General features: G+C 42.8%; 46 protein-coding genes. 22 read left to right on the top strand and 24 right to left on the bottom strand.

Going from position 1 to position 50,323, the window contains the following annotated elements; genetic code table 11:
* The coding region (locus IGQ44_04085) for a pentapeptide repeat-containing protein (protein ID HIK37154.1) at nt 1-716 on the bottom strand (716 nt) is incomplete at its 3' end.
* Between the two features lie 278 nt (nt 717-994).
* On the opposite strand from IGQ44_04085, the gene ftsH2 reads away from it, so the two are divergent.
* Nucleotides 995-2,869 (top strand): ATP-dependent zinc metalloprotease FtsH2, encoded by a 1,875-nt coding sequence (gene ftsH2, locus IGQ44_04080; GenBank protein ID HIK37153.1) that lies wholly within the window; start codon nt 995-997, stop codon nt 2,867-2,869.
* A 74-nt stretch (nt 2,870-2,943) separates the two neighbouring features.
* Here ftsH2 and gatC read toward each other — a convergent pair whose 3' ends face one another.
* Both gatC and IGQ44_04070 read right to left on the bottom strand, forming a co-directional pair.
* Entirely contained in the window at nt 2,944-3,231 is a 288-nt protein-coding gene (gatC, locus tag IGQ44_04075) for an Asp-tRNA(Asn)/Glu-tRNA(Gln) amidotransferase subunit GatC (protein HIK37152.1), read from the bottom strand.
* 19 nt (nt 3,232-3,250) lie between these two features.
* Nucleotides 3,251-3,772, bottom strand: coding sequence for a photosystem I assembly protein Ycf3 (locus tag IGQ44_04070; GenBank protein HIK37151.1), 522 nt, complete (start codon nt 3,770-3,772; stop codon nt 3,251-3,253).
* 130 nt (nt 3,773-3,902) lie between these two features.
* Here IGQ44_04070 and rseP point away from each other — a divergent pair, with 130 nt between their 5' ends.
* Entirely contained in the window at nt 3,903-4,997 is a 1,095-nt protein-coding gene (rseP, locus tag IGQ44_04065; GenBank protein ID HIK37150.1) for an RIP metalloprotease RseP, read from the top strand.
* A gap of 179 nt (nt 4,998-5,176) precedes the next feature.
* Here the strand turns inward: rseP and IGQ44_04060 are convergent, their stop codons facing one another.
* A complete protein-coding gene (locus IGQ44_04060; protein HIK37149.1) occupies nt 5,177-5,479 on the bottom strand; it encodes a DUF1830 domain-containing protein in 303 nt (100 codons plus the stop codon).
* A 188-nt stretch (nt 5,480-5,667) separates the two neighbouring features.
* On the bottom strand, nt 5,668-6,510 hold the full coding sequence (locus IGQ44_04055) for a diaminopimelate epimerase (GenBank protein HIK37148.1): 843 nt from the start codon (nt 6,508-6,510) through the stop codon (nt 5,668-5,670).
* 39 nt (nt 6,511-6,549) lie between these two features.
* Between IGQ44_04055 and IGQ44_04050 the strand changes: the two genes are divergently transcribed.
* Nucleotides 6,550-6,759, top strand: coding sequence for an RNA chaperone Hfq (locus tag IGQ44_04050; protein ID HIK37147.1), 210 nt, complete (start codon nt 6,550-6,552; stop codon nt 6,757-6,759).
* Nucleotides 6,760-6,780: 21 nt separating this feature from the next.
* Here the strand turns inward: IGQ44_04050 and IGQ44_04045 are convergent, their stop codons facing one another.
* Nucleotides 6,781-6,981, bottom strand: a complete 201-nt coding sequence (locus IGQ44_04045) for a hypothetical protein (protein ID HIK37146.1) — start codon at nt 6,979-6,981, stop codon at nt 6,781-6,783.
* A gap of 251 nt (nt 6,982-7,232) precedes the next feature.
* Between IGQ44_04045 and IGQ44_04040 the strand changes: the two genes are divergently transcribed.
* On the top strand, nt 7,233-7,472 hold the full coding sequence (locus tag IGQ44_04040) for a hypothetical protein (GenBank protein HIK37145.1): 240 nt from the start codon (nt 7,233-7,235) through the stop codon (nt 7,470-7,472).
* Nucleotides 7,473-7,493: 21 nt separating this feature from the next.
* Entirely contained in the window at nt 7,494-8,777 is a 1,284-nt protein-coding gene (locus IGQ44_04035) for a dihydroorotase (GenBank protein HIK37144.1), read from the top strand.
* Nucleotides 8,778-10,466: 1,689 nt separating this feature from the next.
* Here the strand turns inward: IGQ44_04035 and IGQ44_04030 are convergent.
* A complete protein-coding gene (locus IGQ44_04030) occupies nt 10,467-10,628 on the bottom strand; it encodes a hypothetical protein (GenBank protein ID HIK37143.1) in 162 nt (53 codons plus the stop codon).
* 492 nt (nt 10,629-11,120) lie between these two features.
* Here IGQ44_04030 and mutT point away from each other — a divergent pair, with 492 nt between their 5' ends.
* Nucleotides 11,121-11,519, top strand: a complete 399-nt coding sequence (mutT, locus tag IGQ44_04025) for an 8-oxo-dGTP diphosphatase MutT (GenBank protein HIK37142.1) — start codon at nt 11,121-11,123, stop codon at nt 11,517-11,519.
* A 462-nt stretch (nt 11,520-11,981) separates the two neighbouring features.
* Here mutT and IGQ44_04020 read toward each other — a convergent pair whose 3' ends face one another.
* A complete protein-coding gene (locus IGQ44_04020; protein HIK37141.1) occupies nt 11,982-12,125 on the bottom strand; it encodes a hypothetical protein in 144 nt (47 codons plus the stop codon).
* Nucleotides 12,126-12,551: 426 nt separating this feature from the next.
* Here IGQ44_04020 and uvrB point away from each other — a divergent pair, with 426 nt between their 5' ends.
* Nucleotides 12,552-14,546, top strand: coding sequence for an excinuclease ABC subunit UvrB (gene uvrB, locus IGQ44_04015; GenBank protein ID HIK37140.1), 1,995 nt, complete (start codon nt 12,552-12,554; stop codon nt 14,544-14,546).
* Here the strand turns inward: uvrB and IGQ44_04010 are convergent.
* Nucleotides 14,543-15,295 carry an MBL fold metallo-hydrolase gene (locus IGQ44_04010; protein ID HIK37139.1) on the bottom strand — a complete coding sequence of 251 codons (753 nt, stop codon included), beginning with the start codon at nt 15,293-15,295 and terminating at the stop codon, nt 14,543-14,545. The two genes, uvrB and IGQ44_04010, sit on opposite strands and share 4 nt — an antisense overlap.
* Nucleotides 15,296-15,399: 104 nt before the next feature.
* Here IGQ44_04010 and IGQ44_04005 point away from each other — a divergent pair, with 104 nt between their 5' ends.
* Nucleotides 15,400-16,002: a nitroreductase family protein gene (locus IGQ44_04005; protein HIK37138.1), complete on the top strand. Its 603-nt coding sequence runs from the start codon at nt 15,400-15,402 to the stop codon at nt 16,000-16,002.
* 42 nt (nt 16,003-16,044) lie between these two features.
* Here the strand turns inward: IGQ44_04005 and IGQ44_04000 are convergent, their stop codons facing one another.
* Nucleotides 16,045-16,590, bottom strand: a complete 546-nt coding sequence (locus IGQ44_04000; protein ID HIK37137.1) for a dCMP deaminase family protein — start codon at nt 16,588-16,590, stop codon at nt 16,045-16,047.
* A gap of 89 nt (nt 16,591-16,679) precedes the next feature.
* Nucleotides 16,680-17,666, bottom strand: coding sequence for a malate dehydrogenase (gene mdh / locus IGQ44_03995; GenBank protein HIK37136.1), 987 nt, complete (start codon nt 17,664-17,666; stop codon nt 16,680-16,682).
* A gap of 53 nt (nt 17,667-17,719) precedes the next feature.
* Here mdh and IGQ44_03990 point away from each other — a divergent pair, with 53 nt between their 5' ends.
* Entirely contained in the window at nt 17,720-19,081 is a 1,362-nt protein-coding gene (locus tag IGQ44_03990; protein HIK37135.1) for a HAMP domain-containing histidine kinase, read from the top strand.
* An 11-nt stretch (nt 19,082-19,092) separates the two neighbouring features.
* Here the strand turns inward: IGQ44_03990 and IGQ44_03985 are convergent, their stop codons facing one another.
* The 4 genes from IGQ44_03985 to IGQ44_03970 form a co-directional block, all read right to left on the bottom strand.
* Entirely contained in the window at nt 19,093-19,746 is a 654-nt protein-coding gene (locus IGQ44_03985; protein ID HIK37134.1) for a fimbrial protein, read from the bottom strand.
* A 2,740-nt stretch (nt 19,747-22,486) separates the two neighbouring features.
* On the bottom strand, nt 22,487-22,708 hold the full coding sequence (locus IGQ44_03980; GenBank protein HIK37133.1) for a hypothetical protein: 222 nt from the start codon (nt 22,706-22,708) through the stop codon (nt 22,487-22,489).
* A gap of 1,083 nt (nt 22,709-23,791) precedes the next feature.
* The gene (locus tag IGQ44_03975; GenBank protein HIK37132.1) at nt 23,792-23,980 is read right to left on the bottom strand and encodes a hypothetical protein; all 189 of its coding nucleotides are present in this window, start codon (nt 23,978-23,980) and stop codon (nt 23,792-23,794) included.
* 1,549 nt (nt 23,981-25,529) lie between these two features.
* Complete coding sequence (locus IGQ44_03970) at nt 25,530-25,721, bottom strand: hypothetical protein (protein HIK37131.1); 192 nt, start codon at nt 25,719-25,721, stop codon at nt 25,530-25,532.
* On the opposite strand from IGQ44_03970, the gene IGQ44_03965 reads away from it, so the two are divergent.
* The gene (locus tag IGQ44_03965) at nt 25,720-25,857 is read left to right on the top strand and encodes a hypothetical protein (GenBank protein ID HIK37130.1); all 138 of its coding nucleotides are present in this window, start codon (nt 25,720-25,722) and stop codon (nt 25,855-25,857) included. The genes IGQ44_03970 and IGQ44_03965 overlap by 2 nt on opposite strands.
* Here the strand turns inward: IGQ44_03965 and IGQ44_03960 are convergent.
* Nucleotides 25,854-26,024 (bottom strand): hypothetical protein, encoded by a 171-nt coding sequence (locus tag IGQ44_03960; GenBank protein HIK37129.1) that lies wholly within the window; start codon nt 26,022-26,024, stop codon nt 25,854-25,856. The two genes, IGQ44_03965 and IGQ44_03960, sit on opposite strands and share 4 nt — an antisense overlap.
* Before the next feature lie 284 nt (nt 26,025-26,308).
* Between IGQ44_03960 and hypF the strand changes: the two genes are divergently transcribed.
* From hypF to IGQ44_03945, 3 genes are all read left to right on the top strand, one after another.
* Entirely contained in the window at nt 26,309-28,642 is a 2,334-nt protein-coding gene (gene hypF, locus IGQ44_03955) for a carbamoyltransferase HypF (protein ID HIK37128.1), read from the top strand.
* Between the two features lie 1,202 nt (nt 28,643-29,844).
* The gene (locus IGQ44_03950; protein ID HIK37127.1) at nt 29,845-30,360 is read left to right on the top strand and encodes a hypothetical protein; all 516 of its coding nucleotides are present in this window, start codon (nt 29,845-29,847) and stop codon (nt 30,358-30,360) included.
* Between the two features lie 59 nt (nt 30,361-30,419).
* Entirely contained in the window at nt 30,420-31,409 is a 990-nt protein-coding gene (locus tag IGQ44_03945) for a cysteine synthase A (protein ID HIK37126.1), read from the top strand.
* A gap of 330 nt (nt 31,410-31,739) precedes the next feature.
* Here the strand turns inward: IGQ44_03945 and IGQ44_03940 are convergent, their stop codons facing one another.
* Nucleotides 31,740-32,078 carry a phage holin family protein gene (locus IGQ44_03940; protein HIK37125.1) on the bottom strand — a complete coding sequence of 113 codons (339 nt, stop codon included), beginning with the start codon at nt 32,076-32,078 and terminating at the stop codon, nt 31,740-31,742.
* Nucleotides 32,079-32,122: 44 nt separating this feature from the next.
* Nucleotides 32,123-33,172, bottom strand: coding sequence for a pentapeptide repeat-containing protein (locus IGQ44_03935; GenBank protein HIK37124.1), 1,050 nt, complete (start codon nt 33,170-33,172; stop codon nt 32,123-32,125).
* 198 nt (nt 33,173-33,370) lie between these two features.
* On the opposite strand from IGQ44_03935, the gene IGQ44_03930 reads away from it, so the two are divergent.
* From IGQ44_03930 to IGQ44_03915, 4 genes are all read left to right on the top strand, one after another.
* Nucleotides 33,371-34,186, top strand: a complete 816-nt coding sequence (locus tag IGQ44_03930) for an inositol monophosphatase (GenBank protein ID HIK37123.1) — start codon at nt 33,371-33,373, stop codon at nt 34,184-34,186.
* Nucleotides 34,187-34,271: 85 nt separating this feature from the next.
* Complete coding sequence (locus IGQ44_03925) at nt 34,272-35,237, top strand: DnaJ domain-containing protein (protein ID HIK37122.1); 966 nt, start codon at nt 34,272-34,274, stop codon at nt 35,235-35,237.
* 36 nt (nt 35,238-35,273) lie between these two features.
* Entirely contained in the window at nt 35,274-36,491 is a 1,218-nt protein-coding gene (locus tag IGQ44_03920) for an ATP phosphoribosyltransferase regulatory subunit (GenBank protein ID HIK37121.1), read from the top strand.
* Nucleotides 36,492-36,510: 19 nt separating this feature from the next.
* A complete protein-coding gene (locus IGQ44_03915) occupies nt 36,511-37,134 on the top strand; it encodes an exopolysaccharide biosynthesis protein (protein ID HIK37120.1) in 624 nt (207 codons plus the stop codon).
* Nucleotides 37,135-37,136: 2 nt separating this feature from the next.
* On the opposite strand, the gene IGQ44_03910 is transcribed toward IGQ44_03915, so the two are convergent.
* Nucleotides 37,137-38,162: an ATP-binding cassette domain-containing protein gene (locus tag IGQ44_03910; protein HIK37119.1), complete on the bottom strand. Its 1,026-nt coding sequence runs from the start codon at nt 38,160-38,162 to the stop codon at nt 37,137-37,139.
* A 488-nt stretch (nt 38,163-38,650) separates the two neighbouring features.
* On the opposite strand from IGQ44_03910, the gene IGQ44_03905 reads away from it, so the two are divergent.
* Entirely contained in the window at nt 38,651-38,794 is a 144-nt protein-coding gene (locus IGQ44_03905) for a hypothetical protein (protein ID HIK37118.1), read from the top strand.
* A 94-nt stretch (nt 38,795-38,888) separates the two neighbouring features.
* A complete protein-coding gene (locus tag IGQ44_03900; GenBank protein HIK37117.1) occupies nt 38,889-39,059 on the top strand; it encodes a hypothetical protein in 171 nt (56 codons plus the stop codon).
* A 304-nt stretch (nt 39,060-39,363) separates the two neighbouring features.
* Here the strand turns inward: IGQ44_03900 and IGQ44_03895 are convergent, their stop codons facing one another.
* From IGQ44_03895 to IGQ44_03885, 3 genes are all read right to left on the bottom strand, one after another.
* Nucleotides 39,364-39,948: a DJ-1/PfpI family protein gene (locus IGQ44_03895; protein ID HIK37116.1), complete on the bottom strand. Its 585-nt coding sequence runs from the start codon at nt 39,946-39,948 to the stop codon at nt 39,364-39,366.
* A 222-nt stretch (nt 39,949-40,170) separates the two neighbouring features.
* Nucleotides 40,171-41,853, bottom strand: a complete 1,683-nt coding sequence (locus tag IGQ44_03890; protein HIK37115.1) for an RluA family pseudouridine synthase — start codon at nt 41,851-41,853, stop codon at nt 40,171-40,173.
* 302 nt (nt 41,854-42,155) lie between these two features.
* The gene (locus IGQ44_03885) at nt 42,156-44,312 is read right to left on the bottom strand and encodes an EAL domain-containing protein (GenBank protein HIK37114.1); all 2,157 of its coding nucleotides are present in this window, start codon (nt 44,310-44,312) and stop codon (nt 42,156-42,158) included.
* A gap of 156 nt (nt 44,313-44,468) precedes the next feature.
* Between IGQ44_03885 and IGQ44_03880 the strand changes: the two genes are divergently transcribed.
* Complete coding sequence (locus IGQ44_03880; protein ID HIK37113.1) at nt 44,469-45,251, top strand: tetratricopeptide repeat protein; 783 nt, start codon at nt 44,469-44,471, stop codon at nt 45,249-45,251.
* Here the strand turns inward: IGQ44_03880 and IGQ44_03875 are convergent.
* Together IGQ44_03875 and IGQ44_03870 are read right to left on the bottom strand one after the other, a co-directional pair.
* Nucleotides 45,211-46,245, bottom strand: a complete 1,035-nt coding sequence (locus IGQ44_03875; GenBank protein ID HIK37112.1) for an HD domain-containing protein — start codon at nt 46,243-46,245, stop codon at nt 45,211-45,213. The genes IGQ44_03880 and IGQ44_03875 overlap by 41 nt on opposite strands.
* Nucleotides 46,246-46,315: 70 nt before the next feature.
* Nucleotides 46,316-47,194 (bottom strand): hypothetical protein, encoded by an 879-nt coding sequence (locus IGQ44_03870; protein HIK37111.1) that lies wholly within the window; start codon nt 47,192-47,194, stop codon nt 46,316-46,318.
* 475 nt (nt 47,195-47,669) lie between these two features.
* Here IGQ44_03870 and IGQ44_03865 point away from each other — a divergent pair, with 475 nt between their 5' ends.
* Nucleotides 47,670-48,758 (top strand): RNA polymerase sigma factor, RpoD/SigA family, encoded by a 1,089-nt coding sequence (locus IGQ44_03865; GenBank protein ID HIK37110.1) that lies wholly within the window; start codon nt 47,670-47,672, stop codon nt 48,756-48,758.
* Nucleotides 48,759-48,954: 196 nt separating this feature from the next.
* A partial coding sequence (locus IGQ44_03860) for a threonine--tRNA ligase (GenBank protein HIK37109.1) occupies nt 48,955-50,323 on the top strand: 1,369 nt, incomplete at its 3' end.

Below are 50,323 nucleotides of genomic sequence, written 5' to 3'. Positions count from 1 at the left end.
GGATGGACAGTGCCATCGGGCATGATGGCGCCGGTGAGGGTGGCTGACTCGAGGATTGTGCCTGTTAAGTCTGCATCCTTAAGGTTTGCTCTTATCATTATTGCACCTGTAAGGTCAGCGTAGCTTAAATCCGCCCCCCTCAAACTGGCTTCTGTCAAGTCTGCCCCCATGCTGCCCCTTCCTATCAGTCTACCAAGATGTGCTCTACAGAGTCTTGCACCATCTAAAATTGCCCGGTAAAGGATGGCATGGGAAAAATGGCTGTAACTCAACTCGGCATTGCTCAAATTTGCGCCTGTCAGGTTGGTGCGATGGTCGAAAGAGGGCCTAAAATCCGCGTTAACAGCAATAACACCACTGAGATTGGCATCTTTTAGATTTGCACCAGTGAGGATGGTTTGAATTAGGCATGCCCCCTCCAAACAAGCCCCTTTCAGGTTAGCATTGCTCAAATCCGCCTCTCTCAGTCTAACTCTCCTTAGATTAGCATTCTGGAAATCCGTACCCCACAATACTGCCTCACTTAAATCCCCTCCCTCCAAATTGGCGTCCTGGAAGTTACTCTGTCCTAGTCTTGCCTCTCTCAGGTCTGCCTTTTTAAAGTTTATCCCCTTTAGGTTAACCCTTACAATTTCCCCCTCCACCAACTTTACCCCCTCAAAATCCCTCTCTCCCAGCTCATATCTCGCTAATATCTCGGCTATTTTCAGTTTCATAGATAAATCTTATTGCCCTTATTTCCTTTTCTCCTTTTATCTTAGCGGTTTTGGCAACATTGATGACAATAATCCTGGCCAGGGGGGAAAACCGAAATGTCTTGGCAAAGACACTGTTGTCACCCCCCTGAGAATTATGTTAAGTTTAGTTAAGAAGGACTTGTTATTTTAATTGGGACAAAAAAGGAAAAGAAAAGAAAAAAACCAGGGATAATAGATTAACAATACTTCCCTGGCAAAAAAATAGACAAGGGAAAACATTTAAAAGGGAAACAATTATGAAATCATCTTGGCGAACACTCCTCCTGTGGGCTATACCTCTTTTGGTGGTAGGCTTTTTCTTGTGGCAGGGGAGTTTTGTGGTTAACATGGGCAGTGGCATTAACACTGCTAGCACCCGTATGACCTATGGTCGCTTTTTGGAATACCTGGAAAAGGGGAAAGTTAGCAGTGTTGACCTATATGACAACGGTCGTACAGCTATTGTGGAAGCTATTGATCCTGAATTGCATCAAGTCCAACGGCTGAGAGTGGATCTGCCCGGGGCTACCCCTGAATTAATTGAAAAGTTGAAGGAGTCAGGAGTGACCTTTGATTACCACCCGGCGCGCAATGACGGGGCAATTTGGGGGCTTTTGGGCAATTTACTATTCCCCATGTTACTCATTGGCTCCCTGTTTTTGCTGTTCCGTCGTTCTAGCAATATACCAGGAAGTCCGGGACAAGCCATGAATTTTGGCAAATCCCGTGCTCGTTTCATGATGGAGGCGAAAACGGGGGTTACCTTTGACGATGTGGCTGGAATTGACGAGGCAAAGGAAGAGTTACAGGAGATTGTCACCTTCTTGAAGCAACCAGAAAAATTCACCGCCGTGGGGGCAAAAATACCTAAGGGGGTATTATTAGTAGGACCTCCCGGTACAGGTAAAACCCTACTGGCTAAGGCTATTGCTGGCGAGGCGGGGGTTCCCTTTTTCAGCATTTCTGGTTCGGAATTTGTGGAAATGTTTGTAGGGGTAGGGGCCTCCAGGGTGCGTGACTTGTTCAGGAAAGCCAAGGAGAATGCTCCCTGTCTCATTTTCATCGACGAGATTGACGCCGTTGGCAGACAGAGGGGAGCCGGTATTGGTGGGGGTAATGACGAAAGGGAACAAACCCTCAACCAGTTGCTGACGGAAATGGACGGTTTTGAGGGCAATACGGGGATTATTGTCATTGCTGCCACCAACCGGGTAGACGTGTTAGACGCCGCCTTGCTACGTCCTGGCCGGTTTGACCGTCAGGTAATAGTAGATCCACCGGATTTTAAGGGCAGAGTGGCAATTTTAGAAGTTCATGCCCGCAACAAGAAATTATCTCCCGAGGTGTCTTTAGAGGCTATTGCTCGTCGCACTCCCGGTTTCAGTGGGGCTGACTTGGCTAACCTCCTCAACGAGGCTGCTATTTTGACTGCCCGTCGTCGCAAACCGGAAATTACCATGTTGGAGATTGATGATGCCATTGACAGGGTGGTAGCGGGGATGGAGGGCACCCCCTTGGTAGACAGCAAGAGTAAACGTCTTATCGCCTACCATGAGGTGGGACATGCTATCGTGGGCACTCTCCTCAAAGATCACGATCCAGTACAAAAGGTAACACTGATTCCTCGTGGCCGCGCCCAGGGTTTGACTTGGTTCATGCCCGGAGAGGAACAGAACATGCTCACCAAGGCGCAACTCATGGCCCGTATTGCCGGTGCTATGGGCGGTCGTGCTGCCGAGGAGGAAGTGTTTGGCTATGACGAGGTTACCACAGGAGCTGCGGGAGATATACAACAGGCTACAGAACTGGCGCGACAGATGGTAACCCGTTTCGGGATGAGTGAACTAGGACCTCTTTCTCTAGAGGTAGGGGGCGAAATCTTCCTAGGTGCGGGTTGGATGAGTCGGGCGGAGTATTCTGAAGAGGTAGCGGCCTACATTGACGAGCAAATCAGGAAAATTGTCGAACACGGCCATCAGGTAGCCCGTCAGATTATCCGCGACAACCGGGAGGTTATTGATCGCCTGGTGGACCTGTTGATTGAAAAAGAAACCATTGACGGGGAGGAATTCCGGCAAATTGTAGCCGAGTACACCGAAGTGCCAGAAAAAGAGAGATTCGTACCACAGTGAACGGGGGCTATAGAGTAGGGGTAATAAAGTAGGGGTTTATGATTGTAAACCCCAAAAGCCCCCTTATCACACCCCTAGGTGAGGATCTTGGGCACTTGGAAGAATTCGTCCTCCCTTATGGGGGCTAAATTGAGCAGTTCTTCTCTGTTTCCGTAGGGGATGTGGAGGTCCTCACGGGTGACATTACTTACTTCGATTGCCCTGGTGGTTGGTTCGACCCCTTCCGTGTCCAATTCCTGTAATTGTTGGAAGTAGTCGAGAATATCACTCAACTGTCGGGCAAATTGTTTTTCTTCTGCCTCTGTTAGCTGTAGACGGGCTAAATTGGCTACTTTTCTTACTTCTGCCTCACTTAGACTCATAGAACTCCTTTTATTACTGCTATAATAGTAGGTCAATGTCGGCTCTACCGGTGGTTTTCAGCCAGTTTTGAGCCTCCAGATAGTTGTTTGGGGCTAGGCGAATGGCCTGTTTCCAGTACTCTGCCGCCTTGTCAAACATGGCCTCTGCCTCGTCTTCTTTGCCCATCTGTTTGAGTTTTTCCCCCTGGAAGTGGTATATCACGGCAATGTTGTTGAAGGCGGAGGCTTTACGGGGGTTTAGGGCTATACACTGATGGTAGTAGTCCAAGGCTTCTTCTAGTTTCCCATTACTGGCATGGATCAGACCAATATTGTATAGGATCTCACTGCGGTCAATGGGATCGTCTTCCAATTTGAGGGCTTCATAGTAGTTTTCCAGGGCTTCGGCGTATTCTCCTTCTGCTTGAGCTGACATGCCATCTCGATAGTAGACGAAGGCCGCTTTTGCTTTGGCATCAATAGGGAGAATTTTGAGGAGAATATCTGCCATTATTGTAAAGGTTTTGTCTATAAAGTTAGCGTTTTTCTGAGTCCTGGGCATATTATCCTCTTCATAGAGACCATCTAGCTATGGTATTGTAGCTTCCGGGGGAGCCGGCCGGGTGAGAATTTACTTCTTTTCCTACTATAATGGGTCTTAAGTGGCATTTTAGAGAAGAGTGAAAGAATATATGTCAGTTTTGGCGGCGATTGCTGTTTTGGGGATTCTAATTGTGGTGCACGAGTTGGGACACTTTGGGGCGGCGAGACTACAGGGGATTCACGTGAATAGGTTTTCCATTGGTTTTGGGCCTGCCCTTTTCAAGTATAAGGGCGAGGAGACAGAATATGCCATAAGGGCTTTTCCTTTGGGGGGATATGTAGCCTTCCCCGACGATGATCCAGATAGCGGGATTCCCGCCGATGACCCGGATTTACTGCGCAATCGCCCTATTGTGGACAGGGTTATTGTTATTAGTGCCGGGGTTGTTGCTAATCTGATTTTTGCTTATTTTCTCCTGGTGGGGCACGTAGCCATCAATGGCATACAGGAAATCAACTACCAGCAGGGAGTCTTAATACCACAAATCCTAGACCAACCTAACTCTGCCGCCATCGCCGCCGGTTTGCAAAGCGGGGATGTTGTCTTGGCTGTTAACAATAAACCTCTTCCCCCGCAACAAGAAGGAATGGAGAAGTTAAGGACAATCATCCAACAGTCTCCCAACCAAACCCTCCAGTTTACCGTCAAGAGAGGGGACGAGATTCTTTATATTCCTGTCACCCCCACCCCTGGCGACAAGGGGGAGGGAAGAATCGGTGTCATGTTGGCCCCCAACGGCGAGGTGGTCAGACGCCCCGCCCGTAGTTTTTTTGAAGTTTTAACCACTGCAGCTGACCAATTTCAAAACTATACTGAGCTGACTCTCAATGGTTTTAGACAGCTACTCACTAATTTTCAAGAGAATGCCAACCAACTAGCAGGTCCTGTTGCCATTGTGGCAGTTGGCGCCGAGCTGGCCAGGGATGATTTAAACAGTCTTTTGCAGTTTGGAGCCCTTATTAGTATAAATCTTGCCATTATTAACATTCTGCCCCTTCCAGCCCTTGATGGAGGACAACTGTTGTTTCTTCTGTTGGAAGCCATTAGAGGCAAACCTCTCCCCAACAAGATACAAGAGGGGATTGTGCAAACTGGGCTAGCACTTTTGTTGGGGTTAGGATTTTTCTTGATCCTAAGAGACACTGCCAATTTGGCTTTTGTGCAAAAATTCTTGGCCAACTAAAACTCAGGCACCACGGGGGGGCATAAGAGAAACTATGCCCTTTTCCCATCCAAATTCTCTTGGCAATGAGGGCTAAATTCCGTCAGCGGAAAGGGGTTTTCCAGTTAAATTCTTATTGTTATTTGAGGGGTTTTTAAACGTCAGAAGAGAAGTATTCTAATTTTCCCCACTATTTTCTCTTAAGAAGTTAGTACTTTTTCCCTTTCGGAGGATGTCTCTTCTTGTTGTTCTTCTATAGAGAGCGTACTACAGGGAATTTTGTCAGAGAGGACTGCACTGGCCATCATACCAGTGTGAACCTCTAAAACAGCCTCTGGTAAAGCCTCAAAAATCAGTCTTTGTCCTGGAAATACTACCCTTTCAAAATACCAATTTTTGATGTTAGTTATTCTCACCACCTGGATCCTGCTGGTGGCATTGACGTAACAGCAGAGGATACTCTTACCACCGTTGTTTGGGACTGGGTCTAGTATTTGTGCCATGGTTCTTGTCCAGCAAATTAATTCCCATTAAGTTTATACACCTAAGTTAACATTCTACACTCAGTTTTGGTTGTAAAGTGGGCTACCAATCCCCGTATTAGACCTCTTTTGTTCTTTTTTCATCATATTTCTGGGAAATAATGAAAAAATCCTTAATTTTTTTCCCAGGTAACAATTAGCACTTTTTTTTAGGTTATTTCTCCGGAAAATACCTTTGTAGCGGGGCCAGTCATGTACACATGATTGTCTTGGGGATTCCATTCTATCTGCAAGGAACCTCCCGGTAACTCAACTGTAGCTGTCCGGTTACATAGGTTATTTAACACGCCAGCCACCAGGGTGGCACAAGCGCCAGTGCCACAGGCAAGGGTGATTCCGGCGCCTCTTTCCCAAACTCGCATTTTCAGGTGGTTGGCGTTTACTGGCTGGACGAATTCTACGTTAGTTTTTTGAGGGAAGGCAGGATGGGTTTCCAACAGGGGGCCGATTTCTTCTAGTCTTATTGTAAGTAAATCATCTACAAAAATAACACAGTGAGGATTACCCATACTAACACAGGTGACGGAGTATTCCTGATGGGTTACAACTAGGGGGACACTCACCACTGGTTTCCCCCTCTCGCCAAGGGTGGTGGGAATTTTCTCTGCCTCTAATTGAGGTTGGCCCATGTCTACTTTCACCTGTCCATTTCCCATAAGGGTGGGAGAAATGACACCAGCTAGGGTTTTGATCCGATAAGTCCTACCCACTTCTTCTTTGCCTTCCAATTCGCTGACAAATCTGGCAAAACAACGAATCCCATTGCCACACATCTCGGCTTCTGAGCCGTCAGCATTGAAGATTCTCATAGTATAATCACAACCATCCTGCCCCTGTAGCACCAGAATCACTCCGTCAGCCCCTACACCAAAATGCCGCTCACACAGTCTTACTACCTCCTCGGGGGATATTAATAATTGGGACTGGTGACGATTATCAATCAAAATAAAATCATTGCCCAAGCCGTGATATTTGCTAAACTTCAGTGTCATTGTTAAACTTTTGACTTGTAATTGACCACAACAACTATTATGACTGTCTTTAACACCGGCTTACCCAGTGTACGACTAATTCAGTCTCTCATCAAAAATCAAACCCCCGTGGAGGTTGTCTTGCTCAACAACAAGACTTTCGAGGGGGTTATCCGTTGGCAGGATGACAATTGTCTGGCAATATTTACTGTGAATCAGGAAAAGGTTTTGGTGTGGACTCACGCTATTGCCTATATGAGACACCGATAGATGTTCCTTCTCTAGTTCTTTTCAGCTCAAGGCGGCGTGACTGCGATCGTAGGCAGCCCGAAAACTGGGATCAGGCTTGCCTTGTACTGGATTCCAATACTCTTTGGGATTTATGTCAATCCCCAATTCTGCAGCCGTCCTTCCCAACATGGACTGTTGGCGGTTTTTGACCAGGTGGTGGTGTCTTGCCATTAATGCCCTTGCTTGGTTTTCAGTTCTCATACCCTTTTCCTCCTTTTTCCTCCCTCTGCCACTATTATAACAAAATTCTGTATAAAATTTTACCAATTTTCTTTTTTTTACAAAAATTAATACCATGTTTAATATAAATGAATGTTAAGCATAGGAGAGATAAATGTTAAGAAAAACCTCTATTCACTTGAGCATTGATTCGTTTAGCGCTAGACTTTTGAAAAAGGGAAAAATGAGAGTCTTGTTACAAAAGTTAACATTATAGGAGGAGGGAGAGAAAGATGATAGGCTCTGTAGAGATAGAAGAAGTGGCGAGAAGGGCTAAAGAGGCAAAAACAAGGGTTTCCCCTGAGTTGGTAGCACAGGCTATAGCAGAAGTAGTGAGAAGGGCCAGAAGGGAGGGAAAAACCCTAGAAGAGTTAGTAAAGGAAATACTAAGGGAGGATCCTATATTAGATCATGTACAGAGACGCTGGTTGAGTAAAATAATAACTCGGGCTTGGGAAAGTTTAGCCGATTAGAGCCCTTTGGGGGAAAATAAGGTGAGTAGTAGAAAACTGTTACAACAGGTCCGAATTTTAGATCCCAATACACAAATCGAGCAAGTCGGGGATATTCTTATTGAAGATGGTATTATTCAGGAAATTAGCCCAAAAGTCGACCTTTCTGCTGAGGATTCTGAGGGCTCAATAGAAATCATTGATGGCACTGGTTTGGTTGTAGCACCCGCGTTGGTTGACATATTCTGTAGCAGTGGCACTCCGGGTTACGAAGAGAGGGAAACACTAGAAAGTTTAGCTGCGGCGGCGAGGGCGGGAGGGGTGTCAAGGGTAGCCATTCTTCCTGACACCAATCCCCCTGTGGATAATCCTAATACGGTAACCTGGTTAAAAAAACAAACTGATTCTCTTCCCCTTCGCTGTTATATTTGGGGCGCCCTCACAGACAGTCTTGGGGGGAAGAATATTGCCCAATTGGCAGATTTGGCCTCTGCGGGGGTGGTGGGTTTTACTGACAACCGCCCTCATGATAATCTTCAGCTGGTCAGAAGGTTGTTAGAATATGGACGTATGTTTCAATTGCCCATAGCCTTGTCTCCTACCCAGCTACATTTACGAGGGGATGGAGTAGCCAGAGAGAGTCGCACTTCTGTACGTTTGGGTCTTACAGGTAGCCCCTTCATTGCAGAAACAGTAGCCATTGCTTCCCTATTAGAGATTGTATCCTTTACTGGAACCCCCATTCATCTGATGCGTATTTCCACTCAAAAGGGGGTGGAGTTGATAAGACGCGCCAAGGAGGAGAATTTGCCTGTTACTGCCAGTGTAAATTGGCATCACCTGCTGCTTAACATAGAAGTAGTAGCTAGTTATGATCCTAACCTACGTTTTGAGCCACCGCTGGGCACAGAAGACGATCGTCTAGCTCTAATAGAGGGGGTAAAATCTGGTATTATCGACGCTATTGCCATTGACCACACCCCCTATACTATTGAGGAGAAGAATGTAGGTTTTGCGGCTGCCCCCCCCGGTGCCATTGGTTTAGAATTAGCGTTACCATTGTTGTGGCAGAATCTAGTAGACACCGGCTATTTGTCGGCTATACAATTATGGCGAGCCTTGTCTGTTAATCCTCTTCGCTGTTTAAACCAAAAGCCGGTGAAGTTAGCTAGGGGAGAGGAAGCAGAGTTAGTTATTTTCTCTCCCCAATCCCGATGGCAAGTTACTGCCTCCTCTTTAAAATCCCTTTCTTCTAACACCTATTGGTTAGACAAGGAAATCAAGGGGAGGGTTATTGCCCTGTTGTCCTGTAGCAAAAACCCATAACTTTGCCTTATACTTTAATGTCGATTGCTCTTTTCCTTTCCCTTTTCCTTTTGACTTGACGTTAAAATAGTCCTAGGTTTTTAGATTACTTTTGATTTTTAAAACTTCTAAATAGTCACCTCTAAATAGTCATTCCATGCCGTTTTGTAGACGGGCATTCTGTATTCCTTTCTTATTCGATTGACTTCATTTTCTATTTCGGCTGGTGTAATAATACTGGCTTATTTACTCCCCGTATCTATTCCCCCGACAACCTCTTTTGTTATTATTCTTTTACTATCAGAAGATGTTATTGATTTCAGAGAACTATTTACTTTCGATGAGTTCAGTATTGGGAGGGTAAACACGGCATTTTTCTGGTTGTCAAAACTTAAAAAGTACCTCTTATCGTCCAACAATAGTGCCTTCCCTTTCAATGGCAGAATTATGGCTATTCTATAGGAAGCATTTCCCCGTGCAAAATATTGGGAAATTAGGCTATTTTTCATCCCCATGGTATTATATGCGCGCCGGACATTTGTCCCTGATAAAATGGATACATTCCTTCTCTATCCTATTATTTCCGGAATCAAAACATTTCTGGGATGTAGACCTTCATTCAACATTAAAATGGGAGAAAATAATAGTCAAATAAATGGCTGTTAATCCTTCCCAACTCCATTTTCACAGCGGGCGAAATTATGTTTTATCCCTTCTCTCCATTTCTGGGGAGAATTTTTATAAATTTCCGGTATAGGCAAATTCTTACTCAAGAAAACCAAATCTCCTCCTATCCTCACATGTATATTGAGGCGGTGTATTAAATTTGGTGCATTAAATTTCCAGTGTGGCAGTCTATATTGAACTGGCCTATTTTCACAATTTTATAGTTAAAATACCTTGGCATAATTATAATTTTTTTATGAAAGAATTGCCTAACATAAGTGTCAGATGTAAGTTAGTGTTTTGGAAAACACTTAGCAATCTCAAGACAATGCACTAGCCAATATCAAGATTGCCCCGTGACAGCATTAAATTCCTTAGGGCAATTGTTTGATGAGAGTTGGCTTAATTTTTAGTTGGTTAACCAAGGATTCCCCGGGGTTAAGACTTCACTTTTGTCACAAAAATGTAGGTTTTTATTTTGAGAAGTTTTTTATGCCACTACTTGGATTTCCAGACGGATGAAATTCAATTATACTAAACTTGGCATACTGCCCATAATGTTTATGTATTTCAACCCTCACAGTTATTTCAATATTGTTATTGTCAAATGAGGACAAGGCAGCAAGAATATAATTACCCTTGCCACGGCTAGGTTCAATTATGTTTTACGATTGATTTTTTTACAATACAATGGGAGATTGAATTGACTAAAGTAGGGATATTTTGGTGGCCATTTTCAACTACTCCCGATTCCGCCGTCTTATTTATACTACCAGTAATTTACCAGCTGTTTGCTCAAATTAAACCTGAATTCCGAAGAATATTAATATTTCAATATTCTCAAATATCTCGGGGTTAACACCTCCAAATTAAACTCCACCGCCCAGAATTTATTTCAAGTAAATAAGTCCTCTCGATGTTAAACGGTAACCAAGGATTTGCATGGTTTAAATTATTTCAACAATTCAAGGCATTTAAAATGACTAGGTAACCTTGTTGAAGGGGATTGTTTAAAATATCTCTGGCTAGTTGTAAAAGTGTAACCTAATCCGCCGGCAGATTTATTCTGTATGTCAGACAGGCAATAATATCTTCCTTATTCGCCCCGTCATTTTTCATCTTCCGTGGACAATATTCAGTAGTGCAATCTACTGTTACCTTTTTTTCTCGGAAAATGGCCATGAGAGATATTATCCTAAAAGTCATACTTTTTTTGTTTCGCTAAACTAAATATCCATGATTTATTCCTACTATCTATCATCGAGATAATTTTAAAATAGGATGGTTGGTTAAATAGGGCTAATATCCAAAATATTAAATTCACAGATAGGTTGAATACAATATATTTTAATAAAATTTTACTGGCGGATAATGATATAATTTCTGGATATTAAAATGCGGAGTTAATGTTTTTAAAAAAATAATCCCAATAAATACTGGCTACTCCCATTTTTTCAACATCTATATAGTCGTTTATTTTGGGATAGAATCTACGGGCATGAACATTTACAGACAACGGCTGTTTTCCCCACCATAAAAGACTATGGTAAAAGCCAAATGATGGTAACAGATAACTGTTGTATTCCCATTAGTCCTTTGCCCCTCATTCTCCCCTTGCCAACCACTAGCCACTAATTTTGAGTTGGATGTAAGATGGTTTTCTCCTAGACAATTGTTAACATGTTGCAGCAAAAACTCATGACTATGCCTCACAAACGAATTGGAGTGGCGGTTATCGTCAATGACGGGAAGGTTTTGATTGACAGACGTTTGCCTAGAGGGGAAATGGCTAATCTGTGGGAGTTTCCCGGCGGCAAGATAGAGGCGGGGGAGACAGCAGAGGAGTGTATTGTGAGGGAAATCCAAGAGGAGTTGGGGGTTGTTGTCAGGGTGAATCGATTTCTGACAGAAATTACCCACTCCTACCCCTCTTTTGTCGTTACCCTCTATGTCTACCTATGTGAGATTGTCACTGGCACCCCCCAACCGCTACAATGTGCTGAAATAGCCTGGGTAAGAGTGCCACAACTACATGAGTTTGAGTTTCCCCCCGCCAATCTTCCCATTATCTGCCTTCTGCAAAAACAGTTTTCCTGATTTACTTTTACCAGTACAGGTGTATAATAATAGACCCTTTCTACGCTACACCCCCCTCCCCTTGACATTTTTCTCCCTTCTCTGCTAGATTGGCCGTTAATGGGCGCCCCCCGGAGGGCCGAGCAACGGGGTTATTGATAATTTATTTCATAAAATCTCCAGCCTGCTGTTAACGCCAAGAGGGGGTATGCGCGGTGCCTAGAATCAAAGGTTGCGCTTTTGCAATCCTCCCGCTTTTGTTCCAATCCCCGCTATTGATGCCGTTTGCTTGTTTTGGATGTTGCCGTGTTAATGGTGATGATTATCGTTAAAATCCCACCCGGCCTACTCCCCCATGGAAGGGCACATGAATAAGCCAGCACGACCCGCCCCCCCATTTTAGCAGGAAGTAAAGCGGCGGGGAAGGAAGAGAAAATTAAGAAATGTGAAGAAAGAATATAACTCCACCCCCCTTGTTAGGGGTTAGCCGTAGAGACAATAGGATATGCCAGTAGTAGGGGGTGTTGGTGGCAAAAGTGGGCTATGGTGGGAAATCCCCATGGTCACCAATCCCTTACCCTTGGTGTCATCATACATCAGTCTTCCCCGAAAAAGACTCCAAATCATCAGTATTATCGGAGAAATGGGTCATTCACTGCGCAGCCACGGGGCGTCGGGGTGAAACCTCTATGGTTGTCACTCCCCTGAGTGAGGGGATTTACCCACCTCATCCATTTCATCTCTGTAGCTTCTCACCTCAATGGGAAAAATCTTTGCTTATGGAATCCAATGACTTATCTGCAAATGGGTGAAATATGCAGCAGCCAGGGTTTATTACAGTGCCTTTAACCCCCTCATCACTTTTTCCCCACCAATGCCTCCCCAGCCATGTAAACGCACATCTGTCATAGTTTCTCGTCTTTCCTACCTTGTCTGTCTTAAGGGATATTAGTCATAGGAGGTAAGCATATTTCTTCAAAACAATAACTTATCGGTAGCGGCTCGGGGTTTATGTTAAATTGAATCTGAAGTGTGGCGAGATATCATAGAGCTATGTTTATCCTTAAATCGGAGTTTTCGCCAACGGGAGATCAACCACAGGCTATAAAGGGTTTGTTAGAATCGTTGAGGGCTGGTAATAAATTTCAGACTCTAAAAGGTGCTACTGGGACTGGTAAAACATATACCATAGCTTGTGTTATCGAACAGTATCAAAAACCTACTCTAGTCCTTACCCATAATAAGACATTAGCGGCTCAGTGGTGTAACGAATTAAGACAGCTTTTTCCTTACAACGCAGTGGAGTATTTTATCAGCTACTACGACTATTACCAACCAGAAGCATATATCCCCGTCACCGACACCTACATTGAAAAAACCGCCTCTATCAACGACGAAATTGAAATGTTACGCCATTCTGCCACACGTTCTCTATTCGAAAGACGTGATGTTATCGTTGTAGCTTCGATTAGTTGTATCTATGGGTTAGGGATGCCTGTGGAGTATCTAAAAGCTGCCATTTCCCTCAGGGTATCCCAGGAATACAATCCCCGTCAGTTGATTCGGGATTTGGTCAATATTCAATATCGTCGTAGTGATTCTGAATTTTCTCGTGCTACCTTTAGACTACTAGGGGACGTGCTAGAAATTGTGCCAGCCTATGACGATCGCATTCTGCGAGTAGAATTTTTTGGCGATGAAATTGATGCTATTTCCATCTTGAATCCCCTCACCGGCAGAGTGGAAATACAGTTAGACAGAGTTAATATTTATCCTGCCAGCCATTTTGTCACTCCTGAAGCGCAATTACAAAGGGCAATTTTGGCAATAGAAGAGGAGTTAGAAGAGAGGTTACAACAATTAGAAAAACAGGGGAAATTTGTGGAGGCAGACAGGTTGAAAAAACGAACAAAATACGACTTAGAAATGTTAAAAAACACGGGCTATTGCAACGGCATTGAAAATTACTCTCGGCATTTAGCAGGTAGAAAACCTGGCCAGCCCCCAGATTGCCTAGTAGATTATTTCCCTGAAGATTGGCTATTAGTAATAGATGAATCCCATGTAACTGTTCCCCAAATTAGGGCTATGTATAATGGAGATCGTTCTAGAAAAGAAGTATTAATTGAACACGGTTTCAGATTACCTAGTGCCCTGGATAATCGCCCTCTTAAGGCTGAAGAATTCTGGCAGAAAGTTAATCAATGTATTTTTGTTTCCGCTACTCCTGGAGACTGGGAATTGGAACAATCAGGAAATAATATCTTTGAGCAAATTATTCGTCCTACTGGGATTTTGGATCCAGAAATTGTTGTGCGCCCCACTAAAGGTCAAATAGATGATTTGTTGGCCGAAATCACGGAAAGAGTAAAACGTAAAGAGAGAGTGTTAGTGACTACTTTAACCAAAAGGATGGCAGAGGACCTCACCTCCTATTTGCAGGAAAAAGGTGTAAATGTCCAGTATCTCCACTCCGAAATTCAGTCCCTTGAGAGAATTGAGATTTTACAGGGATTAAGAAATGGAGACTTTGATGTCATAGTAGGAGTCAATTTGTTGAGGGAGGGATTAGATTTGCCAGAGGTGTCCTTAGTAGCTATTTTAGATGCAGATAAAGAGGGCTTTTTACGCTCGGAAAAATCCCTTATCCAGACAATAGGTAGGGCAGCAAGAAATGTCAATGGCAAGGCTATTTTGTATGCTGACAATATCACGGAAAGCATGGAAAAGGCTATAAACGAAACTAACCGTCGTCGTCTACTCCAAATGGAATACAATCGCCAACATAATATCACCCCCAAGGCCATTCAGAAAAAATGTGGCAATTCTATTCTGGAATTCTTGGAAATATCTAGACAGTTAAACAAAGAAAAACACTCGACAATGCCAGAGGAAGATTTTGAAACAATCGGCTTGGATAAAATACCAGAATTAATTGGCAAGTTGGAGGAAAAAATGAAAAAAGCGGCCTCCCAGTTGGAGTTTGAGAAAGCCGCGGAATACAGAGATAAAATTATACGGTTAAGGGAGAGATTAAAAGGCAATTAAATGGTGATACACTGCCAGGGTTTTGGTTCAATGATTGTAGTGGCTAAATTAGCTAGGGAAAGAGACTTTTGTACAGCTTCTAAACTGCCTTCTGTCTTTAAAATTCTAGCCAGTAAACCCTGAAACTCAATGTCACCACCAGCCGCAGTGGGGAGAAGATATTGTGGCTTCAACCATCGGCAAACCTTTACTGCCTCCTCCCCTCCCTTGATTACTGGCCCCACAAAAGGTATTCTAATACTTGTCAAAGGGGTGATGACGGCAGTTACTGGCGGCTGTTGTTGTAAACTGGGAGAATGAAAACCATGGGGTTCATAATAAATTGACTCCCCTGTGACTATATCCCTAATAATGTAACCATTTTCTATGGTAGTAGGCCCTACAGGAGCTCCAGGCACCGCCGTGATGGCAATTGTCTCACGAAAGATATGAGTTTGCCCATGTTCCAGACGTGTTATGTGTGTATAGCCTAAACCCTCACAAACTTTTGCCGCACTTATAGAAGCCACTACTGGTACATTATGATCTAAAACCCTTAGGGTGGGGGGGTGGGCATGGTCTTCCAATCCCTGAGATAATAAAATCAGATCAATGTTTTCTGGCAGAGAATGACTGCTTCTCTTCCTCCCCTCGAATAACCAGGGTAAATTGCCAAATACTAGTGCCCCCACTAACCAGGGATCCAGTAAAATCCTTATCTGGGAGATTTCTATCAGCCAGGAATTACTATCCAACCACGTCAGTCGCATAACCAAATCCCCTCCGGGTTTAATCAATTGTAGCTAACCCCTCTTTTTCCTACGAGAGGGGCTAAAATTAAAAAACTGAAACAATCATTATTAATTCTTAACAAATGGACACACTGGTAGCAATTAGGGAAAGACGATCAATAAAAAAATTCAATCCCCACCACCAGATGACAGATGAGGAAATTAAAACCCTAATGGAATATGCCCTTCTTTCCCCCACTTCCTTTAACATGCAAAATTGGCGATTTGTAGTGGTAAAGACGCCAGAAGTTAAGGAAAAGTTAAGAAAAGTGTCCTATAATCAGGCACAGGTGACAGACGCCTCTATCGTTATTCTAGTATGTGGCGATTTGAAAGCCTGGGCCAAACAACCGGAAAGATATTGGCGTAACGCCCCGGAGGCAGTGCAAAGACAGATCGTCCCCATGATAACCTCATTCTACCAGAATAATGAACAATTGCAAAGGGACGAGGCCATGAGATCGGCGGGAATTGCTGCCCAGACTATCATGCTGGCCGCTAAAGCCATGGGGTACGACACCTGCCCCATGATTGGCTTTGAGCCCGATAAAGTAGCCGAGCTCATACGCTTGCCTGAAGACCATGTAATATGTTTGATGATAGCTGTAGGTAAAGCCCTAGAACCGGCAAGGGAAAGGTCAGGTCCATTGGACATGTCCGAGGTGGTCTTCTTTGACTCTTTTTAGCAAATGTGCTATCATGAGTGTTAGCATGGGGCGGGGTGCTCACTAGCAAAAATTGGGAAGGGAAACCGGGTTGAGGAGAAAGCGACAGGCATTCCTCGCTACCTCCTCTCTTACTTTTATCTTTTTGAGGGTAATTAGGCCATCGGCAATAAAAGCGTCTCTCACAATCAGCTTCTCCCCGGCATTGAAGTCTGTCTCATAATAAACCTCCTTTATGCCCGCCGATATTATCAACTTTAGACATGCAATACAGGGCTCAAGGGTAACGTATATACTTGCCCCTTGAGTCGAAATGCCGTGTCTTGCAGCTTGTGCTATGGCGTTGGCCTCTGCATGAACTGAGCGAGATGGTAGACTACTACTGTTAATACAACTACTTAATCCCTCGTAACAATAGCCTTGTGTAGTACAGTGTACCGAGCCTGGAGGGGCGCCGTTGTAACCCGTTGCCAGTACTTGACGATCTTTTACGATAACCGCACCCACGGGAAAGGCTAGACAGGTGGAGCGGGTGGATGCTAATTTAGCTAGTAACATGAAATACTCATCCCACGTGGGGCGGTATATTTCTCTCTCCAAGTCTCCCATTCATAACCTATGGATAGACTGCCCCTTCGATTATATCCTTTTTTGGGGGTTATCCAAGCTGGTTTGACTATTGTAGATTTAGGGGAATACTAGCGGCAACCATTCTTGGCAAGGTATTCCAGGGCCATGTCTATGTTAGCACGCACTGCCCTGGCAGAGGCATGTAAGGCCTCTTTTTCCTCCTGGGTTAGGGCAATTTCAATGATGGTTTCTACCCCGCTGCAGCCTAGCCTACAGGGCACACCTATATATATGTCTTTCAAGTCGTATTGCCCATCTAGATATACGGCAGCCGGTAAGATTCTGGATTCGTTTAGTAGGATGGATTTTATCATATAACAAGCGCTAGAAGCAGGGGCATAATAAGCACTACCCGTTTTCAACAGTCTTACAATCTCCGCACCCCCGTCTCTTGTGCGTTGAATCAGGGCGTCTATAGTTTCTTTTGCCATTAATTCTGTAATTGGCACCCCCCCCACTGTACAATATCTAGGTATGGGTAACATTAAATCCCCATGTCCTCCCAATACTAGAGCATGGACATCACTTACTGCCACCCCTAACTCCATGGCAATAAATGTTTGTAGACGTGCGGAATCCAATACTCCCGCCATTCCTACCACCCTTTGAGGGGGTAGCTGTGTTGTCTTCCACACCAGATATGTCATTACATCCAGGGGGTTGGTGACTACCAAGAATACGGCATTGGGGGAGTATTCTCTCGCTTTTGTGGCGGCGGTAGTGACTATTTGGGCATTTGTCTTTAACAAATCCTCCCTACTCATTCCCGGCTTCCTTGCAACCCCAGCCGTGATTACCACTATATCTGATTCCGCCGTGTCTTTATAGTCATTAGTTCCTACAATTGAACGACTATGGTATTCCAAAGGGCGTGCCTCCATCAAGTCTAAGGCAATCCCCTGTGGCAACCCTTCTACGATGTCTAATAGACAGACATCTGCTAAATCCTTTTCAATTACCCTTTGGGCAAGGGTTTTTCCCACATTCCCCGCCCCTATGATGGAGACTTTAGCATATCTCTTGTATGTTTTGTCTTCTTGTGCCGCTGTCGTCATCTTTCTTCATCCCCCATAATTTTTACTTGTACCACCTTTTACCTTTAGTAGCCGTGTTTCAGACTACCCGTATTCGTTTGGCCCTGTGGTATACTGCTGTCACCGCCTTTTTATTGGTTATCTTTGCCCTATCTATTTATGTTTACTTTTATAACACACTCCTGGCTCGCATTGACGACACCTTAAAACATGTTATTGAGGTAGTGGAACCTTCTTTAATTATTACTCGTCCACTCCAAGGGGAAGACAAATATGAAGTTAATTTACAAAAGAGTTTCCATCAACACCCCCTAGCCACCAATCAGATTGAAGAAGACCATATTGACCTAGAATGGTTTAGTGCTGATGGTCAACTGTTATGGCAAACTTCGGATAAACCCCTAGCCATTCCCCTTTCTTCTCATCCCGGCGGTAAAACCATTCGTATCTCTTCCGATTATCTTCTCCGTCAGATTACCAAGGAGGTTGAAAGAAACGGGCATACCCTGGGTTACTTAAGAGTTAGCCATCCCCTTTTTGACATCATTAAACCCATTCGTCAACTTATCTTCGATTTGACTGTTGGGATTATTCTTTTAGTTGTTGCTGTTGCCTCTACTGGTTGGTGGTTATCTGGCATTGCCATTCAACCCGTAAAAGATTCTTATCAGCGTTTGAAACAATTTACTGCAGATGTTTCCCACGAGTTACGCAATCCCCTTGCCACTATTAAGGCTAACATTCAAAGTTTATTATCCTCCCCTTCTCCTGATTTGAACATTCAAATTCAATCCCTTAAGACTGTAGATAGGCTGATTGATAGGATTAACAATTTGGTTAACGACTTGCTATTTTTGGCCCGCCATGATAGTGGTATTTCCAACTCTGATTTTTCGACTATTCCCCTTGATTCATTGTTATTAGAAGTCGTAGAGGATCAAAAAATTATTGCTAAACAAAACCAGACAGAAATTGACCTTATAATCCAAGAGATGCCCCTATGTACTGACTACTCCGGAGAAACTTTTACCATTTTGGGAGAATGGGGTCAGTTATATCGTCTTTTTACCAATCTGGTCTCCAACAGTATTATTCATGGGAGAGGATTAGAAAAACAGAAGGATAAACTCACAGTAAAAGTCATTCTTAGCTGTCACAAAAGACAGGGAAAACTCTTTTATCAAGTTGAGGTTAAAGATGACGGCGTTGGAATACCCACCAGTTTAATACCTCACCTGTTTGAGCGTTTTTCCCGGGGTGAAAAAGCCCGGTTTCATCCTGACTCGAGCCATTATAGCACAGGGTTAGGCCTAGCAATTGCTAAAGCAATAGTAGAAACTCATCATGGCAAAATTCGGGTTGAGAGTAGAGAAAACCAGGGAACAAATTTCATTGTAACCCTCCCAGCTTACCTCGATAAAATTTCCTCCAGGTGATTCTGTTTTTACTACGACAATTCTGGAATTTCTTTACGCCTAGATAATATAAATAAACTGCCATCCCCTCCCCTCCCTATGCGCATATCTTCGTCTATGTATGTAATCTTCAGACTAGGGATTCTCTCCTGAGGATTTCTTGCCTCGACAATTCTAATTGGCTCAAAAAAAGGCGTCTTTATCCCCGCCATATTTTGTATAGCAAAGCTGCGTTTTTCAAAGTTGACGTTAATCACATTGTCAGGTAGAAGGTTTCCCTCTTCACACCTGGGGTAAAAGGAGGCGGTCACCTTCACATATCCCCTAATTATTCCCGACTTATGTTCAACAAAAGCTATATTAAAAAATGTCTTTTCTTTGGTGTTAATAGTCTGATAAACACGACATAATTGTAGGCCGAAGGGCAATTGGTTGAGGCGGCGAATTTCCCTTGCGGTAGAATAGTGTAGTTGCCACACCCCATCCAATAAACTCACCCCATATACCAGAGGCTTGGGAAAGGGGTTAAGTGACTCCAAATACTCAGTTATCGCCTCTATTTCCTCTTTTTCCTCTTGGCTAAGAGGTGTATCAGTTAAAGGGCATTTCGGATTTAAACCCCTTCTTTTTGCTAAACCCTCAATCTTTTCTAACAGTTTCTTTTTCAACTCCCGGTTACTACTCACTTATTCTTCCCTCCCGTTTGCACTTCCCCAATGATGATAGCAAATCTTTTACCCCCTTCTCTTTTGGTCCAACTGTGGAAGAATTGTCATTACTAGTCTACCTTCACTGCCGGTAAGTCTTGCTTTCCCTCAACTGGAGACAAATGTGCGTTTGACTTTACAATAACCCCCAACTTCTTATAAGTCTCATGGTATTTTCCCCCCCATCGCCCCGAATACGGGAATGGTTATTATTGATATGCAGTTGATTAAATTCCTGAGGCATATTACAGTTGACTACTAACTGAGAGTTGGTTGATAACTAGTAGACAGACTGAGATGGTGGTTGTTTAGTTAAATTCAAGATAATGATTATAATTACTATAAATTTAGATATCTTTTCTCCCACACGCCAATTTATGACAGCAAGTCTTTTTAATTTCCCACCCCCACCACAGGTGCATTTTATAATCATAAACCCCCACAAACCCCAGGAGAGTGATTATCATTACTTTACATTCAGTACTCCCCCATGATACCCCATTATAATTGCCTAAACAGAGGGTTGGGATGGGACTGCCTACCTTTCCCTCATTACAGGAGTATAATGTAATAGTTTTCTACCCAGGAAAGCTACTTTTCCTTTTCCTGATAACCTTTTTCCTGCCGGCTATTTTCTCCTAACTGATGGCAGAATCAAGATGTCTATAGTTGGCCACTTTTTTCAGTCGCCTTTTTTCTCCCCTTGCCTCCAATCCGCTTTCTTTTCCCCACTCAACCCCACTTGGTATTTTTTCACCCCTTCGCAATAGCCTGTTGAAAATGGGGAATAATGATTGTCATTGGTGTATGACTAAGCCTTTCCCAGGGGTTTTGTTATTGGATAGACTGGCTATTTTTCCGGAAAAGATAATGGAATACGAGGGGAACTATTTTTAGGGGCATTAGTAGGTAGACTGGTTAGTTTGGGGGGATTGTCATTGCTAGGCATAGGCAGAGACAGGAAAAAAGTAGTTACCCTCTCTAATAACAAGATGTGACTAGTAGTAATGGGGGTATTATTGGTAGGCAGACTCCAAATACAAAAGCTTGCCTACTTTGCCTACTAGCTATTTCCCCTTACAGCATACCATCAGTTTCCGGATACCCCCATAGACAAGGGATTATTACTCCCATAAACACTAGCTATTTGTCAGCCGGGTGGTAGACGAATAATTGGCAGGGGGTTTTTTATTCAAGCCTTACTTTTGGGGTAATGACTGATAGTGTTTCATGGAGTAGGTGACTTTCTACTTATAGGCTTTCCTGGCTACTTTTTCCCCATGAAGATTATCTACCCCCAACCGTGGGAGGATGATTATCATTTGTTTCCATTCATATCCTCCCTTCTTGAGGATAGCATCTTTCCTCCTGTTGACTCACTCACTGTATTTTTCTGCAGTAAGTTAAACTCCTAGGAGGTGTCACAGTAGGCTACCAGTTGCCTACAGACAAACTGAGTGGTGGGTGTAGTCGACTACAGGATGATGATTATCATCCTTTCCCCTACATTATCCCATATTCATTAACTTCTCTTTCTGCCCAATGGTAAAAAAATGATTATCATTCGTCTACAGTCACTGCTTCCGAGGAATTGCTATTGGTATGCCTCCTAGTCATCCCCCTCATACAGACAAAGGCAAAAACTAGCGGATAGTCTAATTGTCATTTATGTCACCCCATAGGTTGGGGGTGAGTGGGATATTAATCTCCCTCTAACTGGTGTCTCTTCCGAATATGACAATGATTATTTAACTTGCCTCTAGCCTTCTTACTGTCAACCTTGCCTTTGCCTTTTCATTGACAGGCGATTACTCGTCTTATGAATATCAATTTTTTTTACCCACATCAGTCACCCCCCCCTTTCTGATAATCAGAATAAGTTTTATCCATATATACCAGCCACTCTCCCATCCCTGGAGATTAAATAATAATGATTATCATTTTATAATTTTAACAATCCCTCAATCCGGGTAACCCCACTGGTGGAGGTTGTCAGCGGGTGGCATACTAGTTATTCTCTTTTTTCCAGGAAAGGGGGATGATTGTTGTTGACAAAAAGACTAGTTACCTTTTTTACTCCCGCAGACTGATTGACTTTTTTCAAAAGTTGGGATGGTGATTAAAATTTAAATTGGTTTGACGCCTGTGACAGGAATACTAACAGAGTTTTTCAAAGGCTAAACCCGGAATGACTATTTCCATTGCTATGCAGTCGGGGGTTGGAGTCTATTTATTCCCTCGAATTCAGGATGTGGTGGGGAGATGATTCTCATTGATATGCCACTAACCCCTCTTCTCATCATAACTTTTTGCTAACACCAGTTGACTACTTTTTCCAGGAGGGATGATTCTTGTAGTTACCCAGACTGAGTTTTCCCCATTAGTGGTAGAGGGATGATTTTCATTGGTATATACCCACCAGAGGTGTAGAAATCTGGTGAGTTACCATTTTTCCATCTACTAATGGTTGGCAAGAGGGAAAAGTCAACAGATGCCGACTGGTTATCCCCCTTCTACAGGTGAAAACTAGTTATCCCTCTTTTGGATAACCCCTGATAGCATAGTAAGGGTTGGTATTTTTTGGCTGTCAGTGATGCCTCCAGCAATTAATGTACATTCATGATAGCCTGTCACTTTCACCGTACTCGTTGGTGGTGGTTTTGATTTCCATATGGTAGACTAGTCATCCATTGGTTGATTTTGTTTCACAATGGCAGAATTATGGGGGGTGGAAAGACAAACCAGTTACCTTTTCAGCTACCTGGAGGCAATCTATGGCTGTCAACTGTAGGATAATGATTATCGTTCGTCTATAATCTTTTTCTCCCATTCTTCCCTTACCATTGGTGGGAGTTACTATCACTGCTACTCCCCAGAGGGGGGATTGTTTGGGGCATGCATAACCCTTATTCTTCCCCCACAACGGGATGATTATTGTCATTGGGATACAAGGAGACTATTGTTATCCCTATGCAGCCTAAATTACTTTCTTTCCCCTCACAGGAGAAGGTTTGTTTACATTATGCATGCCAGTTATTTTTCTCTGACAACGGGATGACTATTGTCATTGGTATACAACTAGTCTTTCCTAGGGGTTAGCAGGCAGACTGGTTACACCAAATATATGCGAATGATTATCATTCGTATGCGGTCAGTTATGCCTCATTCCCAGTGACTCCCTTGTTAGGCAGAATAGTCACTTCTTTTCCCGCGAAGACTAGTCACTCCACTTGATACCCATACATTCATTCCCCATACCTCAAATAAGCCTTGAAACCTCATCTAGACTTGCCATTTTCCCTTACCTAATTTCTTTGAATTTAGGATGATGGTTATTATTCCTGTGGGATTGGTTACCTCTTTTACCTCTAGTGATGGGGATATAAACTGCCTCTTAACCTAACTTTAGGATAATGATTATCATTGTTAGGCGATTGAGCCCCCTATTAATCCCCCACTATTAAGACAAAAAAGTGGTGTTATGGGGATTAGAAACAAACAGAGACTAATTGTCTTTTCCGATAGCGGGATGAGGATTCTCTCTAGTTAGGATTGGGTTGGTGGAATTTTTCAGCCGTTGTTGGGTATGAGTTTGTCTTTAGGGAAGTTGATGATTACCAGGTGTTATCCCCTACCCATTCACAAAACCATTCACAAAATGTTTCTCCTATTTTTTGATGTCATTATCTTCTCATCCTAATGGCCTACTGAAGGGATTATACCCTGATAAGGGGACCTCAGTATTGCCTACATAACAGAATTGTTTTGTTGTTGTCTTTTTTGTTTTTTTTTGTCTGATTTGTCTGATGTAGTTTTCTCGCCACAGCTTGCAACTTACAAAATCTTCTCTTGCTGTCTCATAATTTGTCTCATAATAGTGTCTCGCCATGTGTGGAATATTCCCTGGTTGTGTTAGAGGCTGCCAATAGTGGTTGTCTGATTAAAGCATATTCCCGCCGCTGGATTTTACTTTCTAACCCTCATCGACAAAACCCCTTCTCTTGTGTCTGAAACTATTATCCTTTCATGCCAAGAGAATTCTTCTGTTGTCGTCTGGGGGTGGATTGATACAGCTGACAGAATTTTTTCCCCTTGTGTGATACTCGTTTCTTCTTATTGTCGCCAGCCAGTAAGTAGGATTATTTTCCCCCACTTGTGACAAACATAACCTTAATTTATCTAATAGTATCCTGTTGTCGTCACTAGAAAACACAACTCCCCCAATGTGGTTGTTTGATAATAGTATTTTCCTTTCACCGCCGGGGAGATTTTTCTACCATTAGTTTTTTTATGTCAGAATTTTGTCTTTGCCTACAAATCAATTGTTTCTACTGTTTTTGTATTTCCCCGTAAGGTTGTTTCTCCGCCGTTGTTACATCTCATTTCATTTTCCCCTCCTGGCCGACAAAATACTCTTCCCTCCTTATGTTTTCCCTGCCGGTATCTTCTTTTTTCATCCTCTCCTAATAAAATCTATCCTTTGGAAGGTATACAATAGCGAGTCTTTCTTCCGATTTGGTAAGAGTATCTGAATGAGGCTGGCTTATGGGATTCTTCCTTTAGTTTTTTGATATTAATTTATAGACACCGCCAACAAATCTAAAACTTCTGCCGTTGTTGTCAATACTTTTATCCTTATCCTTAATGGCATTTCCCTGCCTTTGTTAGATACTAGGTTTATTCTCATGGAAAGTTGATGACTGCCTAGTATCACCTCCTCGCCATCCCCCCGCCGCCACTTTCTAATCTTTTCCCCATCTTTCCATGCCAGTGTTTTCCCATCTTTTTGCCGGCTAACAGAGTCTCACCTTGATAGAATCGTCTTACTATTGCCAACATGAGAAAATTCTACTTGTTTGTTTGATAAAGGTATTCTGCCGTTGCCAGCCAATACAATCCCCTTTATATGTTTTTTACTCCTATGTCCCTTCTTGCCGTTGTTGTCTGATACCGGGTTATTATTGTCACCAATAAGATGAAAATAATGTCATTATGGTACCATCTTCCCATAAATTCCCATCAATCATCGAGAAATAAGACTTTCCATCTTTTGTGGTTTAATACAATTATTTTATTTGTTTACTGCTGACGGGAAGAATCACTTTACTGTTGGGGCGGCTTGATGCTATATTATCCTCCCATTACTACCAGCTAGGAGGAATTCCCTTATTTTTGGCGGTTTGATGGCATTATCTTTCCACTGGCTACAAGAGGAGTCTTTCCATTGGCTTTTGGATACTATTCTCCCTCACTAACTGCTGACAGGGAGAATTCTTCTACTATTGGTTTTTTGGTGTTGTTGTCTCCCCATTGCTGACAGACAAGGAGTATTCCTCTATTACCAACTCAATTATCGCCTATAGTAGTTTACTTTTTCACCAACAACAAATAGAATCTTCCTTATTTTTTCATATGATGCTGTTTTCCTTTACTGCTTGCCGCCCATAAAACTTCCCATTTTCTTCCCCATAGCAATGGAATTTTCCTATTGTTTTTGTCTGGCGTCAGTATATTCTCACTCCCTTTGCCTTCTTTACTCCGCCAACAACATCCCTTTGCCTTTTGTCTAATACTAGTCTTGAGAGAAATAAAATACTGCCCGTTTCTTTCTGACACTAGTTTCCCCTCACCTCAATTCAAAACAATACTCTCCTCTTTCTGTTGCCAACAAGTATATTGTCTTATCGTTTTCCAAAACTAGAATGTTTTTTACCATCCTCTGCCTAGAGGATATTCCTGATATTGTTTATGGTTGTCAGACACTAATACCCTTCTACCAATAACAAACATTTTACCCCTTGTTTCCTAATGCCAGTGTCTTTTTCTCCCCCGCCAATAGAATATCTCTCCTTTTTTTCGGATACTAGCATTTTTCTCCTGTCACCAACAAGTAGACTTTCCTCTGGTTTCCCTCCCCCACTATTTACCCATTGTCTTTCAGTGGAATGCTTCATGCCACAATTAATACTGTTGCTATGGGTGGATGACAGTATCTTTCCCAATGCCGACAAATACAATCCCTCTTTTGTTGTCTGGCAACAGTTGATTGCCGTTACTAAGACGATGACAGCAGTCTCCCCCAATGTCTAGTAGCCATAAACGGAATTGCCTCTCTTTTTCCCTACTAGTTTCCTCCTACTACCACTACTGGAAAAAAATGTTACCGGCGTAGACACCAGTTTCTCTCTATTACTGGCGGGTATAATCTCCTGTCCATTGTACCAGTGTGTAGGGCAAATGGGGCTTTCTAACCACATACTGGACAACTGGAATTACCCCTACTTTTGTTTATTGTGGGGTTTTTTCCCTTGATTTAATGTTAGTCTATTCCAGTTGCCTATCATTGTAACGGATTTCCCCGTCGTTGCCTTCTTGTTTGCCTTTTGGCAGATTCTTATAGTTTAGTTGGATGATAGTCTCTTTCTAAAATAGCCACTAGGATATGCTTTGTATATCGCCGACTATCCCACTTGGCAGTGTTGGCGAATAGGATATGAGTAGCAGATATAGATTTTGTCTTTTTTCTTTCCTGGATTGACTCATGAAGGCTAGTAGGTATAGAATCACAATAACTGGATTGGTACAGGGGGTAGGATTTCGTCCTTTTGTTTACAGACTGGCTGAAGACTTATGCCTTAAAGGATGGGTTAGGAATAGTGGCGCGGAGGTAGAAATAGAGGTAGAATGTTCACCGGAGACTCTTTCTGATTTTCTCAAAAAGATAAGGGAAGAAAAGCCACCCCATTCCTCCATTGAGAGGATATCCATCACTACCCTGCCATTTCTTGGGTATCGAGATTTTCAAATCCAATACTCCATTAAGGAAAACACCAATACCAGTGGTCTAATAGTACCAGATTTGGCCACTTGTAAGGACTGTCTACGGGAATTATTGGCTAAAAACAACCGTCGTTATCGCTATCCCTTTATTAACTGTACTAATTGTGGTCCCCGCTATTCTATCATAAAAACACTCCCCTATGACCGCATCAACACCACCATGGGGGATTTTCTAATGTGTGGGGAATGTCAGCAAGAATATCATACACCATCTGACCGTCGTTTTCATGCCCAACCCAATGCTTGTCCCAAATGCGGGCCTCATCTACAATTGTGGGATAGTCGGGGGGAGATAATCGCCACCAGGGAAGAGGCATTACAGATTACTGTTTCTCTCATCAGGGAGGGATACATTGTCGCCGTTAAGGGTTTGGGGGGGTTTCATCTGGTGGTGGATGCCGCCAATGCCGCCAGTGTGACTAGACTAAGAAAAGCCAAAAATCGCCCTCACAAGCCCTTCGCTGTGATGTATCCTGATGTTAACACTATAGAGGAGGATTGTTATCTCTCAGAAACGGAAAAAGATATACTCCTATCTCCTGCCTCCCCCATTGTCTTGTTGAAGAGAAGAAAACCCTATCGCTACCAAAGGGTTTGTGAAGAGGTTTCCCCGGGAAATCCTTATCTGGGGGTAATGTTGCCTTATACTCCCCTTCATCATCTTCTCCTACATGACTTAAACTCTCCCATCGTTGCTACCAGTGGCAATCGTCATAGTGAGACTATTTGTATTGATGAAAAAGAGGCTTTAATCAAACTTAATGGGATTGCCGACTATTTCCTCATCCACAATCGCCCTATTTTCACCCCCGTGGATGACTCTGTTGTTGCAGTGGTAGACAATCAAATGATGATGCTACGACTGGCTAGGGGTTACACCCCTCTTTCTCTCCCCCTTCCGCCTCTCATCTCTCAATTTGGACACAAAAACCCCCATTCTATTTTAGCACTTGGGGGACATTTGAAAAGCTCTATTGCCCTTGCCCTAGAAGATAAAATTGTTGTCAGCCAATACCTAGGAGATTTAGATAGTAAAGAAAACAGAAATTTTTTCCAAAAAACTATTGACAAATTGACTGGCATTTATGATTTCAATCCCGACACCATCACCTGCGATTCACATCCAGATTATTATTCTAGTTATTACGCGGAAGAATTAGTTAAAAATGCGAAAAAGAAAAAACCCAGTCTTTTCAAAGTTCAACATCACATCGCCCATATTTTCAGTGTAATAGCTGAAAATAATCCCCCATTACCTGTATTGGGTGTTGCTTGGGATGGCACGGGCTACGGTTTAGATAATACCATATGGGGTGGGGAGTTTTTTCTTATTTCTTATTCTGGCATCCAAAGAGTTGCCTCTTTTTGCCCCTTCCCCCTGTTAGGAGGCGAGACAGCAATTTTTAACCCTATTCGCATCTCTTTGGGCTTGGTATTACTTCTAAAAAATTCCGAGAAAATAATAGCCAAAATAGGGGCAATAAATAGGGCATTTTCTGATAGGGAAATCAGCCTATTCAAACAAATGCTGAAAAGGAGAATAAACTGCCCGTTCACCTCTAGTGTCGGCCGTCTATTTGATGGTATTTCTGCTTTGCTGGGACTGGGGGAAAAGATAACATTTGAAGGGCAGGCAGCAATGAATCTAGAATTTGTTATCGACAATTACTACCCCAAAGAAACCTATTGCCTCACCTGGCATCCATCGCAAAACTACTTCGGCTACATCTATTGGCAGGAAATGCTAACACAGATTATATCCGACTATACCCAGGGGAAGCCGCTACAGGAAATTTCAGCAAAATTTCACCTAACCTTGGCCAAAATAATTCTAGATGTAGCCCAAAAGACCCAAGTTAAAAACGTTGTTGTATCCGGAGGATGTTTCCAAAATCGTTTTCTATTAGCCCAGACTATAAACCAGCTAAGAAACCACAATTTCAATGTATTTTTCCCTCAAAGAATACCCACTAATGATGGAGGCATCTCTGTTGGCCAAATTGCCTACTATCTCCGACAGAATAGCTGCCAATAGAAAGGCTTATTATCTATTAGGTATACTTAGGTTTTGATCGGATATAGATTAAAATTTTTAAATGGTAACATTGGGGGGTTAAAAATGCTAAAATACAACTCCTTCCCTTTAGAGACAGCAAAATCACCCAGAAAATCTTACATTGCATCACACATCATAGGTATATTTTACGAGGCGGCGTATGAGTTAATTCGAGGAATAGCTCACAAAATATACCTAAAATATACTCTCACAAACTTTTTAAGTAAAACCCTTAATTTATTGCACTCAAAGGTACTAAAATACATGGAAAATTTAGAGAAAAAATCAAGATGGCGTGCTTTATGATGGTAATATTAGGGAATTTTATTGATTATTATAGGGTATATACTACAGATATAAAGCTATAACTTTTGCTTTTTATATCTCCTCTCAATGTCACATCAATAATCTTAACAGCCATAGAAATATAGCCCGGGAAATGTATACTAAAAAAATAATAGACTATTGCAAAACAAAGTTCCAATCAGATTTAGAAATTGAAAATAATGGAAATAATTGATAATAATTCGTGGCGATATTAGATTAATTACTATCAAATTTAAGCCATCAAATAAACCCAATATTATGGGGAGGGTAGGAAGATAAATTTTTCTTTCGTTAGGCAGGGGAGGGAAAGTTATATATAGGGATGCTTGTTACAAGGGAGTAGTAGAAGGCAGTATGGTAGGTTTTTGGAATAGGAGATTTGCAGAGCCGATATTTGTGTTTACGAAAATGGAGGATGTATAGTAGCCCTAAAGGTATAAAATAAGGGCATGAATACGGGGCAGAATTTTAGGAATTTAAAGAGTTTGATGAAGATGGATAAGATAATAAAAAAGGATATAATAGACAAATCGGAGAATATAATGGAGCTATTCTTGAGAGAATATGGGATAGTTTTGAGAGGTGATAGGGTAAAATAGGGGTATTTGGGTAAAAGTAAGTTATATAGCAAATGGTCAGGGTTGTCTACCCTGTTTAAGAGGGTTAGGATAAGTGATTAGATAATAGGAAGTGCATTTTTAGAGGTTATGAGTAAGCCTAGTATGTGTTCTAAAATTTGCTTTAATGAGAATGTTTTGAGGCTACCAACTTTTGTCTGAATTTGAGTGGCTATAGCCTTGAATCTACAAGGAAAATATGTTAGAATGGGGTAGCTCCTGTAAAGACATAGGAATATGCTAGAAGAGAAAAAGAGGGGGATAACCTTTGAAGAAGCGCTGGAGTATGCCGAAAAATTTGTAGAGAAAATGGGGGAAATGTCAGATGAAGAGAAAGAAGAAGAGGTGAGGTATTTAGTGTCAACAGAAAATGGAGCTAGAGGGTTTTTTGTGGTGTATCTCACCGGAGATAACCCGATGGTGGACGAAATATCTCCCCCCATTCTTAACGCCCTTAAATCCTCTCCGAAAATAGTGAGTGAACTACTGATAAAAAATACAGCTATGTCTGCCGCCATGGCCATCACCCACCAGCGTAACAATGACGAGGCAATGGCAGAAAAGTCCAAAAGGGTGACTAGAAGATGTTTAAACCTAATAAGAAGGCTTGAGTTACCTGAGATTACGTCGAATATACAGGAGATGCTTAAATCTATCCGGGAAGGAGAGGGCAAATATGTAGCATTCTTGCAGCGTTGGGAATATGACGGTGAGCAAAAACAAGCAATAGCCAAGGCCTTCACCGGGGAATAATCCCTGTTGTACAATGAATAACCTGGATAGCTAGCAGAGACGAAAATACAATTGGGCTAATGGACATAAAAAATGGTTTCCCTGGTACCATAGGCAATACCCCCCTTATTCGTATCAATAGCTTTAGCGAGGAAACAGGATGTGAGATTCTGGGTAAGGCTGAATTTCTCAATCCAGGAGGCTCGGTAAAAGATAGGGCGGCATTGTATATAATCCAAGACGCAGAAAAAAAAGGACTCCTTAAACCTGGTGGCACTGTAGTAGAAGGTACTGCCGGTAATACGGGCATAGGTTTGGCACATATTTGTAACGCCAAGGGCTATAAATGTCTGATAATAATCCCAGAAACCCAGTCCCAGGAAAAAATCGACTTGTTGCGCACTCTAGGCGCGGAAGTGAGAACAGTACCAGCAGTACCCTATAGAGATCCTAACAATTATGTAAAATTGTCTGGTAGGATAGCCGCCGAAATGGAAAATGCTATCTGGGCCAACCAATTTGATAATCTAGCCAACCGACAAGCACACTACGAGACCACAGGGCCGGAAATTTGGGCTCAGACGGATGGTAAGATTGATGCCTGGGTAGCGGCAACTGGCACGGGTGGCACTTTCGCTGGAGTTACCCTCTTTTTAAAGGAAAAAAACCCTAAAATCAAATGTGTCCTAGCTGACCCCATGGGCAGTGGCCTGTATAATTATGTTAAAACAGGAGAGGTAAAAGTAGAAGGCAGTTCCATCACAGAGGGCATTGGCAATAGCCGCGTCACTGCCAATTTGCAGGGGGTGCCCATTGACGATGCTATCCGCATTGACGACCAGGAGGCCATAAGGGTGCTCTATCAGTTATTGTACAAGGACGGTCTATTCATGGGGGGCTCGGTTGGCATCAATGTGGGTGCAGCCGTTGCCCTTGCCAAGCAACTAGGACCCGGTCACACCATCGTAACCGTCCTGTGTGACGGTGGCGCCCGCTACCAGTCTCGTTTGTACAATCCCCAGTGGCTCAAGTCTAAGGGGTTCACCGTGCCCCAGCGTGCCAACCTTTAGGACTGATTGTACCATATTTAGGAAAAATGTCAAGTCTTCCTTTCTTTATTTTCCGTTACCCCCACAACAGGTCATAATTGTAAGTGGAGCTTGTGTCTGCCATGCAATTTGTACGTCAACACCTTATACCATTGTTTACCCTTCTCCTTGCCTTGTTGGCTTTAATAATAGTCTCTGCTAGGAGTTTCCTTCCCTCTGGCTTGACCCCTCCCGCCCCTGTTAGTGGTATTTCCGTAATCTTGAGATGACATAACGGGTGGACTCATAAATACAAAAACCACCCACTGGCAACCCGACCAGTGGGCCTCTTCCCCTTTGTACCCCCATTTTTTATTTTAGCCAACTATTCAACACACTGGAAATGAAAGATACTAGAATCGAACCAAATAGGGCATCTAAAAAGCTGTTTACCCTTAATCCCGGGGTAAAATAGGCCACTAAGGAAAAACAAATGGCATTTATTACAAACAGGAATAATCCCAAGCTGAGAATCGTCACTGGCAGGGTGAAAAATACTAGTATGGGTTTAATAATAGCATTTACAATCCCAAACACAAATGCTGCCACCAGTGCCGCTTGAAAATTGTTAATAGTAATCCCTGGTATTATGTAGGAGGTAATCATCATTGAGAGGGCAGTTATAACCAGGGTCGTTAAGAAGTTTAACATCTTCTTATGTTTCCTTCATAGTTTTTCTCTTTTATTATATTCAGCTAAACAAAAATTGCACCCCCTGCCATTAATTCCTCTTTTTTTTCTGGTGTTAACCCGGGGTTGTTGGCAAATATTGCCCCTTTCACTATGGCCTGGGCTAAAGTGGTATTTTGGAGATTAGTATTGGTGAGATTAGCATTGCTTAAATTGGCACCAATTAGATTGGCTAAGGCTAGACTGGCATTGGTGAGATTAGCATTACTTAGATTAGCACCTTCCAGATAGGCGCCACTCAAATCTGCACCATTTAGTTTAGCATACTGTAAATTTGCCTCCGATAAATCCGTATCAGTCAAATCGGCACCTCGCAAATTGGCATACTGAAAATCTCCTCCACTCAGGTTTAAACCGCTGAGATTTACTCCTATTAAATTCCCCCCGCGGAAGTCTCTTGCCGGATTTAGTTTTGCTATCTCCGCTAGGTTTTTAAAATTATCATCCCTCCTGCATACCACCCTTTGGATTATGTTTTTTAATTCCTCTTTCTTTCTCTCCAATTCCTCCACCTCCCCTCTGGCAATTTTTCTATCAGTTAACCCTCCATCGCTGGCAAAAATAAAACAGCATACATAGGGTTTGAGTCCGGTTTCAAACAGAAACTCAGCTAAGAGTCTCTCCAGAATGGCATGCTTGTTTGGAGAAATATCGTGCTTCCAAAAGCCATCAATTTCTGTGAATAATATCTCGGACTTTTCTGTGACTACTTTTGCAGTAAAACGCCATGGCTTGTTCTGGATTTCTAGGAGGCCTATTTTTCCCTCAAACTGGGGATTATTCTCCAGTTGTAGTAGACAATATGCTCCCTTTTTACCTTGAACTGTCTGCCTGTATAGGGGGAAAAATTTTAGATTATCGCCCTCAATTAGCAGCTGGCAATTTCTGATTCTGAATTTTCCAGTTCCGTCTAAAATATCCTGTTTTTGCTCTCCAGTTTTCCAAGTAATAAAAAGTCCCAGGATATTGTCATTACCCGACTCAACTTCGGGGCAAATCCTAAAGTCTAAGTGTAAACAGTCAGGACAACGATTGTGGCAGTCTATTAGAAACATAAATTTTGTGGCAATAAATCTAATAATTAGGCATCAAAAAGTACTAACAACAAAGGCGCCAAATTCTACACTTAGTGTAATCCTAATACACATTCTAGGCCAATATGTGACTGTTAACTAACATCCATCATGGGGAGTTGCTAAAAACTAGGCAATAGTGTAGCTTAGTGCTGATGTGGAAAGAGACAGACAAAGGATATGCCTATGGAAATGGAAAAACTACTAGACATCGCCTTTATGGCAGCATATGCCGGTGGAACTGCTTTACTCCAATACTGGGGAAAACATCTGGATATACAAGAGAAAGAAAGAAGTGGCGACCTAATTACAGTTGTAGATCAAGAGGCGGAGGCGAGAATAATTGATGTTATAAGGCGTCACTGTGACAATCATGCTATCCTGGCAGAAGAATCCGGTAGTCAAGGTAGAGAAAGTCAGTATCTCTGGTTAATTGATCCCTTAGATGGTACCACCAATTATGCCCATGGCTATCCTCAAGTGGCAGTGTCTGTGGGTTTACTGATAGAAGGACAACCTAAGGTAGGAGTGGTGTATAATCCCATTAGGGGGGAGTTGTGGTGTGCTGCTGAGGATCTGGGTGCTACCCTAAACAATAAACCTATACAAGTCTCACAAACCCATGCCCTCGCCAACAGTCTCCTAGTAACCGGCTTTGCCTATGATAGACGGGAAACTGATGATAACAATTATGCCGAATTCTGTTACCTTACCCATCTTACCCAAGGGGTTAGAAGAAGTGGCAGTGCCTCCCTGGATTTGTGTGATGTGGCTACCGGTAGACTAGATGGTTACTGGGAAAGGGGGTTAAGTCCATGGGATTTGTGTGCCGGTGTTGTTATACTACAAGAAGCCGGTGGCAAAGTCTCTGCCTACGATGGCTCCCCTTTTGACCTATTTAGTGGTAGAATTGTGGCTACCAATGGTTATATTCACGAAGAATTAGTCCGGGCTTTACAAAACACCCCTAGGCACCCAGCCTTTTCCTTTAAATAAATAATCCTATCACAAATGCTCCCCCCTTATGTGTTATCAATAGAAATAAGCCCCACAGTCCCTTAGTAGGTATTATCCCATGAACATGCTAATTTCTGATTTGAAGGGTGGCCTCTTCCAATACGATGTCAAGGACTATTATGCCATCTTGGGGATGCCTATTTCCGCCTCCCCAAAAGACATCCGTCTTCGTTATCTCAAACTAGCCTATCAACTCCACCCAGATACCAACCAGTCTAAAAGTAGGGAAGAAAAGGCACTAGCCAGCAGTATCCTCTCCAAACTGGTAAACCCTGCCTATGAAAACCTATACAAGGATAAATTGCGGAGGGAGTGTCAGTTGATATTCTCAGAATTGGCCTATAGATTGGCCCCCGAAATAGATCGTATCACCCTTAGTAGCGAATTGGCCAAAAAACTGCTTAAAGAGACTACCAATCTGGATAAAATATATAAGGAGGCTGTGGAGAAAATTGCTCAGGAGCAGTATCAGGATTTAAGCAAACTACACCTGAAGATTGCCATCCTCAGCGAGTTGAATCTGGTATATCTGTTGCGGCAAAAACGGGAGGAGTTGGGCAAAATTATGGGCACCACTCCCACTGTCACTGTCCCGGATTCTACCACAACTGTGGCCAGGGCCGCAACCCCCTCTCCCGAAAAACAGGAGAAAACCCCTGTATCCCGTCTGGATAAGTTGATTGCTAGTGCCCAAAAACATCTCCAAGAAAACAACTTGGAAGCCGCTATGTTCGACCTGCGGGAGGCTGTTAAACTAGAGCCTAATAGTGCCATGGCTCATGCCCTACTAGGAAGCGTGTATCTTAAACAGGGCAACCTCCCCTACGCCCGTATCCATATAAACAAGGCACTATCTCTAGACGCCAATAATCCTACTGTAAAACAAGCCCAACAGGAGTTGAAGGAAAAAGACAAAACCGCCGCCGCCAAAGCCGATGCCAAAAAACCAGATGCCAAAAAGGATAAGAAGGAGGATAAGGATAAGAAGAAAAAAGAACCCCCCAAGATTTTTGGTATCCCCCTGTGGTAAAATTAGTCCCGCAAGGTCATTATATAATCCCCTGTTATGATTCATCAAGCACCAGCAGGGGCGAGGGATTTACTACCCCTGGAAGTGGCGCAAAAGAGTTGGATAAACGATCGTCTTCAGGAGGTATTTCAACGTTGGGGTTATAAACGCATAGTCACATCCACTATAGAATGGGTGGATACCCTCCTGGCTGGTGGTGCGATTCAACCGGAAATGATAATCCAGCTGGAGAATGCCGGTGAAGGCAGGTTGGGATTACGCCCAGAATTAACTGCCTCCATCGCTAGGGCCGCAGTCAACCGCCTTAAAAACCATTCTATCCAAAGACTCTGCTATCGTGCTAACGTTTTTCGTAATCCTCCCGCAGGTCATCATGGAAAACAATTAGAATTTTATCAGGCTGGGGTGGAGTTGTTATTTGTTGACGGCGTCTTGGCTGATGCTGAAATTCTACTCCTTCTTAAGGATTGTTTGGAATATCTGGGCATTACAGACTGGCAATTACTCCTGGGAGATGCTGGCCTAACCAACTCCCTCCTGGAGATTTTTCCTCTCCCCCAACGCCCTCAAATCCGTCGTTGTCTCGCCCATCTGGATAGGGTTACCCTGGAAAAATTAGATTTGGAACCTCATTTAAAACAAAAGGCACTACAACTGTTTGACCTGCGTGGTAACCCTATTGAAGTGTTGGCGAAACTGTCTCAGTGGGATTTGGCTTCGTCGGCGGCTAAGGCTATTAGTCATCTGGAATCCCTGATGGAGTTGATATATCACACCACTGACAACTCTTTCCCCATCATCTTAGACTTGAGTCTGGTAAAATCCTTCGATTACTACACAGGTATTGTTTTTGTAGTGATAAAAGTAATGGACAACAAACCCTATGTACTGGGGCAAGGGGGAAGGTATGATCAACTGTTAGCCCTTTATCATCCTGAGAAGAAACCATCTCCGGGTATCGGTTTTTGTTTTAATATCGAGGATTTGCATCACTGCCTTCGAGATAATCCCAATTTGCCGAAAACTATACCCCCCAGTGATTGGCTTGTTATCCCTACCTCACAACAGGCTTCAAAACAAGCTTTTGCCTACGCCCAAACTTTACGTCGCGCACCCCACATGGTTAGGGTAGAATTGGAGTTGAAAATGCGCACCCCAGGGGAGATTCGACAATATGCTAAACAGGAGGGTATTAGTTACCTGGCATGGGTGGATGAAAAAAGTCAGGTGAGGGTGGAAATGGTACAATCCTAGAGACAACCGGTTACCAACTATGAAAAAACTGTCTGAAGAGTTGAAAGACTATTTTTTCTCCCAAAAGAGGGGGGAAACTGTCTCTTTAAAGGAGGTATTGGAAATAGCCGGGGAAAGACTGTTTGGTTTCCTGTTTGTCATTCTTTCCCTCCCCTCCGCACTGCCACTACCCGCACCGGGTTACTCCACCCCCTTTGGCATTGTTATATTCCTTCTGGCAATTCAATTCATAGCCGGTGCCTCTATCCCCTGGTTGCCCAATAAAATGCTCTCGGGTAAAATGAAGACTGACACGGCCCGTAAATTTGTGGAGTTGGCAATACCCTGGCTACGTCGTCTGGAGACTATCACTAAACCCCGTCTAACCCATGTATGTACGGGTTGGGGAATGAGAGTCATAATTGGACTGGCTATTGCCTTAATGGCCATTTCTATGATGATACCCATTCCTGGCACCAACACGGCGCCGGCAATGGGGATTTTTGTCACTGCCTTCGGTTTACAGGAGGATGATGGCTTTATTGTCTTGGCGGGGTTGACAATTTGCCTGTTGGCGGGGATTGTTTCCACCTCTATCATCATGGCTACTGTTTGGGGTGGTGTGAGTCTGGTAGATTGGTTAAAACACAGTCTAGGCAAATAGAATTAACCGGCTGTCATGGCTTGTTTCTTTTCTGCTTTCAAATCCCTCATACTCATCGCCTCTATATCCGCCTGTAGTAGTGTTTTCCCCGTTGCCGCCAGATACACGTCATCCAAACTGGGGCGGGATTGACTAATACTGAAAACAGGTAGATTCATCTCCGTTAGTGTTTTTTCTATGGTGGTGAGGGCATTATTTCCTGGTGTTACAATTAGATTTAGGGAATTCCCCTCAGCAGCGTTTATAATAATCTCCTTGACAAAGGGCAGTTGAGATAGCTTTTCTTTTGCTGTTTTCGCTTCCTCAGCCGGTGTAAACTCTCTAATTCTCACAGTAACACGCTCCCCTCCTATTCTGTCTTTTAAATCAGAGGGAGTGCCTTCTGCAATTACTCTACCTTGGTCAATAATAACAAGACGGTCTGCTAAAGCATCAATTTCTTCCAGGTAGTGGCTGGTGAGTATAACAGTAGTGCCTTCTTGGCTTAACTGTCGCAGGAAATCCCAAATTATTTTTCTACTTTCAATGTCTAATCCCACCGAAGGCTCATCTAAAATCAATATTTGGGGTTTATGTAGCAAGCCTGCCGCCAAGTCTAAACGTTTTTTCATACCCCCAGAATAGGTGCCTGTCTGACGGGATGCATACTCTTGTAATCCCAAAAGCTGTATTAATTCATTTATCCTCTCCCTGGCAGTTTCTGGAGGCAGATGGTATAGACTTGCCTGTAAACTCAACAATTCCCTTCCAGTTAAGATCTTATCTAATGCCACCTCTTGTGCTACATAACCTATTTTCTCTCTAACCACTCTTGGCTGACTTATTGCCGAAACCCCATCTATCCAAATCTCCCCCTCGTCTGGTTTTGCCAGGGTGGTGATACATCTTATTGTCGTTGTCTTACCCGCTCCATTAGGTCCTAATATACCAAATATTTCTCCCCTGTTTACTGTAAAGGATATACCTTTGAGGGCTTCTATTTGACCGTATTTTTTTTTGAGATTTTTTACTACAACTATACTGCTCATGTGCTTTTCCTGTCACCCATTTCACTCATTTATTGTAGCCAAACCCAGCATAAGGACTACAAGGGGGCTGGTGGTGGGAAATATTCATAGCTAGCCTGTGACTAATACCCTTACTATTCCCAGAAATCCTATGATTATTGGATTTATCTTACTGTTTACTCCCTAAAAACCCCCTTTTACCTCTTCAAAGCGTTTATTTACATCATCTCTTTGGTGCACTGGTTTTACACTTTTAGCCTTCCCACTTCAGTCTTAACTTCAGTGAGGCATTGCTGGATTCTTTCCACTTTTTGCCCCACATTATCTATTTTCCTGTCTAGCTTGCTAAACAGTTTAGCTCTTCTTATCCCTATACTGGCACTTTTTCTGACATAGAATTGAGCTTATATCTAGAGGAAGTTGACGATTTTTATATTAGTTTTGTTTCTCTCATAAGGGGCGGGAATTTACTATAAAAATCCAGAATTGCTCTCAGGAAAATTTGTTGAATGTTGAGGTATTTAAACTCCATCAACATGGAGAGGGAATACAACCCGGAATTCGGTTATAATGCCGCTATTACCTCGCACATGCATGTTAAATCCCCTTACCGCGCCAGGCAACTGTTACACCATTTTGTATATTTACTGTAAATATTCCCGGTTTTGTCAACATCCCCAGTTGGAAATAGATTTGAAACTTCATGAAAAATATTAGAAATTTCCCCGGAAGATTTCTACCATACTTATGGTGAATTTCTACTGTGGGAGGGAGAAACGAAGAGAAAAATGGTGGCAAGGGAGAAATTATAGTTTAGTCTACAGTGGGATAAAGACAGGGGCGAGGGTATATGGCAAAAAGAAGACTATATCCCGCTGGCAGACAGCAGGGGGCAACAGGAATAGATTAAAATTATAGTCTGCGGGGGAAGACAGACAAGAAGATGTAGTGATAAGGGGGATTGTAGTTTACAATGGCAGGCAAGAAAGTGTGATGAAAAGGGAATTATAGTCTACGGGAAAAGGCAGACAAAAACACCGGTAGCTGGGGGAAAATTTTCATTTAGTCCATAGTGGTAGACAAATGGGGGAGGTTATACTCTTAAGGGGGGGTAATTATAATCTAGTCTTGTATAAAGTGGGAGAAAAATAGGGGAATATGACAAAGGGAAAGGCAGGGTAACGACTTCCCTATTCAACTCCCAAACGCCACCACAGAGGGGTCAAATTTCTACTTTGGCTCCTAAAATTTTAATAAATTCCGCCAACCAACGGGGATGGGCTGGCCAAGCGGGTGCGGTTACTATATTTCCGTCTACTACTGCCTCCTCATATGGTACACTAACATAGTCCCCACCGGCTAGTTTTACTTCTACACTACAGGCGGGATAGGCAGTGCATTTTTTGCCCTTTAAGGCTGAATTGGTGGCTGCCAACAACTGCAATCCATGGCAGATGGCGGCTATGGGTTTGTTGTTGTTCACAAAATGCTCTACAATCTCTACTACCCTGCTGTTGAGACGGAGATATTCTGGTGCCCTTCCCCCGGGGATTACTAGGCCTATATAATCATTGGGGTTAATTTTGTCAAAATCGGCGTTTAACTGGAAATAATGCCCCAGTTTCTCACTATAGGTTTGATCTCCCTCTTCAAAGTCATGCACGGCAGTTTTTACTGTGTCTCCCGCTTTTTTCCCTGGACAAACGGCATCTACCTGGTATCCTAGCATTTGTAGTGCCTGGAATGGCACCATAACTTCATAGTCTTCCACAAAATCTCCGGCAAGTAACAGAATCTTCTTACTCATAAGCCTCCTGCTGTAAGTTCTATTCCATCTATTAAACCACACAGGCTAATAATCCTTCATGCCGTTAGTACTTTTTAGGTGGAAACAATTGCCAGTGAGTGGCTATAAAGGGGAGTTTTATCTTTCTGGTATAACAATCCTCCCTCAAGGCTGACACCTGCTAGTAGGGTGGTGGAGGAAATTTAATTTCCCTACTGTGATGGTTTTTCTCTCTCAAATCCCTCAAAAAGGGGTGGTAGTTTTCAGGTGGAGACAATCGCCAGTAGCTGGGTGTAAAAATCTAATCTCTCTGGCATGAAGGTATAATCGCGGAGAATTATCGTCTTTCCTGCCATAAATCCTATCTCCCTTGATGGCTACCCCCAAGCCGGAAGCGCAATGTATCCTCAACTGGTGAGTCCTCCCTGTATAGGGTATTAATTGCAAACGTGTTTCGGAGGAGGTAACTTCCAGGAGACGGTAACTGGTAATACTGGGTTTGCCTTTTAGCCAGTTAACCTCTTGTCTTGGACTTGTTAGGGGGTTTGCCCACAGTGGTAAACTAATTATACCCTCTTTACTGTCAATAACCCCGTCTAGGATTGCCTCATATATCTTTTCCACCTGTCTGTTGGCAAATAGTTTTTGTAGGCAACCAAGAATTTCTTTCTTCTTGGCTAGGACTAATATTCCCGAGGTGTCTTTGTCTAACCGATGTACCGCTGTAATCTCTTCGTAACCAGGTTTCCTTGAAAGACGGGCTACTACACTATCATAATGCTCAATACCCCTACCTGGCACGGAAGGTAAACCGCTTGGCTTGTCTACCACCAAAAGATACTCATCTTCATAGATAGTGGGGATGGAAAGAGGGGGGTATTGTTTTGGCAAAGGGGAAAGATTAGACAGGCCCGATAGTAGAAATCCTAACAGAGGTTGGCAACGTTCTTTACAAGCTGGGTAGAATTTTCCTGCTACCTTTTCCCCATTGGGGGATGTTTCCCCCCACCATACCTCAGCCATGGCAATAGGAGTCAATTGGTTAACAGCCGCATGGTGGAGTAGTTTTGGCGCGCAACAGTCTCCCGTGCCCGTAGGTATAAATTCTTTCCCCAAGATTCTGCCTACACTCAGGCTTTCGCCTGCAAAGTTGGTTATGGTGTAACCTATTTGCATTTGTTTCTGTAGTTTTCTTGACAGTTCTTTCCTTTTGCTTTTCAACTCCATTATTTCTGCATCCGCCTTACCTATTTCTAGTTTTAAAGGTTCTAATTTTTCTTTCCATTTTTGCTTAAATTTCCTTCTTTCCCAATCATCTTTCCTGCTTTCATTGTCTAATTGTAATATTTTTTGCTCGATTTGTTCCCTAGGCAATGACGAATTTCTTATAGCCTCTCTCTTTCTATCTCTTTCTTCTTTTTTCTGGCGGTGCAGTTTTCTTAACTCTTCCCATTCTTGTTGAAATTGTTGGTTTAATTGTTCGTAATCACGACGGACTGGTAAATTCTCTAACTCAATAATCCGCCATTTTATCTCATTTAATTCCTTGAGTGTCACTTTTTCAGCGAAACGCAACAAGGAGGAAGAGGGTATTTGACTCACCCATCCTGTTTTTTCTCTTTTCCCATTCCAGAAGCCGGAAAAAGCCTTTATAACCCCCATGTTTCCCTCTGTATCTTTGACAATTAGAATGCCTATCATCTTACCTTTAGCCACTTTCAGATTAGCTTCGTCTAACTGTCGACATAGACTTAGGGCTATTTTTTCTGCTAAAACTGTGCGTGGTAGTTTTAGTTTTTTCCCGGTTTTTGGACAAATCCCTTCATAGTAGTAGGTAACTTTATTAGCATCGGGGTGATTAATTTCTTCTTCCCCCACAAAGTCTGTCAGGGGGTGTATTGTTTTTTCCAACTTGTTTTCACTCATATTTGCTGATGTCTTTACCCGTTATTCTTACACCTATTTACTGGTTGTGGCTTACGGGTTAAACGATTAAAAGTAGAGACTGATAGAATTGTACTATTTTTGTTGGCCAAATGTCTTGTCTTCTTGATTGTGTTTGTGGTTCAAAAATGGCTGGAGCTTTAGGATTATACTGGTTTATGGTCTTCAAAGAAATGGCATTTGAAATTTCACAAAGCCATGCTGCCTAAACAATATGCCATAGGGATGACAAGGAGGAAGGAGGGGATTTTAATTCTCTTTTTCACTTTATAGACTTGATAAGTTTAAGAGGAAATTAATTTAGCAAAGTTTTGTCTACAGAAACTGCCTACTTCACAGGATAAAAGAGGGGTATAAAAAACATCTCCTTGCATCTTTTCGCAACCAAGACTTAGAAGTATCTCCCTCTGTGTTGGATTATTTACCCCCTCGGCTATCACCTCCAACCCCAGGGAATTGGCCAATTTTATAATACCAGATACTGTTATTTTCGCATGGGGGTCCAACTGCATACTTTCCACTAAGGAGGGGGGGATTTTTATTCGCTTAACCCTTAAAACATCTAACATTGCCTGGAAAGTTTCGCCGAATGCCATATCCCATAGACAGACATCCAGGGGTAGATTTTTCAGGAAACTTCCCTTGGTTTCTATTTCTTTTTTGCCCCATGAAAGTGGTTGACAGACTAAGTCTAATTCTATAGGCAGATAGTTTTCTTCCTCGGATAGTAAGTCGTTTATAAGGCTGACCGTGTGGGGGTTAAATAGGGTGGAAAGCAACACTTTGATGTTAACCCTCAAATCCCATCCCCCGCCACTGTTAATTCCCTGCCAGGATTGATAGTCTCTAATAACTTCCTTTAAACACCATTTTAATACCTTGGCGTCGCTGTTTACTTCCCTTATGGCCTTTAAAACTTCAATTTCAGATATGAATTCGGTTTCTGTTTCTATTCCCAGTTGGGTGGTAAATCCGTGTAAATTTCCTGTCTTGGCATTGACAATGGGGGTATATCTCAACTGTAAATTATTTCTTTCTATGGCGGAGATAACAAAACTATTCACCTTTTGGCGATATTTGTGCTCGTTCAAAATCTCCTGATAGTAGATATAACTATTCCCTGAGTAGTTGTAACTGAAATCCAAGGCTTTACCTGCATTTTTTAGCAACTCAGGCAGAGTTTTTCCGTCATCAGGGTAGATAGAGATTCCCATATTTACGCTGAAAATAATAGTCTTGTTGTCGACGACAATTGGTGTTTCTATTCTTTTCAATAGTTTCTGAATAATATTTTCCACTTCCTCTTTATTCCTAACTTCTTCTTTTAGGATTATGTATTCATCCTCCGAGTAGCGGCTTAGACAATCTAGGGAGGATAAAGACTCTTTTAGGACGGTTATCCACGTCTGTATTGTTTTATCATAAACTCCCTTTTCTCCATCCTCGATTTCGTTGGCAATTTTTAGCCAGTTGTTTATTTTTATTCTGATGACTGCTATTTTATTGGAACTAACACTGTTGAATCCTGATAGCCAGGCGAATTGTTTCTCCAGAAGATTTTTGTTAGGTAAGTTGGTAGGAGAGTCATGACACACTTGGTATTTTAAAACCTCTTCCAGTTTCCTGACTTGACTCACATCCTCCACAGACATCAAGACACATATTTTGCCATTGTAGTTAACCGGCACAGATTTAACAACTACTGGGAATGGTTTTTTGTTTTTGCCTATATGAAAAGACTCTCGATACCCTGCCACTGGATGTTTCTTCAGCACAAGGTTATTGTAGGCGAATATTTCCCTTTCTAATAATTCTATTTCTGTCAACTTTATGCTGGTAATTTCCGCTGGAGTGTAACCGGAGAGTGAACAATAACTACTGTTGGCCCTAATAATCTTATTGTCATCTAGGTTTGCCAGAATAATTCCCTGGGATACTATCTCAAAAAATTCCAGCCTTTCGTCGCTAATTTCTGATAGAATATAGGGGTCATAGCCCTTGGCATTTGCGAGGTTTTCTAAACTGAAACTGTCGTCATTTTTACGGTTGGAACCACTGTAGAAACTCTTATCCTTGGGATTAAACAAGTCGTATTTCGCCTTTACATCCATTCCCCCCAAAAAAATAATATCCCCTGGTGACAACAAGGCACAGGTGCATTTCCGTCCATTAACATAAATACCATTGGTGCTTCTGTTGCCTAGAAAATCCCCATCTACTATCCAGAAAACACTATTTTTTTCTTGGGGATTCAACATGTTTTGATATTGAAGTCGGATAAGATGGGCATGGATACGGGACACTATGCGGTGGTGACAAAAGATAGTATTCGTGGAATTCCTGCCCAAAGAATGAATATTTCTATCCAGAAAAAAAGTTTTTTTCCAACTGCCACATTCCACTATGAGTATGGGTTTTACCGACAAATCATTCCCAACCATTAACCTTTTTGCCTTTCCTTTTCCTATAATCTGAAGATAACATAAATTGTTGAGGAAAATCGCTACAATATTATTGTAGGCTCAGAAATCTACTTGCCCCGCTAGGGGGGTTAAGGGCCAGAATCCTAAGGGAAGAAAGTAAAGACAATGGGGGTAATGAGTAGCTGTATCTTGTTAGAGTGTCGCCCAGACAGTTACAGACAATGGTATCAAAAGGGGGAAGAATTTAGGCGTGACGGTTATCTTCAGGAGGCTTTATTCTGTTACAACAAGGCAATAGAATACTATCCTGAGGACTATTATGCCTGGTATTATCGCGGCAAGGTTTTAGAAGAGATGGGAGATTACTCCCAGGCAGTAACCAGTTGGAGAGTCGCCTGCCAGATAAAGCCAGACAATTATTGGGGATGGTATGAATGGGGTTGCCTACTACAAGATAAACTGGACAAGCTACAAGAGGCGGAATTCTGTTTCCTTAAGGCTTTAACTGCTAAACCAGATGATTATTGGGCTAATTATCGTCTAGCTAGAGTCAATATTTCCAAGAAGAAATACCTTGTGGCTTTGGATTATCTTAACAAATGTTTACGACTGCGTCCTAGAGACTATTGGAGTTACTATTGGCAGGGATTCTGTCGTCAACAGTTAGACCAGTGGTGCTATGCTAAGTGTAGTTACCAGGAGGCGTTGAGAATCAAACCCGGTGACTATTGGACGATTAAACAGTTAGCGGCGATAGCAGAAAAAGAGTGCTCTTACAGGGAAGCCATAGGGTATTATAGGCAATTGTTGTCTTTGGGGGAAGAGGAGGGAACAGTATATCAGAAGCTGGCTACCTACAGTCTAATTCTAGGGGATAAGAGCACTGCTGAACTTTACCAACAGAAACTGGCGGCAATCAAGAGTCACTCTCTTTTTCCGGGGGAAAATGGCGGGTGATGAAGTCATAAAATTTCTGCCACAGTTGTGGGTTTCGCCATCCTCTCTTTACCTCTTCAGCCATAATAGCTAGAGATGTAGCCGGGGTATAGGCTGGCTTGTAACGACGTTTGTGGGTTAAGGCGTAGTAGATGTCCACCATCTGAAATACCTGGGCCAGATAGGGTATTTCATCCCCTACTAACTTGTCGGGGTAGCCACTACCATCCCATCTTTCATGGTGGTGACGGATTATTTCTAGCAATTTTGGGCGGTGACTGAGGGATTTACAGATATTTTCACCTACTATTACATGCTGATGTATAATTTCTCTTTCTGCCGCTGTCAGTGGTTCTGATTTTAATAGTATATGGTCTGGGATAGTTAATGTGCCAATATCATGAAGATAGGCGGCATAAACCAAGTCTTCAATGTCAGTTTCAGACAACTGTAAATATTCCCCAAAACCCCTTGCCAGATTTGCCAGTTGGAGGCAACTGTCAGTATCGTAGCCACTCCTCACCTCATTCATCAAGGCTAGGGTGAGTAACACCTTTTGGGTTTGATTTAGTGTATCTTGCAGCCGTTTTTGTTGAATCAGGTTTTTGAGTTTTGGATAGAGGGAAATTCCATCCAGTGGCTTAACAATTATTTCTTCTACTCCTATTTTCAGGGCTTTTTGACGCAGGTGGGGATTCTCCTCCAGACATGTTATAATGAGGGGTATATAACGGGTATTAGGGTCAGACTTTAGATTCCTTGCCAACTGTAGGCCGTCTTTTCCTCGCATTGACTCTTCGGCGATAATCACATCCGGTTGTTGCTGGAGGGCAGTTTGCATGGCCTTCGTGCTGTCGTCCACTTCAATTACCTCATGGCCTTGATATTGGAGTAGCTCTACAGCATGTAGTAGACTGAGGGGGTTTTCGTCCACCACCATGATTTTGGCTACTATAGCGGGGTGGGTTTTTATTTCTGTTGTGCTTAATTTTTGTAAATGTTGGCATGGAATCATAGTTGCCAATCGCCCCTACACGATTTGCCCTCAGTCTTATTTTTATCTTTTCTTCTCCATTATCCATCAGTTAATTTACGTATTTTTCTTGGGAGAACCACCTTTTTCTCCACTTACTTGTTGTTTCCAAACTACTTAGTAGTTGTTCTTTCCTGCGTCTTTCTATTATAATTTCCCGGCTATCTCTTAGGCAGGGGTCGCGATAGGGCACGGCCGCCTTGGTATTAAGATGTTCCAGTTCCATCTGAGACAATGGGGGCAATAATTCTTTGTTATAACTAGCTATTGTTCCCGGTGTACGTCTCCCTACACAAAAATTTACACCTATATTTAATCCGACTATTTGCAGGGCATTACGCACAGCCGCTGCTGCGGAATAGGTAGCAATTATTCCGTTAAAATCAAGACAATTGGCCACTAGGGACAAGAATTCCACCGTCCAAAGTTGGGGGCATTTAGGGGGAGAAAAGGGGTCTAAAAAAACGGCATCTGCTAGCCAATTTTTAGCTACCACAGATTGAATAGTTTGTCTGGCGTCTCCAATAATTAAAGTTATGTTTAAGTTGGGGGTTATTACTTGTTTCTTTTCAACTAGGGTTGTCAGGATGTAAGAAATTTCCGGAGGCCAAGGAGACAATAAACCAAAATCCAATGCTTGGCGGGGTACTGTTTCATCTAATTCTAAGGCAATTATTTCCAAATGGGACTCGGGATAAAAAGTGAAAAGGTAGTCAATGGCTGCGGCCGTATTGTATCCCAGTCCATAGCAAATATCCAGAATCTTAATTTGTTTTTGCTTGTGGAATTTTTCTGGTAGGCGACATCCTTTGATGTAGGTTATTTCCGCCTCGCTTTTTGCCCCATATTTGGTGTGGAAGGTTTCGCCAAACTCCTCCGAATAAAAAGTTTTTGAGCCGTCTGCTGTTACAATTGTTTCTAGCTTTCCCATATACATTTTCCCTCCCTTACTGGCAATGGTTATTATAGTCTAATCTTCTTCTTTTTCCCTAGTTTCCCCTGGAAGGGTTTTTAATATTTTCTTAATTATTCCCCCATCCCTTCTGGGGGTTATTGGTAATCAAGGGTGAGAATGATGGCTTTGTAAACAAATAGTTAAAATGGATAAATTCTTGTTAAGAAAAATAATAAATCGCCCCATGTTGACCTCATTGGTGTTAAAAGAAAAGGTAGAATTGTTGTTGAGGGCTTTGACCCATTGTTTAGAAAATCTTAAAAGAATATATAAAACCGAGCCCAATCCTGGTCGGGGGCTCGAACTTTCAGTTAAATTAGAAGTTGGTTTGTTGTCACTGCTCCTAGTACCAAGATTGTGTATTGAGAATTACAAGAAAATAAAGTAAAAAACGGTACGGGGGAAGGGCAGTGATGGCAAACCGGAGAGTACTAAAAAGAGGAGTTATCACATGAATCCAACCAGCGGTACTGCAGACTTCGGCCCCGAAGAATTATTCCGGGAAAAAGAGGAAGACTTGAACAAAGTCATGGCCTATTTTTCCCAGGATGAGGAAGAGGAGGGCTCCTCCGGCAGAAGAAGAAGGGGGGTGGAAGACTCCGTGGGGTCATTTTTCAAGGAAATGGCCCGTTACCCCCTCTTGACCCCCGAGGAGGAGTTGAGTCTGGCCCAAGCGGTCAAATTCTTGACGGAGTGTGAGGAGAAACAACAGGAATTACACCGTCAGTTGGAGAGGACTCCCACTAAATTAGAATTGGCCAGGGCAATGGGGCTGGAAAATGAACGGCAGTTGGAGAGTCGCCTGTATAAGGGCAGGATTGCCAAGAGGAAAATGATTCGCTCCAATCTGCGGCTGGTGGTGTCCATTGCTAAACGTTATTTGAATCGCGGTGTCCCCTTTTTGGACTTGATTCAGGAGGGGGCTATTGGTTTGAATCGCGCCGCCGAGAAATTTGACCCCAACAAGGGTTACAAGTTTTCCACCTATGCCTACTGGTGGATTCGACAGGCCATAACCCGCACTATTGCCAATGACTCCCGCACTATCCGTCTTCCCATTCACATAGTTGAAAAACTCAACAAACTCAAAAAGGCTCAACGAACTTTGAAACAAAGATTGCAAAGACAACCCACAGAGGCTGAAATAGCCGAGGAGATGGGGGTTACAACTCAAGCACTACAACAGTTATTACAACTGAAGAAACAATCCCTATCCCTTAATCACAGGGTGGGTAAGGGGGAAGACACAGAGTTAATGGAATTGTTAGAAGATCCTAACACCATTTCCCCCGAGGAGAAAATCAACGAGTCTATGTTACACCAGGAACTTGTCTCTGTGCTTAGTGATGTTTTGAGTGAAAGGGAGAAAGAAGTGATCATTTTGCGCTACGGTTTGAATAGTTCTAAAGCTCACACCCTTGAAGAGGTTGGTAGGATTTTTGACTTGTCTAGAGAAAGAGTGAGACAAATACAAACTAAGGCTATGCGTAAGTTGAGGAGGCCACAGGTAGCCCGACGTCTCAAGGGCTGGCTCTCCTAATCCCTTTTCCGTCGAGCTTTTTGTTTTTCGATTTTCTTCCTTGATTTCCTCTTTTCCTCTTCATTTTTTTCATTTTTTTTTTTTCTTTATTGTATTTGGACTTGGTGTTGTGGGGGACTTCTCTAACTAGTAGCAATTTTGGATAAGATCAACAGAAAGATAGCAATTACTAGTTGGAGTCAAGCTAATCTTTATCATGCAAAACGAAGGGATCAAACTGCCTCGCACTAGTGAATCAGAGAGACTGAAGAGAATTCGCCACACCGCCTCCCATGTAATGGCAATGGCAGTGCAAAAACTCTACCCCCATGCCCAAGTCACTATAGGCCCCTGGACTGAAACTGGATTTTACTATGATTTTGACCTGCCTGAACCTCTGACAGAGAAGGATTTGAAGGCGATTCAAAAGGAAATGGTTAAGATAATCAACCGCAAGTTGCCTGTTATTAGAGAGGAGGTAACTAGAGAGGAGGCAGAAGCCCGTATCCGTCAAATAAACGAGCCCTACAAGCTGGAAATTTTGGAGAGCATTAAGGAAGAGCCTATCACCATTTATCATATTGGGGATGAGTGGTGGGATTTGTGTGCTGGGCCTCACTTAGAAAACACTGGGGAGTTGAATCCTAAGGCCATCGAATTGGAGTCTGTGGCGGGGGCCTATTGGCGCGGCGATGCTAGGAATAAACAGTTACAGAGAATATATGGTACTGCCTGGGAAACCCCAGAACAACTGGCAGAATACAAGAGACGTAAACAAGAGGCTCAAAAACGAGACCATCGCAGGCTGGGGAAGGAATTGGGACTGTTTATTTTTGCCGATTCTGTAGGCCCGGGATTGCCCTTGTGGACGCCAAAAGGTACTATCCTTCGTCACACCCTAGAGGAGTTTTTAAGACAAGAACAAATCAAAAGGGGCTATCTTCCAGTGGTCACCCCTCATATTGCCAAGGTGGAGCTATTTAAAACCTCTGGCCACTGGCAAAAGTACAAGGAGGATATGTTCCCCATGATGGCGGAAAGTGAAGAAGACGCTCTCAGGGAAATAGGCTTTGTCCTCAAACCCATGAACTGCCCCTTCCACATCCAAATATACAAAAGTCAAATTCGCTCCTGGCGGGATTTGCCCATGCGTCTGGCGGAATTTGGCACTGTGTATCGTTATGAACAGTCGGGGGAATTGGGGGGACTTACCCGCGTTAGGGGCTTTACCGTTGATGACTCTCATATTTTTGTAACTCCCGAGCAGCTGGAGTCGGAGTTTCTCAATGTGGTTGATTTGATTTTATATGTGTTCAAAGTTTTGCGTCTCAATAAATTCAAGGCTCGTCTCAGTTTCCGGGACCCGAATTCTGATAAGTACATAGGTAGCGACCAGATATGGGAAAAGGCGGAAAGTGCCATCCGTAACGCCGTCCAACACCTAGGAATGGAGTATTTTGAAGCCCCCGGAGAGGCGGCCTTTTATGGCCCTAAACTGGACTTTATCTTCCAGGATGCCCTTGAGAGAGAGTGGCAGCTTGGTACAGTACAAGTAGACTACAACCTCCCAGAACGTTTCGACTTGG

The organism is Geminocystis sp. M7585_C2015_104 (assembly GCA_015295805.1).
Classification (GTDB): domain Bacteria; phylum Cyanobacteriota; class Cyanobacteriia; order Cyanobacteriales; family Cyanobacteriaceae; genus DVEF01.
The sequence above is the reverse complement of the archived record's forward strand: the minus strand, read 5'-3'. Positions and strand labels throughout refer to the sequence as shown.

Bases quoted from the DNA above. Each gene is read 5' to 3' on its own strand.
- IGQ44_03905 (HIK37118.1), top strand. From the start codon at position 38,651: ATGTTGAGGTATTTAAACTCCATCAACATGGAGAGGGAATACAACCCG.
- IGQ44_04050 (HIK37147.1), top strand. From the start codon at position 6,550: ATGACTGTCTTTAACACCGGCTTACCCAGTGTACGACTAATTCAGTCT.
- IGQ44_04020 (HIK37141.1), bottom strand. From the start codon at position 12,125: ATGATTTGGAGTCTTTTTCGGGGAAGACTGATGTATGATGACACCAAG.
- mutT (HIK37142.1), top strand. From the start codon at position 11,121: ATGACTATGCCTCACAAACGAATTGGAGTGGCGGTTATCGTCAATGAC.
- IGQ44_04070 (HIK37151.1), bottom strand. From the start codon at position 3,772: ATGCCCAGGACTCAGAAAAACGCTAACTTTATAGACAAAACCTTTACA.
- IGQ44_03920 (HIK37121.1), top strand. From the start codon at position 35,274: ATGATTCATCAAGCACCAGCAGGGGCGAGGGATTTACTACCCCTGGAA.
- IGQ44_03900 (HIK37117.1), top strand. From the start codon at position 38,889: ATGGTGAATTTCTACTGTGGGAGGGAGAAACGAAGAGAAAAATGGTGG.
- mdh (HIK37136.1), bottom strand. From the start codon at position 17,666: ATGACGACAGCGGCACAAGAAGACAAAACATACAAGAGATATGCTAAA.
- rseP (HIK37150.1), top strand. From the start codon at position 3,903: ATGTCAGTTTTGGCGGCGATTGCTGTTTTGGGGATTCTAATTGTGGTG.
- gatC (HIK37152.1), bottom strand. From the start codon at position 3,231: ATGAGTCTAAGTGAGGCAGAAGTAAGAAAAGTAGCCAATTTAGCCCGT.
- IGQ44_03930 (HIK37123.1), top strand. From the start codon at position 33,371: ATGCCTATGGAAATGGAAAAACTACTAGACATCGCCTTTATGGCAGCA.
- ftsH2 (HIK37153.1), top strand. From the start codon at position 995: ATGAAATCATCTTGGCGAACACTCCTCCTGTGGGCTATACCTCTTTTG.
- IGQ44_03885 (HIK37114.1), bottom strand. From the start codon at position 44,312: ATGGTTGGGAATGATTTGTCGGTAAAACCCATACTCATAGTGGAATGT.
- IGQ44_03945 (HIK37126.1), top strand. From the start codon at position 30,420: ATGGACATAAAAAATGGTTTCCCTGGTACCATAGGCAATACCCCCCTT.
- IGQ44_04010 (HIK37139.1), bottom strand. From the start codon at position 15,295: ATGCGACTGACGTGGTTGGATAGTAATTCCTGGCTGATAGAAATCTCC.
- IGQ44_04060 (HIK37149.1), bottom strand. From the start codon at position 5,479: ATGGCACAAATACTAGACCCAGTCCCAAACAACGGTGGTAAGAGTATC.
- IGQ44_04030 (HIK37143.1), bottom strand. From the start codon at position 10,628: ATGACTTTTAGGATAATATCTCTCATGGCCATTTTCCGAGAAAAAAAG.
- IGQ44_03940 (HIK37125.1), bottom strand. From the start codon at position 32,078: ATGTTAAACTTCTTAACGACCCTGGTTATAACTGCCCTCTCAATGATG.
- IGQ44_03870 (HIK37111.1), bottom strand. From the start codon at position 47,194: ATGGGAAAGCTAGAAACAATTGTAACAGCAGACGGCTCAAAAACTTTT.
- IGQ44_04000 (HIK37137.1), bottom strand. From the start codon at position 16,590: ATGGGAGACTTGGAGAGAGAAATATACCGCCCCACGTGGGATGAGTAT.
- IGQ44_03950 (HIK37127.1), top strand. From the start codon at position 29,845: ATGCTAGAAGAGAAAAAGAGGGGGATAACCTTTGAAGAAGCGCTGGAG.
- IGQ44_03915 (HIK37120.1), top strand. From the start codon at position 36,511: ATGAAAAAACTGTCTGAAGAGTTGAAAGACTATTTTTTCTCCCAAAAG.
- hypF (HIK37128.1), top strand. From the start codon at position 26,309: ATGAAGGCTAGTAGGTATAGAATCACAATAACTGGATTGGTACAGGGG.
- IGQ44_03865 (HIK37110.1), top strand. From the start codon at position 47,670: ATGAATCCAACCAGCGGTACTGCAGACTTCGGCCCCGAAGAATTATTC.
- IGQ44_03910 (HIK37119.1), bottom strand. From the start codon at position 38,162: ATGAGCAGTATAGTTGTAGTAAAAAATCTCAAAAAAAAATACGGTCAA.
- IGQ44_03965 (HIK37130.1), top strand. From the start codon at position 25,720: ATGCCACAATTAATACTGTTGCTATGGGTGGATGACAGTATCTTTCCC.
- IGQ44_03925 (HIK37122.1), top strand. From the start codon at position 34,272: ATGCTAATTTCTGATTTGAAGGGTGGCCTCTTCCAATACGATGTCAAG.
- IGQ44_04055 (HIK37148.1), bottom strand. From the start codon at position 6,510: ATGACACTGAAGTTTAGCAAATATCACGGCTTGGGCAATGATTTTATT.
- IGQ44_03890 (HIK37115.1), bottom strand. From the start codon at position 41,853: ATGAGTGAAAACAAGTTGGAAAAAACAATACACCCCCTGACAGACTTT.
- IGQ44_04045 (HIK37146.1), bottom strand. From the start codon at position 6,981: ATGAGAACTGAAAACCAAGCAAGGGCATTAATGGCAAGACACCACCAC.
- IGQ44_03875 (HIK37112.1), bottom strand. From the start codon at position 46,245: ATGATTCCATGCCAACATTTACAAAAATTAAGCACAACAGAAATAAAA.
- IGQ44_03980 (HIK37133.1), bottom strand. From the start codon at position 22,708: ATGACAATAATCATCCCGTTGTGGGGGAAGAATAAGGGTTATGCATGC.
- IGQ44_03895 (HIK37116.1), bottom strand. From the start codon at position 39,948: ATGAGTAAGAAGATTCTGTTACTTGCCGGAGATTTTGTGGAAGACTAT.
- IGQ44_03960 (HIK37129.1), bottom strand. From the start codon at position 26,024: ATGTGGTTAGAAAGCCCCATTTGCCCTACACACTGGTACAATGGACAG.
- IGQ44_03935 (HIK37124.1), bottom strand. From the start codon at position 33,172: ATGTTTCTAATAGACTGCCACAATCGTTGTCCTGACTGTTTACACTTA.
- IGQ44_04005 (HIK37138.1), top strand. From the start codon at position 15,400: ATGGACACACTGGTAGCAATTAGGGAAAGACGATCAATAAAAAAATTC.
- uvrB (HIK37140.1), top strand. From the start codon at position 12,552: ATGTTTATCCTTAAATCGGAGTTTTCGCCAACGGGAGATCAACCACAG.
- IGQ44_03880 (HIK37113.1), top strand. From the start codon at position 44,469: ATGAGTAGCTGTATCTTGTTAGAGTGTCGCCCAGACAGTTACAGACAA.
- IGQ44_03970 (HIK37131.1), bottom strand. From the start codon at position 25,721: ATGAAGCATTCCACTGAAAGACAATGGGTAAATAGTGGGGGAGGGAAA.
- IGQ44_04040 (HIK37145.1), top strand. From the start codon at position 7,233: ATGATAGGCTCTGTAGAGATAGAAGAAGTGGCGAGAAGGGCTAAAGAG.